Raw genomic sequence first — 55,662 nt, 5'->3', positions numbered from 1 at the left:
GCTCGGCGGCGACGCCTACCAGTTCTCGACGCGCCTCAACGGCGGCCCCGCCGCCGGCATCTCGGTGACGCTCGCCCCCGACGGCAACGCGCTGGAGACCGCCAAGGCGATCCGCGCCAAGATGGTGGAACTGTCCCAGTTCTTCCCGCCGGACCTGAAATGGGACATCCCGTACGACATCACCCCGGCGGTGGAGGCCTCCATCGAGAAGGTGCTGCACACGCTCGTCGAGGCGGTGGTGCTGGTCTTCCTCGTGATGTTCCTGTTCCTGCAGAACATCCGCTACACCCTGATCCCCACCATCGTGGTGCCGATCGCCCTCATGGGCACGGTCACGGTGATGTGGATCTCGGGCTTCTCGGTGAACGTGCTCACCATGTTCGGCATGGTGCTGGCCATCGGCATCCTGGTCGACGACGCCATCGTGGTGGTGGAGAACGTCGAGCGGATCATGAACGAGGAGGGGCTGCCGCCGAAGGAGGCCACCAAGAAGGCCATGGGGCAGATTACCGGGGCGATCATCGGCATCACCCTGGTGCTGATCGCCGTGTTCATCCCGATGGCGTTCTTCCCCGGCTCGGTGGGCATCATCTACCGGCAGTTCTCGATCGCGATGGTGACCTCCATCGCCTTCTCGGCGCTGCTCGCCCTGTCGCTGACGCCGGCGCTGTGCGCGACCTTCCTGAAGCCGATCGCCAAGGGCCACGGCCACGCCAAGGGCGGCGTGTTCGGGATGTTCAACCGGTTCGTCGACCGGGAGACCGCCCGCTACGGCCGCGGCACCGCGGCGTTGATCCGGAAATCCGGCCGGGTGATGCTGATCTACCTCGCGCTGGTGGCCGGCACCGCCTACGCCTTCGTCAACCTGCCGGAAGGCTTCCTCCCGGTGGAGGACCAGGGCTTCTTCACGGTCGACATCCAGACCCCGCCGGGCGCCTCCTACAACCGCACGCAGGAGGCGGTCCGCAAGGTCGAGGAGCACCTGCTGGCTCAGCCCGGCGTCGCCACGGTGACGATGCTCAACGGCTTCTCGTTCTCCGGGCAGGCCCCGAGCACCAGCCAGGCCTTCGTGACGCTGAAGCCCTGGAGCGAGCGCGACGCCAAGAACTCGGCCGCCGCGCTCGTCGCCGGCACCAACGCGGCGCTCGCCAGCTACCGCGACGCCACGGTGGACGCCCAGGAGCCGCCCCCGGTCGACAACCTCGGCAACGCGGCGGGCTTCTCGTTCCGCCTGCAGGACCGGGCCAACCGCGGCTACGCGGCCCTGCTGTCGGCCCAGGAGCAGCTCCTGAAGCTCGCCTCGCAGAGCCCGATCCTCCAGAAGGTCAAGATCGAGGGCCTACCGCCGACCCCGCAGGCGGAGCTGATCATCGACCGCGAGAAGGCGGCGGCGCTCGGCGTGAAGTTCGAGGACATCAACGCCACGATCCAGCTCAACCTCGGCTCGGTCTACCCGAACGACTTCCCCAACCGCGGCAAGATGCAGCGCGTCTACGTGCAGGCCGAGCAGCTCCAGCGCATGAACGCGTCGGACATCCTCAACTACGCGGTGAAGAACGCCACCAACACGATGGTGCCGATGTCGTCCTTCGCGGAGCTGAAATGGAGCATGGGGCCGAGCCAGATCGTCGGGTTCAACGGCTACCAGTCGGTGCGCTTCACCGGCGAGCCGAACCCCGGCTACACGTCGGGCGACGCGATCAGTGAGATGGAGCGGCTGATGCTCCAGCTGCCCAAGGGCTTCGGCTACGCCTGGACGGGTCAGTCCTACCAGGAGAAGCAGGCGGGCAGCCAGGCGAGCCTGCTGCTGGCGCTGTCGGTGCTGATCGTGTTCCTGTGTCTCGCCGCGCTCTACGAGAGCTGGGCGATCCCGGTTTCGGTGATGCTGGTGATCCCGCTCGGCGTCATCGGCGCGGTGGCGGCCGTGTACCTGCGCGGCATGCCCAACGACGTCTACTTCAAGATTGGGCTGATCACGATCATCGGGCTCTCGGCCAAGAACGCGATCCTGATCGTCGAATTCGCCAAGGATCTCTGGAAGCCCGGCACCTCCGTGGTGCGGGCGGCCGTGGAGGCCGCCACGCTCCGGTTCCGGCCGATCGTGATGACCTCGCTCGCCTTCATCTTCGGCGTGGTGCCGCTCGCCATCGCCACCGGCGCCGCCTCGAAGAGCCAGCAGGCGATCGGCACGGGCGTGATGGGCGGGATGATCACCGCGACCGTGCTGGCGGTGTTCTTCGTACCGGTCTTCTTCGTCGTCGTGATGCGTCTGTTCCGGCGCAAGGCGGTGGCGGAGGGCGAGGCGGCGGCGGAGACGCGGCACGAGCCGGCACGGGTGGCGGCGGAGTGAGAGGACTGCCGCCGCTATGCGGTGTGCCGAGACTAAACCCTGAACAAGCAAAGCACTTTTCCCCTCCCCCTTGTGGGGAGGGGGTTAGGGGTGGGGGTGGTGCCGGATCGAGCGTGACGGTGCCCACTGAACCACCCCCACCTCCAACTCCTCCCCATAAGGGGGAGGAGAGCGCGTGTCGGCCAGCGATGCGTGAACATCGCGGCCTCCGCAGGGGCAGCGCACGGCGCTTGGCGTTCGATCCTTCCGCCGAAAACGTCCGAACAGCCTTCGATACCGCCGAGATTGGCCCATCAATCGATCCCCCTGGTCCGAACCTTGCTGTGGGCGCCGCGCGCTGGCGGTTTGCCGACGCGCAGTGGCCGGTCTAAGCCTCAACCACCGCTTAGGCGGGACGGCCTGCGCTCAACTTTCACGGTCCCGGAGATCCGATTGTCCCGTTCTGCCCTGAAGATTCTCGCCCGCGGCGTGTCCGCGGTCGCGGTCGCGACGTTCGCGTTCGCCGCGCTGCCCGCGCAGGCCGCCAACGTGTTCCGCTTCGCCTTCCAGGGTGACCTGAAATCCCTCGATCCGTACTCCCTCAAGGAGAGCTTCACGGAAGGGATGCAGGAGGCGGCCTACGAGCCCCTCGTCACCCTCGACAAGAACCTGAAATTCGCGCCCGCGCTCGCCGAATCCTGGGAGACGCCCGAGCCGACCCGCTGGCGCTTCCACCTGCGCAAGAACGTCAAGTTCCACGACGGCTCGCCCTTCACCGCCGACGACGTGATCTTCTCCGCCCAGCGGGTCCGCGCCCCGGGCTCGAACTTCACCACCAACGTCCCGGCCGACGCCGAGTTCGTGAAGGTCGACGACTACACCGTCGACATGGTGCTGAAGAAGCCGAACCCCATCGCCATCGCCCAGTTCCCGACCTGGGTGATCATGTCGAAGGCGTGGTCCGAGAAGAACGGCGTCGTCCAGCCGACGCCGCCCAGCGCCACCAGCCCGAGCTACGCCACCCTGCACGAGAACGGCACCGGCCCGTTCGTGATCGCCGAGCACCAGCCCGGCGTGAAGACCGTCTTCAAGAAGTTCGACGGCTACTGGGGCAAGGTCGAGTCGAACCTCGACGAGGCGGTGCTGACCACCATCGCCAACCCGGCGACCCGCGTCGCCGCGCTCCTCTCGGGCGAGGTCGACTGGATCGACCCCGTGCCGCTGCAGGACCAGCAGCGGGTCAATGCCAGCGGCACCGCCACCGTGATGGCCGGCCCTGAACTCCGCACGATCTTCCTGGGCATGGACCAGGACCGGGACGAGCTCAAGGATTCGAGCGTCAAGGGCAAGAACCCGTTCAAGGACATCAAGGTGCGCGAGGCCTTCTACCTCGCCATCGACGAGGACACGATCGCCAAGCGCGTGATGCGCGGGCAGGCGGTGCCCTCCGCACTGATGATCGCCCCGGCGCTCTACGACCGTGGCGCCGAGTTCAAGCGCCCGGCCACCGACCTCAAGAAGGCCAAGGAGCTGATGGCCCAGGCCGGCTACCCGGACGGGTTCTCGCTGACCATGGATTGCCCCAACGACCGCTACGTCAACGACGAGGCGATCTGCCAGGCGGTGGTCTCGATGCTGGCCCGCATCAACGTCAAGGTGAACCTCAACGCCCAGCCGAAGGCCAAGTACTTCGCCAAGGTTCTGGCGCCGGCCTACGACACCTCGTTCTACCTGCTCGGCTGGACCCCGTCCTCGCTCGACAGCCACAACATCCTCTACGAGATCGTCGGCTGCCGGAAGCCCGGCGACAAGTCGGGCCGCGGCGGCTGGAACCTTGCGGGCTACTGCGACCCGAAGATCGATGAGATCGCCGACAAGGTCGAGGGCGAGACCGACAAGACCAAGCGCGACGCCCTGATCAAGGAGGGCTTCGATGTCCTCAACGCCGACTGGGGCTACATCCCGCTGCACCAGCAGGCTTTGGCCTGGGGCGTCTCCAAGAAGGTCCACCTGACCCAGCGCGCCGATAACCTGCTCCTGCTCTACTGGGTGTCGAAGGATCCGCAGTAGGGGCCGGGCGTGCTCGCCTTCCTGCTGCGCCGGGTGATCCAGGCGGCCGCGGTCCTCGCGGTCGTCGGGCTCATCGCCTTCGCGATGTTCCGGTTCGCGGGCGATCCCGTGAACCAGATCGTCGGACCCGACACCACCGCGGCCGAGCGGGCCCAGATCCGGACGGATCTCGGCCTCGACGACCCGGTTCTGGTCCAGTTCGTCCGCTACGCCGGCAGCGTGGTGCGGGGGCAGTTCGGCATCTCGTACCAATTCCGGCAGCCGGTCTCGCAGCTCTTGGCCGAGCGCATGCCGGCGACGCTGGAACTCGCCTTCTGCGCCACGGTCTTCGCCCTGGTGGTGGGGATCCTGATGGGCGTGTACTGCGCGCTTCGGCGGGATTCCTGGATCGCCGGCCTGTTCCAGGCGGTCTCTCTGATCGGGATCAGCCTGCCGACCTTCCTGATCGGCATCCTGCTGATCTACCTGTTCTCGGTGACGCTGGGCTGGCTGCCCTCCTACGGGCGCGGCGACACGGTGCGGCTCGGCTGGTGGACCACCGGCTTCCTCACCGCCTCCGGGCTCAAGGCGCTGATCCTGCCGTCGGTGACGCTGGGCCTGTTCCAGATGACGCTGATCATGCGGCTCGTGCGCGCCGAGATGCTGGAGGTGCTGCGCACCGACTACATCCGCTTCGCCCGGGCGCGGGGGCTCACCACCCGGGCCGTCCACCTGCGCCACGCCCTGAAGAACACCCTCGTGCCGGTGATCACCATCGCGGGGCTGCAGCTCGGCTCGGTCATCGCCTTCTCGATCATCACCGAGACGGTGTTCCAGTGGCCCGGCATGGGCCTGCTCTTCGTCCAGGCCGTGCAGAACGTCGATATCCCGATCATGTCCGCGTACCTGCTGCTCGTCGCGCTGATCTTCGTGACCATCAATCTCGTGGTCGACATCCTCTACACGGTGGTCGATCCGCGCCTGCGGCTCTCGACCGGGCGCGCGGCATGAGACCGGACATGACCTGCTCCGCTTGCCTGCCCCTCCGCCGTCATCGCGAGCATGGCGAAGCGACCCAGGGCAGCGCGCGTTCGGTCGGCGTGGCGCTCCTGGATTGCTTCGCTTCGCGCGCAAGGACGGCCGCTACCGCCCCAAAGCCTTCAACCGGACAGGGCGTGAGGGGCGGCCGATGAGCGGATACGATCTCGACGCGGGCGATGCCCCGCCGGTGCCGCTGCCGGAGGCGAAGCCCTCGCGGCTCGCGCGCTGGCGGGATTCCGACCTGCTGGCGAACTTTCTGCGCTCGAAAACCGCTGTGGCGGCGCTGATCGCCACGGTTCTGATGGTCGCACTCGCCTTCGCGGCCCCCCTGGTCGCCCCGCAGAACCCGTACGACCCGGCCCAGCTCGACCTGATCAACTCCAACCTGCCGCCGATCTGGCAGGCGGACGGACAGGCGCCCTACTATCTCGGCACCGACGACCAGGGCCGGGACGTGCTCTCGGCGGTGCTGTACGGCCTGCGCCTGTCGCTGATCGTCGGCGTGCTCGGGGTGGTGACCTCCGGCATCCTCGGCATCGCGCTCGGCCTGATCGCCGGCTACGCGGGCGGGGCCGTCGACACGCTGATCATGCGGGTCGCCGACGTGCAGCTCACCTTCCCGGCGATCCTGATCGCCCTGGTGGTGGACGGCGTCGCCAAGGCGAGCTTCGGCAGCGCGCTCGACGTCGGGCCGCTGATCGGGCTGATCGTGGTGTCGATCGGCCTGTCCTTCTGGGTGCAGTACGCCCGGACCGTGCGCTCCTCCGTGATGGTCGAGAAGGGCAAGGATTACGTGCAGGCGGCGCGGCTGATCGGCCTGTCGCCGCCGGTGATCCTGGTCCGCCACGTCCTGCCGAACGTCACCGGCCCGGTCTTCGTCATCGCGACGATCAACTTGGCGCTCGCGATCATCACCGAGGCGACCCTGTCGTTCCTCGGCACCGGCCTGCCCGAGACCATGCCGTCGCTGGGCACTTTGATCCGCACCGGCAACCGCTTCCTGTTCTCCGGCGAGTGGTGGATCGTCGCCTTCCCCGGGCTGGCGCTCGCCGGCCTCGTGATCGCCATCAACCTCCTGGGGGATTGGCTGCGCGACGCGCTCAATCCGAAGCTGCAATGAGCGAGACCATCCTCTCCGTGCGCGACCTCACGGTCGCCTTCGACACCCGCCGCGGGCCGCTCACCGCCATCGACCGGGTCTCGTTCGACATCGGCCGCGGCGAGATCCTGGGCGTCGTCGGCGAATCCGGGGCCGGCAAGTCGGTCACCGGCTCGGCGGTGATCGGGCTGATCGACCGCCCCGGCCGGATCGCCGGCGGCGAGATCCGCCTGCGCGGCGAGCGCATCGACAATCTCTCCCCCGAGGCGATGCGGCGGGTGCGGGGCCGGCGCATCGGCATGATCTTCCAGGATCCGCTGACCTCGCTCGACCCGCTGTTCCGGGTCGGCGACCAGATCGTCGAGACCCTGCGGACCCACACCGACCTGTCGGGCCGGGCCGCCCGCAGCCGCGCCATCGACCTCTTGGCCGAGGTCGGCATCCCGGCGCCGGAGCGGCGCATCGACGGCTACCCGCACGAATTCTCCGGCGGCATGCGCCAGCGGGTGGTGATCGCGCTCGCGCTCGCCGCCGAGCCCGAGCTGATCATCGCGGACGAGCCGACCACGGCGCTCGACGTCTCGGTCCAGGCCCAGATCATCACGCTGCTGAAGCGCCTGTGCCGCGAGCACGGTACCGCAGTGATGCTGGTGACCCACGACATGGGCGTGATCGCCGAGGCCGCCGACCGGGTCGCGGTGATGTATGCCGGGCGGGTGGCCGAGATCGGCCCGGTCGCCTCGGTGATCGCCAAGCCGCACCACCCCTACGCGGTCGGCCTGATGGGGGCGATCCCGACCCTGTCGCAGGAGGCCGACCGGCTCAGCCAGATCCCCGGCTCGATGCCGCGGCTCACCGCCATCCCGAAGGGCTGCGCCTTCAACCCGCGCTGCCCGAAGGTTTTTTCACGATGCCGCGTCGAGCGGCCGGAGCCGATCCCAGTCGACGCGAGCCGGGTCGCCTGTCACCTGTACGATGCAGCGGAGCGCGCAGCGTGAGCGCCTACGTCGAAGTCACCGACCTGCGCCGCCGGTTCGACGTGTCGAAACCCTGGCTCAACCGGGTGATCGAGCGCGAGCCGCGCAAATTCCTCACGGCGGTGGATCGGGTCGGCTTCACGATCGAGAAGGGCGAAACCTTCGCGATCGTCGGCGAATCCGGCTCCGGCAAATCGACCGTGGCCCGGATGGTGGTCGGCCTGCTGCCGCCCTCGGCCGGCGAGGTGACGATCACCGGCGTCTCGATGACCGATCCGCGCCAGGCCGCGGCACGCCGCCGCCTGCGGGCGCGCATCCAGATGATCTTCCAGGACCCTTACGCCTCGATGAACCCGCGCTGGCGGGTGGGCAAGATCATCGCCGAGCCGATCCGGGCCTTCAACCTGATCCAGGGGGAGGCGGCGATCCGCGCCCGGGTGGCCGAGCTGCTCGGCTTGGTCGGCCTTCACGCAGATGACGCCAAAAAGTACCCGCACGAATTCTCCGGCGGGCAGCGCCAGCGGGTGGCGATCGCCCGGGCGCTGGCGAGCCAGGCCGAGTTCCTGGTCGGTGACGAGCCGACCTCGGCGCTGGACGTCTCGGTGCAGGCGCAGATCCTCAACCTGATGCGCGACCTGCAGGACCGGCTCGGGCTGACCTACCTGTTCATCTCCCACAACCTCGCCGTGGTCCGCCACATGGCGACCCGGGTGGGGGTGATGTATCTCGGCCGCCTCGTGGAGGTCGCGTCCGCGCGGGACCTGTTCGCCGCACCCCGCCATCCCTACACGCGGATGCTCCTCGACGCGGTGCCCGACCTCGCCCATGTCGGCCGCGCCCGGGTGCCGGTCTCCGGCGAGATCCCGAACCCGATCGACCCGCCACCCGGCTGCACCTTCAATCCGCGCTGTCCGCTGGCCAACGACCGGTGCCGGACCGAGGTGCCGGCGCTCCTCGACGGCGTCGCCTGCCATGCCGTCGAGGAGGGGCGAGCCTGACCAGGCCTGCACCCGGACAATCCTCCGGGCGCGGCGATCCCGCCTGACGGGGACGGGCGGTCCGCCCCCGGTCTCCCGGAGGGACCTCAGGCCGCCCGGACCGTGGCGAGGAAGCCGGACACCTCGGCACCGAGCTGCTCCGACTGGCGCGACAGCTCGGAGGCGGCGGTGAGCACCTGCGACGAGGCGGCACCGGTCTCGCTGGCGGCCTGCGTGACGCCGCCGATGCTGACGGTGACCGATTGGGTGCCCTGGGCAGCCTGCGTGACGTTGCGGACGATCTCCTGGGTCGCCGCACCCTGTTCCTCCATGGCGGCGGCGACGCTGACGGCGATCTCGCGCAGTTCGGTGATGGTCGCGCCGATCGACTGGATGGCCGCGACGGCCTCGCGTGTCTCGCCCTGGATGGCGGTGACCTGAGCGGCGATGGTTTCCGTCGCGCGCGCCGTCTGCGAGGCCAGTTCCTTGACCTCGCCGGCGACGACGGCAAAGCCGCGCCCCGCCTCGCCCGCGCGAGCGGCCTCGATCGTGGCGTTGAGGGCCAGCAGGTTCGTCTGCGCGGCGATCCCGGAAATCAGGCCGACCACCGCGCCGATCTTCTCGGCGCCCTCGGCCAGCCCGCGCACGATCGTGCTCGACTGGGCGGCATCCGCGGCGGCCCGCTCGGCCATCGCGGTGGAGCGGGCGACCTGCTGGGCGATCTCGCCGATGGAGGCCGCCATCTCCTCGCTCGCCGCCGCCACGGTCTGGACGTTGGCGGAGGTCTGCTCGGCGGCCGAGGCGACGCTCATGGACTGCCCCGCCGTCTGATCGGCCGTGCGGCTCATCGTCTGGGCGGTCGCCTCCATCTCGGTGGCCGCCGAGGACAGGCTGTGCGTGAGCTGCGTAACCTGAATCTGGAAGGCGCGCGTCGCATCGTCCAGCACCTGGGCACGCCGCATCTTCGCGGCATTCTCGGTCGCGGCTGCGGCATCCGCGTCCCGCTTGGCGATCATCGCCGCCTTGAAGACCTGGACGGCCCGGGCCATCCCGCCGATCTCGTCCGCGCGCGCCGCGCCCGTGACGGGCGCCTCGAGCTCGCCGGTGGCGAGGCGGGTCATCGTCGCCGTCATCCCGGCCAGCGGCCGGATGACCTGCACGACGATCGTGTAGACGCCGTAGGCGATGCTGAGTGCCGCGAGGACGAGAGCGGCCAGCAGCGCGAGGCGCGACCAGCCCGCGGTCGTCTCGGAGCGATGGAATTCCGTCTCGGCTTCACGGACCTGCAACGTGGTCAGCTTGCTCAGCGTCGCGGTTGTGGCCTGCATGTTCTTCAGCAGATCCGCATACGGCGTCTCGAAATCCGAAGCGGCACCGGCGGCGAGACGCTTGAGGATCTCGGCGGCGATCGCGTCATTCCGGTCGACCCGCCCCTTCAGGTCCTGGGCAAGGATTTCTTCTTCCGGGGTCAGGTAGGTCGCCAGATAGGCCGAAAATTCCGCGTGCAGGTTCGACAGATCCCGCTCGATCTTCTCCTTGGCCTGAACCGGTTCGATCTGCTTGCTGCGCAGCAGGCGCGAGACGTCGGTCAGGTCGTCATAGGCGTCGCGGATGATGCTGAACTGCCGGAGACAGATCACGCGGTCGTCGAACACGGTCTTGAAGCTCTGATGGCTCCAATGAAGCGCGAGGTTGCCCATGGTCGCGCAGCCGAGCAGGAGCAGGCCCATGACGGCCAGGAGTGCGAGCAGCCTCAGTTTGATGGTCATCGTGGTCGAGTGGCCTCTCGGGGCGGTGGCTTCCGAACCCGCAAGCGCCGACGGCGCCCATGCGGATAGGTCGGACTTCGCCCAGAAATGAGCCATGATGATTAAAGTTCAGTCGAACATGGCAGCGAATTTCGATATCGGCGTCAAATGTCGAGCTTATGTGATCGCGGCGTCGACCAGATCTCCTCATTCTACCTCAAGTGGTTTGTTTGCAAGAACATCAACCGCAGGCGAGTGATGTCCTGCAGCGATCTCGGTCGCGGAGCCCGTCATGGTCCGTGATCGCGGAGGTGCGGGGGCGGACGGCGGTACGTGTCACCCGCCCCCACCCGAGGGATTGATCGCTCACGCGTCGCGCCACTCCGAGAAGGTCGCGGCCTGTCCCACCGTCGTGCCGTGCCGGTCGAGCTGCCAGATTACGGCCTGATCGATCCAGAACCGCCGTCCGTCCTTGGCGATCCGCAGGCCGCGATAGCCGCGGCTGAATCCGTCCCGGGTGACTGCGTCGAGGAGCCGCTGTCGCTCGGCCCGCTCGGGCGCCTCGGCCGAGAGCCGCGAGGGCAGGCCGATGAGTTCGTCCCAGGTGTAGCCGAAGCAGACCTGGGCGGTCCGGTTGGCGTAGACGAAGCGCGGATCCGCGCCGCCGTCATGGGCGAGAACTGCGAAGGGGGCCTGTGCGTAGAGCCAGTCCGCATCCGCAGCGGCCGGCACCAGCGCTTCGCCGAGCCGCCGCGCGTAGCTGCCGGTGAGCAGGGCGAAGAAGTCCGGGTCGTGCGAGAGATCCGTCATGATCCGCTACAGGACTGGGTCGGCGTCGATGCGCATGCGCAGGATCGCGTAGGGCGGCTGCTGCAGGTCCCGGCCGCGGTTGAATTCCGGCCGCCGGTTGACCTGGGCGGCCGAGATATAGAGCCATCGGTCCGGAGTGATCCAGAAGGTGTCGGCCCAGACCAGTCGATCATCCGCCGCCAGCACCTCCACGGTGCCATCGGGCAGGCGCCGGCCGACCGCGTTGTGCTCCTGCAGGCTGAGGTAGATCCGGTCCCTGGAATCGGTGGTCAGCCCGCCGGTCATGCCCTTCTCGCCGAGGTCCCGGACCGCGGCCGCCACGGCCGCGTCCGCGACGTTCGGGTCGCGCAGGATCGCGGTCTCGACCGCGTAGAGGCGCCGGCTCATCAGCGGCGCGTAGTACAGGCGGCTGCCGTCCGGGCTGATCGCAATGCCGTTGGCGCCGCCCTTGGGGCTCTTCTCCGGCGCGTCGCCCTTCCGCTCCATTACGGGGCGCCGCTCCACGAACTTGACCAAGCCCTCCTCCGACCGCGTGCTCGCATGGTCCGCGAGGCGCCGCACCACCTGCCCGGTGTCGAGGTCGACCGCCAGGATCGCGCCCGCGCCGGCCTGGCCCTGGTCGGTGACGTAGGCCAGCGCCCGCCCGTCACGCACGTCGACCCGCAGGTCGTTCAGCGAGGAATCCGGCACCACGCCCGCATCCAGGGGGATCGTCCGGCGGATGCTGTTCCGGCCGATATCGATCGCCAGGATCTTGGCGCCGCCCGGCACCGGCCGGCCCTTGCCCTCCGGCAGCCCGGCATCCAGCACCCAGAGGGTGTCGTCGCGGTCGAAGACGCCGTTGGGGACGTGGAACAGCGATGTCTGCGGCGCCCGCGGATCCGGGCGGTTGGTCGTCGCGTCCGGGTAGGGCTTCACCGATCCGTCGGGCAGCACCTCGCCGAGGGTGATCGGCTCCGCGCCGGTGAAGCGCGGCATCATCACGAAGATCCGCCCGCCCCGGGCGATGGCGAGGCCCGTGGGGGTCGAGGGCGCGTCCGCGGCGATCGCCAGTTCCAGCGTCCCCACCGGACGGCTCGTCGGGGGCGGCAGCGTCGCGGCGCGCGCCGCGGGGGCGGTGAGGGCCAAGAGACCCGTCCCGAGCAGGCGGCGGCGGTCGAGGCGCATGGGGATCCTGTCGCGGCGATCGTCGGGGCGCGAGCCTGGGCGCGCCGCTCAACCTGTGGGGATGCCGGCCCAACGCGCAGGTCCGACGCACGATCCCGCATTGCGGGGTCGCGGCCCGTATCCGGCGCGTCCGTCGATCGGAAGCCGCCCATGGGCGGTCCACAGGCCTGGGCGCGCAACGCTGGCCCCGGCCCGCGGCATCACGCTAAGCACGGTCGTGCAGGGCTTCGATTCGGCGCCGCACGGGCCGCTCCCCGGGCTCGCGCTATGGAGAGGTGAGACACGCATGGATCCCGAAGGATCCGAAACGGTGCCGGAGACCGCGCCTCGGAGCGCCGGGCCGCTGCGGGTCCTCGCCCTGGCGGTGCAGAAGGGCGGGACGGGCAAGACCACCCTGGCGGCCTCCCTGGCGGTCGCCGCCGCGGAGGCCGGCGAGCACGTGACGGCGCTCGATCTCGACCCGCAGGGCTCCCTGGCCGGCTGGGGCGCCCTGCGAACCAGCGAATCGGTGGCGGTCGACCGGGTCCAGCCCTGGGAGATGGGCCAGCTCTCGGAGATCCTCGGCATCCTCGCCGATCAGGGCACGACGCTCGCCGTCCTCGACACCGCCGGCAGCGCGTCCGGCTTCGCGCCCGCCCTGAAGGATGCCGATTTCGTCCTGATGCCGGTCCGCCCCTCCCGGCTCGACATCGTGGCTGCCCGGCCGACGCTCCAGGCCCTCGTCGGCCTCGGCCTGCGGGAGCGGCTGGCCCTGGTGCTGAACCAATGCCCACCGCCGCCCTCGCCGCGCACCAGCGCCTACGCGGCGCAGTTGCGGGCCCTGGGCGTCCTGGCCGAGCCCGGCATCATCCACCGGGTCGACCACCAGGACGCCCTGGCAACCGGCCTGGGCGTCACCGAATTCGCCCCCGGCAGCCAAGCTGCCGAGGAAGTCCGGGCCCTCTGGGCCTGGATCGACGGGAAGATGCGGGCGGCCCCCACCCGCTGAGATCAGCCCTGACCGAGGGCCGCCAGGATCCGCGCCCAGGAGCGCGTGCCCTTGTGGAAGCTCGTCAGGTCGTACTTCTCGTTGGGCGAGTGGATGCGGTCGTCGTCGAGGCCGAACCCGATCAGCAGGGTGTCGCGCCCCAGGATCCGCTTGAAATCGCCGACGATCGGGATCGAGCCGCCCGCGCCCACCGTGACGGCCGGCACGCCCCACTCGTCCTGCAGCGCCGCCTTGGCGGCCTCGAGCTGGGGCATGTCGAAGGGCAGGCTGATCGCCCGCGAGCCCTTGTAGGTGATGACCTCGACCCGGCAGTCCGCCGGCACCCGCGCGCGCACGAAAGCCTCGAAGCTCTCGGCGAGCCGCTTCGGGTCCTGGTCGTCCACGAGGCGGAACGAGACCTTGGCGGAGGCGGTGGAGGCGATCACCGTCTTGGTGCCCTCGCCGGTATAGCCGCCGATGATGCCGTTGGCGTCGCAGGACGGGCGCGACTGCACCAGCTCGATCGGCATCCGGCCGCGCTCGCCCGCGGGCTCCTTGAGGCCGATCGGGCCGAGCAGCGTCTCGGGCGTCAGGCCGAGGCCGCGCCACTGCTCCAGCACCTCGGGCGGGCGCTCGTGCACGCCCTCGTAGAAGCCCGGGATCGTCACCCGCCCGTCGGCATCGTGCAGGTCGGCGATGATCTTGGCGAGCACGTGGATCGGGTTGCGCGCCGCGCCGCCGAAGAAGCCGGAATGCAGGTCGCGGTCGGCGCAGGTGACCTTCACCTCGAAATAGGCGAGCCCGCGCAGCGACGAGGTGATGGCCGGGGTCTTCCGGTCCCACATGCCGGTGTCGCAGACCAGCACCACGTCGCAGTCGAGTTTCTCGCGATTGGCCGCGACCCATTCGGGAAGCCCCTGTGAGCCGCTCTCCTCGGCGCCCTCGATCAGGATCGTGACGCCGCAGGGCAGCTCGCCGTGCATGGCGATATAGGCCCGGCAGGCCTCCACGAAGGTCATCACCTGGCCCTTGTCGTCGGAGGCGCCGCGCCCGACGATCGTCTTGCCGCCCTGGCCGTCGTCGGCGATGTGCGGCTCGAAGGGCGGTGTCTTCCACAGGTCGAGCGGATCGACCGGCTGCACGTCGTAATGGCCGTAGAACAGGACGTGCGGCGCCCCGGCCTTCGGCCGGTGGGCCAGCACGACCGGGTGGAGCGAGGTCTCCTCCACGGAGGTCTCGAAGCCCAAAGCGGTCAGGTCCTGGGCGAGCCAGGCGGCGGCCTCGCGGCAATGCCCGGCATAGGCGGGATCGGTGGAGATCGACGGGATCCGCAGGAAGGCGAACAGCCGCTCCAGGGCGTTCTCCAGATCCGTGTCGATGTCGTTGAGGATCGCGTCGAGCGCGGCCATCGGGGGGCTCCGGGGTTTTTTCGCAGGACCAGGGTTAGCCGAGGCGAAGCGGGCGCCGCAATGTCCGATCTTCGATGCCGGGTCCGCCGGGCGGCCATGACGGGCTCCAAGCGGAACAGGGACAGATTGGAATTGTTATCGACCGAATGGCCGGCCGGCCTCCGCGCGCCGCCCCCGTCGCCGCTTCCTCTGCTCCCCGCCCGGCCCCGGCCGGCCCAGATCGTGGACGACACCATGCGCCTCGAGACACAGCCGCCGGTGGCGGCGGACACGCCCATCGGCATCACGCTCACGATCAACGGGCAGCGGCGCGAGCTCCAGGTCGCTCCCTGGACCACGCTGCTCGACCTGCTGCGCGAGCGGCTCGACCTCACCGGCACCAAGAAGGGCTGCGACCACGGCCAGTGCGGCGCCTGCACGGTGCTGGTGAACGGCACCCGGGTGAATTCCTGCCTGACGCTCGCGGTGATGAAGGACGGCGCCGAGATCACCACGGTCGAGGGGCTCGCCAGCCTCGGCGACCGGGCGGGCAGCAATGCCCTCCACCCGATCCAGGAGGCGTTCATCGAGCACGACGCCTTCCAGTGCGGCTACTGCACGCCGGGCCAGCTCTGCTCGTCGGTGGGCCTGATGAACGAGGGCCACGCCCACACCCGCGACGAGATCCGCGAGGCGATGAGCGGCAATATCTGCCGCTGCGGCGCCTACACCAACATCGTCGACGCCATCGAGGACGTCATGCAGGGAGGCGCCCGATGAACCGCTTCGATTACGTCCGCGCCGGCACGGTGGCGGAGGCGGTGCAGGCCTTCGGCGCCGGGGCGCGCTTCATCGCCGGCGGCACCAACTTGATCGACCTGATGAAGTACGAGGTCGAGAAGCCCGGTCGGCTGATCGACATCACCCGGCTGCCCCTCGACCAGATCGAGGACCATGCGGGCGGCCTGCGGCTCGGGGCGCTCGCCACCAACGCCAAGGTGGCCTACGACGAGCGGGTCACGGAACGCTACCCGCTGCTGCGCAACGCCATCCTGGCCGGCGCCTCGGCGCAGCTGCGCAACGCCGCCTCGACCGGCGGCAACCTGCTCCAGCGGACGCGCTGCTACTACTTTTACGACGTGGCCACGCCCTGCAACAAGCGCGAGCCCGGCTCCGGCTGCTCGGCGATCGGCGGGATGACCCGCATCCACGCGATCTTCGGCACCAGCGAGCACTGCATCGCCACCCACCCCTCCGACATGTGCATCGCGCTGGCCGCCCTGGAGGCGAGCGTGCAGGTGAGCGGGCCGCAGGGCGACCGGTCGATCCCGTTCTCGGAGTTCCACCGGTTGCCGGGCGACACGCCGGAAAAGGACACCAACCTCGCCCCCGGCGAGATCATCGTTGCGGTCGACCTGCCGGAGAGCCGCTTCCCGCAGCACTTCACCTACCTGAAGCTGCGTGACCGGCTGTCCTACGCCTTCGCGCTGGTCTCGGTGGCGGCGGGTCTGGAGCTCGAGGGCGACACGGTGAAGACCGCCCGTCTCGCGCTCGGCGGCGTCGCCCACAAGCCCTGGCGCAACCGCGAGGCCGAGGCGCTGCTGGAGGGCAAGCCCGCGACTCGCGAAACCTTCCAGGCGGCGGCCGACCTCATCGTCGCGGAGGCGAAGCCCCAGGCGACGAACGGCTTCAAGATCGATCTCGCCCGGCGGGCCATCGTGCGCGGCCTCGAACAGGCCGCCGCCGGCACGCCCCAGTCGCTCAGCGACAAGCGCATCCAGTAGGTCCTGCCATGACCCAGACCTTCAGCTCCACCGGCCGCGACACCTTCGTCGGCACCCCGCGCAGCCGCATCGACGGACCCGCCAAGGTCACGGGACTGGCCAAATACGCGGGCGAGTTCGCCGCCCCCGACCTCGCCTACGGCTATGTCGTGTCGAGTGCGATCGCCAAGGGCCGGATCACCGCCATCGACTCGGCCGAGGCCGAGGCGGTCCCTGGGGTCCTGAAGGTGCTCACCCACGAGAACCGGCCGCGCACCGCGTGGCGGGACAAGAACTTCCAGGATCAGGTGGCGCCCCCCGGCTCGCCGTTCCGCGCCCTCTACGACGACCTGATCGTGTTCAGCGGCCAGCCGGTCGCCCTGGTGGTGGCGGCGGATTTCGAGACCGCGCGCTACGCCGCCTCCCTGGTCCGGGTCAGCTACGAGGCCCAGGAGCCCGGCACCGATCTGAGGGCCCTGCGCGGCACTGCCTACGACCCGCCCTACAACCGCGAGGGCATCAAGCCGCCGCCGGAGCCCTGGGGCGACGCCGACACGGCCTTCGGCAGCGCGGCGATCCGCGTCCAGGGCGAATACAGCCTCGCCGACGAGCACCACAACCCGATGGAGCCGCACGCCTCGACGGTGGTGGTGGAGGAGGACGGAACCTACACGGTCTACGACAAGATCCAGGGCGTCTCGAACAGCCACCAGTATCTGACCAACGTGTTCGGCCTGAAGCCCGATCAGGTGCGGGTGCTCAACCCCTATCTCGGCGGGGGCTTCGGCTCGGGCCTGCGTCCGCAATACCAGCTGTTCCTGGCGATGCTGGCCGCGCAGGAGCTGAAGCGCTCGGTGCGGGTGACCCTGTCGCGCGACCAGATGTGGAGCTTCACCTACCGGTCGGAGGCGCTGCAGACGATCGCGCTGGGCGCCGAGCCGGACGGGACGCTGACGGCCCTGCGGCACGACGCCGTCCAGGGCACCTCGCAGTACGAGGATTACCAGGAGGTCGTCGTCAACTGGTCGGGCGTCCTCTACCGTTGCGACAACGTTGCGCTCGGCTACCGGCTGGTGAAGCTCGACACGCCGACGCCCGGCGACATGCGCGCCCCCGGTGCGGTCACCGGCGTCTTCGCCATCGAGACCGCCATGGACGAGCTCGCCTATGCGGCGAAGCTCGACCCGATCGCGCTGCGGCTGAAGAACTACGCCGAATCGGACGCCACCGCCGAGGGCAAGCCCTTCGGCTCGAAGGAGCTGCGGCGCTGCTTCGAGCTCGGCTCCGAGCGCTTCGGCTGGGCCAAGCGCAACCCCGAGCCCCGCTCCACCCGCGAGGGGCGGGAGCTGGTCGGCTGGGGCGTGGCCACCGGCATCTGGGAATCGATGATGATGCAGTCGAGCGCCATCGCGACCCTGACGCCGGACGGTCGCCTCACGGTGGGCAATTCCACCGGCGATATCGGCACCGGTACCTACACGATCCTCACCCAGATCGCCGCCGACACCCTCGGCCTGCCGATGGACGCGGTGACGGCCAAGCTCGGCGACACCCGCCTGCCGGAAGCCCCCGTGGCGGGCGGATCCTGGACGGCGGCCTCGTCGGGCACCGCGGTGATGAAGGCCTGCCGCAACGTCGGCGCGCAGGTGTTCAAGCTCGCCCGCGCCATGGAGAACTCGCCCCTCGCCAATGTCGATTTCGACCGGGCGGTGTTCGCGGACGGGCGCATCGCGGTGGCGGGCGACCCGGGCCGCAGCGTCTCGCTTGTCGAGGTGCTGCAGGCGGCCGGCGTCGACAAGGTCGAGGCGGTCGAGCAGGCCGGGCCCGACCAGGACTTCAACAAGAAGTACGAGGCTTACACCCACTCGGCGATATTCGCTGAGGTGAAGGTCGACGAGGAGCTGGGTCAGGTCCGGGTGACCCGGGTCGTCTCGGCGATCGCGGCCGGCAAGGTGCTGAACCCGAAGACCGCGCGCAGCCAGATCCTGGGCGGCGTGGTGATGGGGATCGGCTCGGCCCTGGAGGAGGAGTCGATGCTCGACCACCGCATCGGCCGGTTCATGAACCACAATCTCGGCGAGTACCACGTGCCGGTGAACGCCGACATCTACGACATCGACGTGATCTTCGTGGACGAGGAGGACAAGGCGAACCCGCTGGGCGTGAAGGGGCTCGGCGAGATCGGCATCGTCGGCGTCGCGGCGGCGATCACGAATGCCGTGTTCCACGCCACCGGCAAGCGGGTGCGCCACCTGCCGATCACCCCCGACAAGCTGCTCTGACTTCGCGCCCCGCGAGCCGCCGCGCCCAAGGCCCGGCGGCTTCTCCGTGTGCCTCTCCGTCATCGCGAGCGGAGCGAAGCGACCCGGGGAAGGGCGCCTTCGGCCGGTAGGGCGCTCGTGGATTGCTTCGCTCCGCTCGCAAAGACGAGCGTGCGTCCGTGCGCCCGGAACAGTAACGGCACGAGGTCCCGGTGAGCCACCTGCTGCAATCCTGGCGCTTCTGGGCGTTCGCCGCCGCGGGCTTCGCGGCGCTCACCGCGATTCTCGCGAAGGTCGGCGTCTCCGGCGTCCAGTCGGATGTCGCGACCCTGGTGCGGACCGCCGTGATCCTGATCTTCGCCGGGGCGATCGTCGTCGGCTCCGGTCAGTCGGGCGGCCTCGCGCAGATCTCCGGCCGCAGCCTCGTCTTCCTCATCCTGTCGGGGCTCGCCACCGGGGCGTCGTGGCTCTGCTACTTCCGGGCGCTGTCGCTGGGTGAGGCCGCCCGGGTCGCGCCGATCGACAAGCTCAGCGTCGTGCTGGTGGCGATCCTCGGCGCCACCTTCCTCGGCGAGACCCTCAGCCTCGCGGCCTGGATCGGTGTCGGCCTGATCGCCGCCGGGGCCGCCCTCGTCGCGTCCGGCTGGTGAGGGCATGCGCGCTGGCGCACCGATCCCTTAACGCGACGCGTGCATCCTGCGGTTGCCTCGCGAAAGGGGACCGACATGGAATGGGTTTATCGCGGCTTCGAGACCTCGCTTCTCGGTCTCGCTCTCTGTCTCGGACTCGGCGCCTGCCTGACGCTCGGCACCGAGCGCCCGCCGGCCGGCACGCTCTCCGTCACCCTGCCGATGCTCACGGTGACCGCCCCCGCGCCTTGAGGCAAGGGAGCGGTCCGATCCGGCCGCCCGTCAGGCGGCGCTCTGGACGGCGCGGAACATGAAGCGCCGCGCCTCTTCATCCATCTCCGCCTTGAAGGCGTGGCGGCCCTTCAGCGCCTCGGCGGCCTGCGCGGCCGGCCGGGCGTTGAGCGCGTCGAGGTGGCGCTTGACGTTGGGCAGGTCCGCGAAGGCGCCCTCGCCGAGGATGAAGGGCACCATCCGCGCCCAGCCCCAGACCGCCATATCGACGATCGTGTAGCAGTCGCCGAGCACGTAGGCGCGGTCGGCGAGCCGCTGGTCGAGGATGCCCCAGTGCCGGCGCGCCTCGAAGGTGTAGCGCTCGGTGGCATAGGCGCCGCCGTCCTGCGCGAAGTGGCGGAAATGCACGCACTGGCCCGAGAACGGCCCGATGCCGGTGGCCACGAACATCAGCCAGGACAGCATCTCGCCGCGGACGGGCTCGCCCTCCGGCAGGAACTGGCCGGTCTTGCCCGCCAGATACAGCAGGATCGCGTTCGAATCGAACACCGTCACGTCGCCGTCGACGATTGCCGGCACCTTCCCGTTCGGATTGACCGCCGTGTAGGCGGGATCGAACTGCGCGCCCTTGCGGGTATCGACCGGCACCGGCTCGTAGGGCAGGCCCATCTCCTCGAGGCAGAGGGCGACCTTCATGGGGTTGGGGCTGAGATTGTAGAAAAACCGAATCACGGCGCTCTCCCTGAACGACCCCGGAAGGATCCCCGGGGCCGCGATCGGCACAAGGCGCAGCCGCGCAGGGCGGCTATTCCGCCACGATCTTGTAGCTGCGGCCCGGGACCAGCTGCGCCCCCCGTTCCAGCCCGTTGAGGAGGAGGAACCGGTCGAGCGCCCGGTCGGGCACCGCCATGCGGCGGGCGAGATCCTCGGCATTGGTCGAGGTCGCCTGGACCACCTGCAGCCGCAGGGAATGCAGGACCGTCTCGTCCGGCGATGCCGGCACGAGGGTCGCGATCCAGCGGCGGAAGGCCGGATCGGGATCGGTGGCGCCCTTGGCGGCCATGATCATCCGGTAGGTCGAATCGCCGATCCGGATCGCCGCGAGGCGGAAGGTCCACTCCTTCCCCCGCGACAGCGCGAAGGCCGCCGGGTGGCCGGCAACCTCCCGAGTCTCGAAGCCGGCCGGGTCGAAGGCGTCGTTCCAGCTCGCTTTCAGCACCGCGTCGAGGGGCTGGCCGTCCTTGGCCTCGATCTGGTCGAACAGCAGGCGCCGGCTACCGTCCTGGGTCGTCCCGAGCACCGCCGCACGGGTATTCTCCAGCGTGAAGCCCTCCGGCACCTCGAAGGCGATGCCGAGGCCGGGATGGATGAAGCGGTGCCCGCGCACCGCGCCGTCGCGCGGATTGTCGCCATAGGCGAGGCCATCCACCGCCGCGAGGTAGCTGGCGCGGTCGTCGGTGCCGATGCCCGGCGCGCCGATGCGGCGGGCCGCCCGGGTGACCTGGGTGATGCGTTCGGCGGTGCCCGGATGGGTCGCCAGCATGTCGGGTTGCGTGGCGCTGCCGGCCTTCAGCCCCGTCGAGCGGTTGAGCGCGGTGAGGAAGCGCCCGGCCGCGAACGGATCGTAGCCGGCCTTCGCGAGGGTGCGCACACCGGTGGCGTCCGCCTCCAGTTCCTGCTCGCGGGAGAACCGGGCCAGCGCGAAGCGCGACTGGTGCTGCAGCTGCGCCCCGGTATCGGGATCGTTCAGAACGTCGGCCACGACGCGGCTAACGAGCGCCGAGCGCAACTCGAGTTCGCTGCGGGCCGTGGCGTGGTTGAGAGTCACGTGGGCCATCTCGTGCGCCAGCACGGCCGCAACCTCCGAGGTATCGCTCGCCAGAGCGACGAGGCCGCGGGTCACGTAGAGCCGCCCGTTCGGCAGAGCGAAGGCGTTGACCGCGGGCGAGTCGAGGAGCGTCACCGTATAGGCCTGGTCGGGCCGGTCGCTCGCCTTCACGAGGCGGTCGGTCACCTCGGTGAGCATCCGCGTGACGTTGGGCGCCCGCGCCTCGCCCCCGAAGGAGGCCACGAGCTTGAGGTGGTCGGCATCCGCGGCGCGCTCGCGGCCGGTGGTGCGCGGCGCCTCCGCGGGCACCCGCACCACGGCCTGCCGCACGGTCGCCTCGGTCTGGTCGGCGACGCACGCGCCGAGCAGCAGAGCCAAGCCGCCGAGTGCCGCAGCACCGCGCGGGAGGCGGCCCGAACCGAGGAGCCGCCCCAACATGATATGCCCCGTGATCCCGCCCATGGCGATCAGCGCCGCAATCCCCGTTCCTCGTCCGAACCGGCCTCCGGCCGGTCCGCCTCGTCCAGAGTCTCGATCCCGTCGGTCGCGGCCTCCAGGGTCGGGCTGCGCCGGACCTCCAGGAGACCGCGCACCCGCACGCGCCGGCCTTCGAGCGAGGCCGCACTCAAACCACGGGCGCGCATCATTCGCCAAGTGCGTTTCGATACGGTCACCGTGAGCCCGTCCCTGCCGCGGGCCGCAAAATCCAGATAGGTGCGCGCGCCGCGCTCGCCGACATGGCGGACCCGGCCTTCCACGACCACGAAGTGCCCGGCCTTCGTCCGGAGCGCCGGGCCGTCCTGCGCCGCCGGGAGCGCCGCGGCCCAGAGGCCGAGCCCGCGCGCGCGGGCGGCGTCCTCGACGAGGCGCAGGGCGGGCCGACAGAGCGCCTCGGCCTCGTTCGCGTCCGCGAATGCGAGCCCCGCCTCGATGAGGCGGGCCGCCACATCCCCCTCATCCTCGGGGATCAGCAGATCGGCCCGCAGCCGATCCCACCGATCGGGCTGCCCGCGTGGAATCACCGTGACCCGGGCGCCCCGCCGGTCCTCGAGCCACGCCTGGGCCGCGGATGCGGCCTCCGGTGCGTCCGGCCACCGCAGCGAATCAGGCACCACGCGGAGGCCCGACGCCAGGCGGATCTCGCCCCGGGGCGAGATCCCCGCCACGACGTCCTCACGGGCCGGCCCGGTGGCGCAATCGGAGAGGCCGGTCCGCGGCGCGGCCCGTGTCGGGCTCGGCGGAATCGTGGCGAGCATGGCCGCGAGCATGGCTGCGAACCCCGCCTGCGGGGCCGCCGCCCGCCGCCGCCCGCCCGAGCCCCCGATCCTGCCCATCGAACACCCCCGCGATCGCGGGCCCCGACACCGCCGCCCCTCCACCGAGCGCGGTTGGCCTCGGCTGGGGAGAATGCTATGGAGCCCGCGGTTGTCTCCGTAGCTCAGCTGGACAGAGCACAGGTTTCCTAAAGAGGTTCAATTGGGCGTCGCGCCGGGAAACCACGCGACGGATCCGCTCAAAGTCGGGGAACGCTTCCGGTATCGGCGCTCAGGCGTCCGATGCTCTGCCAATCCCGAGCCAAGCCCGCGCGGCGCCCCGGCGTCCTGCGGGAAGGTGTAGAGACTAGACGGGCGGCACCTAACGGCTGGATGCAGTCCAGTCCACGGTGAAGGGATAGTCCAGGCCACGAACGCGGACCTTCGGGACGCGGCGGCGAAAGCCGAAGTGGTATGAAACCTGGGGTCGCAGGTTCGAGCCCTGCCGGGGACACCAAGTTTTCTCGTCTTGCAGATCTCTCCGGCCGCAGAGCCGGGCGCAATTTGTCCACCACGTCGGCCGCCCGCCGGTGACAAGTACCGAGGGCCGCGCTAAGCTTTGCCGCCAGGATTCATGGCGGGGGTGGACGAGCACTTCATGGCGGGCCAGAAGACCGATCAGCGCGACGTCTATGTCGGGCAACGCATCGCCGAGCAGCGCCGGAAGGCGTCGCTCACACAGCGCCGCGTCGCGCAGAGCTTCGGTATGTCTGCAGCTCAGCTCCAGAAGTACGAGAAGGGCACCAACCGGATCAGCGCCGTACATCTCGACATCTTCTCGCGGATGACCGGCGTGCCGATGGATTACTTCTTCAAGGGCATGCCCCGCAACGACGACTTCATCGCACCGGGCTTCGGCGAGCGCGAGCAATCCGCCCTGTCGGAGGGGGGGCTGAAGGGGTTGGCGGAAGTCGTGGGCCGCCACATCACCGAGAATTTCTCCGAGGAGGCGCGCCGCGACGTGGCCGACGCCATCCGGGCCCTCGAGAGCAAGCTCGGCGGCTGAGGCCGCCGGCCTATCGCGCGAGGCCGGTCGTTTTTTCGGTCGCTTTGTCCGTTATAGCGGATCCGTTCGTTCCTCCGTCTTGACCGGGCTCCGGTCGGGTGCGAGAACCCCGGCCCCATGAAGGGTCAACGCCGCGATCGCGACGGCGTACCTCTGAAACTGAGGCCGTCCGATGCCGCGTTCCAACTACCTGTTCACCAGCGAGTCCGTGTCCGAGGGACACCCCGACAAGGTCTGCGACAGGATCTCGGATACGGTGGTCGATGCCTATCTCGCGGCGATGCCCGAGGCACGGCTCGGCGTCGAGACGCTCGCCACGACCAACCGCATCGTCATCGCCGGCGAGGTGCGCGGCCCCGATTCGGTCACGTTCAAGGACCTCGAGGCCCTGACCCGCGAGGCCGTGAAGGATATCGGCTACGAGCAGTCGGGTTTCCACTGGAAGAACAACGACGTCGCCATCTACCTGCACGCCCAGTCGGCCGACATCGCCCAGGGCGTGGACGCCGCGGGCAACAAGGACGAGGGCGCGGGCGACCAGGGCATCATGTTCGGCTACGCCGCCGACGAGACGCCCGAGCTGATGCCGGCGCCGATCTTCTACGCCCACAGGATCCTCAAGGATCTCGCCGACGCCCGGAAGGCCGGTCAGGGCGATGCCGCCAAGCTCGGCCCCGACGCCAAGAGCCAGGTCACGGTCCGCTACGAGAACGGCCGCCCGGTCGAGGTCACCCAGATCGTGCTGTCGACGCAGCACCTCGACGAGTCCCTCGACTCGGCGGACGTGCGCGCCATCGTCGAGCCCTACATCCTCAAGGCCCTGCCGCAGGGCTGGGTCAACGAGGGCACGGCCTGGCACGTGAACCCGACCGGCAAGTTCGTGATCGGCGGCCCTGACGGAGATGCCGGCCTCACCGGCCGCAAGATCATCGTCGACACCTACGGCGGCGCGGCCCCGCATGGCGGCGGCGCGTTCTCCGGCAAGGATCCGACCAAGGTCGATCGTTCGGCGGCCTACGCGGCGCGCTACCTCGCCAAGAACGTGGTCGCAGCCGGCCTTGCCAGCCGCGCGACGATCCAGCTCGCCTACGCGATCGGCGTCTCGAAGCCGCTCTCGATCTACGTGGACCTGCACGGCACGGGGAACGTGGACGAGGCCAAGCTCGAAGCCGTGCTGATGGACGCCATGGACCTGTCGCCCCGCGGCATCCGCACGGCCCTCAGCCTCAACAAGCCGATCTACGCGCGCACCTCGGCCTACGGCCATTTCGGCCGCGCCCCGGAGGCCGATGGCGGCTTCTCCTGGGAGCGTACCGATCTCGCCGGCAAGCTGAAGTCGGCGCTGGCCTGAGGGCGAGCTCCACGCTGCATCATCCCCGCGCGCAGGCCGAAAACCGGCGCCACACCGGGGCGGGATGAACAGGGATGGGCGGTGCGTTCAGCGCGGCACCTTTCCCGGGCGCATGAAGCGTCAGCGAAATGCGATCCGGGACCCGGAACAGGACGACGCGAAGCGCCCGGCTTGGAGAAGGTTGCTCGCGGCTCCCGAGCGATCAAAGTGTGCCGCTTCGCGGCGTGTCGGGCGCCCGGTCCCGGACCACCTTCCGCTGACCCCCGAGGTGCTCGGGAACGGGTCGCGTCCCCTCTCCAAGGTAGATTTGAGCCGGTGGACACCGACCCAACTGGACGCTCCTCCCACGTGGCCGAGGAGCCGGAGCGCGCCTTCTTCGGACGGCGCAAGGGCAAGCGCCTCCGCGGCGAGCAGGAGCGCCGGCTCACCGAGCTGCTGCCGGCCCTGCGGGTCGACCTGCCGCCGGACGACCGGCCCCTCGATCCACGTACGCTGTTCCCGGCCATGCCGGCGCCGCCCGAGGCGCTCTGGTTGGAGATCGGTTTCGGCGGCGGCGAGCACCTCGCCGCCCAGGCGGCCGCGCAGCCGACCGTCGGCTTCATCGGCGCCGAGCCATTCGTCAACGGCGTGGTCAAGCTGCTGGCGGCGATCGAGGCGCACGGGCTGCGCAACGTCCGTATCCGCGACGAGGACGTGACCGCCCTCCTGGCGCGGCTGCCGGATGCCTGCCTCGATCGGGTCTATCTGCTCTACCCCGATCCCTGGCCCAAGCGGCGGCAGCGCAAGCGCCGGTTCGTCTCCGATGCCTCCCTCGCCGAGATCGGCCGCGTCTTGAAGGATGGGGGCCTGTTTCGGTTTGCCAGCGACATCGACGATTATGCCGGCTGGACGCTGGTCCGGGCCGCGCGCTGTCCTCTCCTGACCTGGACGGCACAGGGCGTGCGGGACTGGACGCAGCCCTTTCCGGGCTGGCCCGGCACGCGCTACGAGGCCAAGGCGCTGGAGGCCGGCCGCCGGCCCACCTACCTGGAATTTGCCCGCCGCCCCCGCTGAACCCGGTCCCGATCGCACCGGGCGGGTGCCCGGTCGCCGCAGGCTGACCGGAACGCCTTGCCACAGTCACGCTCGATCGCCATCCTGAGGGCCCATCGCGGTCCCGGATCGCGGGGGAGGGGGCCCATCTCCGGCGGGAGCGTGCCACGGCACGTTCGAGGATTCTTCCGAGTGAATGAGAGGGTGGGGCAGGACCCGGCGGCGGTGGACCCGTTTCGCACCGGCTTCGACGAGGCCGCGATCGGCCTCGTTGTGCTGTCGGCGGACGATGTCGGAATCGTTGCCGCCAACCGGGCCCTGCACGATCTGCTCGGCTGGCCGGCGGGCACCCTGTCCGGGCGAAAGTCCGCGGACCTTCTGAACGAGGGACCGGAGGGGCTCCGGGACGGTCTCCAATTCTGGCGCCGGGCGGACGGCACCCCCCTGGACGTGCGGGTCCGGCGCACCGGCCGGACCCTGGTGATCGAGTCGGTCGACGTGGACGCGGCGGCCCATTCCGAGGCGAATCGCGAGGCGCTGGCGGCCGCCGGGCTTGGGGAATGGCGCTGGGACCGGGCGACCGGCCTTCTCACCCTGTCGCGCCGGGCCGCGCGCATCCTCGGGCGGCCGCCGGGCCGCTCCGTCTCGTGGGAGGAGCTGAAGGCCGGCCTGTCTCAGCCGGAACTCGCGCGCCTGCGTGCGCTGATCGCCGAGGCGGACGGAACCGGCGAGCCGTATCAGTTCGACACGGCCACGACGGTGACCGGCCGGACCGTGATCCTGCGGGTGCGGGGGCAGGCCGTGCCAGGCCCCGATGGCGCGCTGGCCGGCATGGTCGGCGTCCTCCAGGACATCACCACGCGGGTCGAGGCCCGGGACGAGATCCTGTCCCGGGACCAGCGCCTGCGGGTTGCGACCACGGTCGCCAAGCTCGGCATCTTCGAGTGGCACATGCTCGAGGATCAGGCGATCTGGGAGAACGAGCACATGTACGAGATCTTCGGGCACGCGCCCGAGGACGGGACGATCGGCAAGACCGAGTTTCTCAACGACATCCTCCACCCCGACGACCGCCCCGCGGTCCGACGGGCGATCTCCAACGCGCTGCGGGAGGACGGAGATCTGCACATCAGCGGCCGGATCCGGCGCAAGTCCGACGGTGCGTGGCGCACGATCGACATGGCCGGCCGGTTCGAGCGCGATGCCCCCAGCCGCCTGCCGCGCCGCCTGATCGGCGTCGTCGCCGACGTGACCGACCGCCGGGTCGCAGAGGAGCGCCAGAGCCTGCTGATCCGCGAGCTGCATCACCGGGTGAAGAACACCCTGGCCACCGTCCAGGCCATCGTGGGCTCCACCGCGCGGACGGCGTCGAGCATCGAGAGCTTCTACGAGGCGTTCGTCGGACGGATCAAATCCCTGGCGCACACGCACTCGGTCCTCACCGAGGACACATGGCAGACGGCGTCTCTGGCCAACCTCCTGTGCAACGAACTCAAGCCCTATGCGGAGGTGGCGCCGGATGGCGGCGCCGAGGGCCGCATCAGCCTGGACGGGCCGGCGATCGATCTGCCCTCCGAAATCGCGGTGCCGATCGGCATGGCGATCCACGAACTCACCACCAACGCCGCGAAGTATGGGGCGCTGTCGAACCGCACCGGGCGGGTGGCGGTGGAATGGTCCATGGAGTCCGGTGGGCCGGCCGGGATCCTGCGGTTCTCCTGGCGCGAGACCGGTGGCCCTCCGGTCGCGCCGCCGAGCCGCCAGGGCTTCGGCTCGCGCCTGCTGCAGCGCGTCCTGATCACCCAGGTCCAGGCCGAAGTGACGACCGACTACGCCCCCGGCGGCTTCTCCCTGACCATGCGGGCTCCGATCCCGCCGCGCAACGACAGCCTCAACCCGCTGGTGTGACGCCGTCTCCGCCCTGGCGGAGGCTCAGGCCGCGCCGCGGGTCCCGGATTCGCCGCCGCCATCCACGAAGGCCTTCAGCTCGTCGAGCGACGCGAAGGTGAAGCGGCCCTGCGGCGTCTCCGCCTCGATCGAGCCGTCCTCGAACATCACGTAGGTGTTGCCGCCCGAGGCGTAGCGCCCGACCACGGTCCGCGCGGCGAGCTTCGGGGCCGGCTCGGGCTCGGGGGCCGTGTCGAGGCTCGGGCGCAGGGATGGCGACTCCGCTCGGATCTCTTCCCGAACCTCTTCCCGAACCTCTTGCCGAACCTCTTCCCGGGGTTCCGGAGGCGGCTCGGGCGCGGCGAACAGATCGTCCTCGGGAGCGATCGCGCTCTGGGCCCTCGGAGCTCCGGTCTCGAGCCGTAGGCTCGGCTCCGGCGCCAGGACAGGCGGAGCCGCATGCACCGGGTCGGGCTCGACCGGGGCCGGCTTCGCGGCCTCGACCGCAGCGGCCTCCGGAACGGCCGTGCGAGCCTCGTCGGCCCGGAGCTCCAGGCTGGGCTCCATCCGGGGACGCTCGGGATCGAAGGCGGGCTCGACCACCGACGGGACGATGAAGGCGGGCGCCGCCGGCAGGAGCGGCGGCAGCCGGGTCCGGTCCGCGTCGGCGGAAGCCGGTGCGGCGGCAGGGGCGGCGGCAGGGGCGGCATGCCGCTCGCCGGCCGTCGGGACACGCCCGATCGCCCGCTCGACCCGCCGGAAACCGAGCGCCACGACGCCGAGGCCGAGGAGCACCGCACCCGACGACGCCGCGACCGACCCCGCGATCACCATCGCGAGCCCGCTCTCCAGACGCACGTACGGGAAGCCCTGGATCACGGCGGCGCAGCCCCCGATGATCATGGCGGCGGCGAGCGCGAACAGCGCAGCGATCATGATACTCTCTGACACGGGCCGGCTGACGGCCGGCGCTCAAGGCGTGTCGCACAGTAAGGCCTAGCCGGCATATTGCAAAACGCGGTGGCGAGATGGTCGGGAAACCCGAATAGTTCGGATCTCGCCCGGCTATCTCCGAGAAGGCCGGCCCGCCGCCGCACGTCCGCGATCCCGGAACTTCCCGCGCCGCCGTGGCGGAACGGCGTTGCCGTCTTGCGGCCGCCGACTTACCTAGCGGGCTCTCGACTCGGGATCCCCCGCCGGGGACGAGGCCGCCCCCTGCTAAGCGGAGATAGACGCGATGACCTTCACCCTGCCGGAACTGCCCTACGCCTACGACGCGCTGGGGCCGTACATGTCGAAGGAAACCCTCGAGTTCCACCACGACAAGCACCACAAGGCCTATGTCGATACGGGCAACAAGCTGCTTGAGGGCACGGATCTCCAGGGCAAGAGCGTCGAGGAGATCGTCAAGGCCTCCTACAACACCAATCAGCCGCTCTTCAACAATGCCGGCCAGCACTACAACCACATCCATTTCTGGCAGTGGATGAAGCCGAATGGCGGCGGTGCGATCCCGGGCGCGCTCGCCAAGAAGATCGACGAGGATCTCGGCGGCGCCGAGAAGTTCAAGGCGGACTTCATCCAGGCGGGCGTCGGCCAGTTCGGCTCGGGCTGGGCCTGGCTCGCCGTCAAGGACGGCAAGCTCGCGATCATGAAGACCCCGAACGGCGAGAACCCGCTGGTCCACGGCGCCAAGCCGATCCTCGGCGTCGACGTGTGGGAGCACTCCTACTACATCGACTATCGCAACCGCCGGCCCGACTACCTCAAGGCGTTCATCGAGAACCTCGTGAACTGGGAGCACGTGGAGAAGATGTACGCCGAGGCGACCGCCTGAGGCCTCTCCGCCGGTGCCGCGGATCCTGTGTCCGCGGCACCCTTGAGGTGGCGCACGAAACCGGCTCTTGATGCGCCCGACGCCGGATGACCCGGTGCAGAAGGGGCCGGCCATTTCGTTTCACTGCGCTACCGCGACACCACGCGCCGCACGCCCATCTCCGCAGAGACAGGCGCCTCCGCGCTTCAGTCCGTGCAAGGCGCGACGCGCTCCCGCTCCCACACGGGAGCGGGGACCCGCGCTCCGCCTCGCATCCGGGCGGCCGGCCTCGTTGTCCGAAACCGCGGGCCCGAAATGGCCGGAGCGGACCTCCGGTCAGCGGCCCCACCCATGATCCGCTCCATCCTGTCCGTCGGCGGCTGGACCTTGGTCTCACGCGTCACCGGCTTCGCCCGCGACGTGGTGATGGCCGCAATCATGGGCGCCGGGCCCATGGCCGACGCCTTCGTGGTCGCCTTCCGGCTGCCGAACCATTTCCGCGCGATCTTCGGCGAGGGGGCGTTCAACACCGCCTTCGTGCCGGCCTATGCCGGGCTCGCGGAGGCCGGCTCCCCCGGCGAGGCGCACCGTTTCGCCGACCGCGTCTTCACCCTGATGCTGATCGTGCAGCTGGTGCTGCTCAACCTCGCCCTGCCGGCCATGCCCTGGGTGGTCCACGCCCTGGCACCGGGATTCGCCGAGGACGGCGAGCGCTTCCAGCTCGCCGTGGCGCTGACCCGCATCACCTTCCCGTACCTGCTGTTCATGACGCTGGTGACGCTGCTGTCGGGCATCCTGAACGCCCACCGGCACTTCGCCGTGGCGGCGGGCGCCCCGGTCCTGCTCAACCTCGCCATGTTGGCGGCCTTAGGGTTGAGCTTCCTGTTCCCGAACGCGGCCTACGCTGCCGCCTGGGGCGTCGCCGTCTCGGGCGTGCTCCAGTTCGGGCTGCTGTGGTGGGGCTGCCGCCGGGCCCGCGTCATGCCGGACCTCGCCGTCCCGCGCCTCGATCCCGCGCTCAAGCGCTTCTTCACGGTGCTCGGGCCGGCGGTGATCGGCGCGGCCGGCTTCCAGATCGCCACTTTCGCCGACACGATCATCGCGAGCTGGCTGCCCACCGGGGCGGTCTCGGCGCTCTATTACGCCGACCGGCTCTACCAGCTGCCCTTCGGGGTCATCGCGATCGCGGCCGGGACCGTGCTGCTGCCGGAAATGAGCCGCCGGATCGCCGCCGGGGACGTCGCCGGTGCGCATACGGCGCAGAACCGGGCCGCGGGCTTCTCCCTGGCCCTGTCGGCCCCGTTCACCGTGGCCTTCCTGACCATCCCGGGCCTGATCATGGCGGCGCTGTTCCAGCGCGGCGCCTTCAGCGCCGAGGACACGGCGCGGGCGGCCTCGGTGCTGGCGGCCTACGGCTTCGCGCTGCCGGCCGTCGTGCTGGTGCGCAGCGCCGTGGCGAGCTTCTACGCCCGCCAGGACACCAAGACGCCGCTCTGGGCCTCCCTGACCGCGATCGGCGTCAACGTCGCTCTGAAGCTGTGGCTCACCGGCCCCTACGGCGTCACCGGCCTGGCGCTCGCCACCGCGGTCGCCCAGTGGGTCAACCTGCTTCTGCTCGTCGTCCTGGCCAAGCGCCGGAACTGGACGGCGCCGGGGCGCACCCTCGGGCTCACTGTCGCGGGGGTGGCGCTGGCCTGCCTCGGGCTGGCGGCGGTCGCCGTCTACGGCCAGGATCTTGTCCAGGCGCTGGTGCCGGCCCTCCCGCACGGGCGCGACCTCGTCGTCCTGGCGGTGCTGGGGCTCGCCGGCGCGCTGGTCTATGGCGGCCTGCTGGCGGGCCTGCTGCACCTGTTCGGCCTGCGCCTGCGCCGGGCCTGAATGACCCGGCCGGGCTCGCCGCCGCGCGGGTCCGGCCCCAGATCGGGCGAGAGCACCCAGTGAGGAACGCCATGACCGACGCACCAGGACCGCTCGCGGGCGTGAAGGCCGCGGTGTTCGACGCCTACGGCACGCTGTTCGACGTGAACGCAGCGGTCCAGCGCTACGCCGAGGCGGTGGGGCCGGACGCCGCCCACCTCTCCGAGGTCTGGCGCAACAAGCAGCTCGAATACAGCTGGACCCTGTCGCTGATGGGCCGGTATGCCGCCTTCTGGGACCTCACCGTCCGGGCCCTCGACTACGCCCTGGCGGTCCACCCGAACGTCGATCCCGCCCTGCGCGAGCGGCTCCTCGACGCCTACCGCGACCTCGAGGCCTATCCGGAGGTTCCGGGCGTGCTGGCGGCCCTGCGCAAGCGCGGGATCCGCACCGCCGTCCTCACCAACGGCAACGCCGCCATGGTCGACCGGGCGGTGGCCTCGGCGGGGCTCGCCGACCACCTCGACGCGGTCCTCTCGGTGGTCGCCGCGTCGGTGTTCAAGACCCATCCCGACGCCTACCGGATCGCCCTGACCCGGCTGGCCGTGGGGCAGGGCGACGTGCTGTTCTGCTCGTCCAACCGCTGGGACGTGGCGGGGGCGGCAGCCTTCGGATTCCGGACCGCCTGGGTCAACCGCAAGGGCCTGCCCGACGAGTACACGGATCTGGCGCCTACCGGGGTGGTCCAGTCCCTCGACGGGCTGCTCTGACGGGCTTGCCGATCAGGGCGGCGCCCGCGACCGCGCGCCGCTATATCCGGCACACAATTCAGTTGGCCCGTTTCGGGGATTCTTAATCCTCCCAGTGTTGGATCATCCTCAACACGAACGGGAGATGTTTCGCGTGTCCTTGAACGGTTCCTTCACGACGATCCGCGCTGGGGCCGCAGCCCTCGCCGCGGCCCTGGTGCTCGGGGCGGTCGCCCCGGCCACCGCCCGCGACCAGACCGGTGCCATCGTCGGCGGCCTCGCGGCCGGCGTCGTCGGCGGCATGGTCGGCAGCGCCCTCGTCAACGGCGCGAACCCGCCGCCCCCGCCGCCGCCGGAGTACCGCCCGCGCCGCGTCGTGGTCGAGGAGCCCGAGACCATTGTGGTGCGCGAGCGCCGCGGCCCGATCTGCCACTACGAGCGCCGCAAGGAGTGGCTCGGCGACGGCGAGTTCACCTACCGCCGCGTCGAGGTCTGCGAGTAAGGCACTGCCGCGTCACCGCTAAGTCACCGTCGCGCCCGCGCGACCGGCGCCGCGTCCCCCAGGGGCGCGGCGCATGTCATTTCACCACCAGCCAATCCTCGACCACGAGGGCGTCGAGGCCGCTGGTGTAGAACATCAGGATCGCGTCCTCCGCGCCGTGGAGGATCGGCTTGCCCATCACGTTGAAGCTCGTGTTGAGCAGGATCGGCACGCCGGTGATCGCCGCGAAGGCGCCGATCAGGGCCGCGTAGGCCGGGTTGCGCGAAGCCGTGACGCTCTGGAGCCGGCCGGTGCCGTCCGCGTGGACCACCGCCGGCACGCGGGCGCGGACCGCCTCGCGCCAGACCAGGGTGCGCTCCATGTAGGGGCTGTCGGCGTAATCCGTGAACCAGTCCGGCCCGGCCTCCGCCAGGATCGACGGTGCGAACGGCCGGAACCCCTCCCGGTACTTCACCTTGGCGTTGAGGGCGTCCTTGGCGCCCTCCGGCCGCGGATCGGCCAGGATCGACCGGTTGCCGAGCGCCCGCGGCCCGAACTCCGCCCGGCCCTGCACCCAGCCGACGAGGCCGCCCTCGGCCAGGATCCGCGCCGCCGCGCTTGTCGCCGCTGCGTGGCCGACGCGCCGGGCGCGGGGTTCCTGCTCGGCGAGCCGCTCCATCGCGCCGGTCGAGACCCGGGAGCCCAGATAGGGCGTCAGCGGGCGCTGCTCCGGCGGCGGCCCGGCCCAGCCCGGATGGTCCTCCGCGTAGGCGAGCCACGCGGCGCCGACCGCGTTGCCGTCGTCCGCCGGCGCGGAGGGAACATGCAGCCGGCTGAAGCCGGACCGGCCGAGCACCCGGCCGTTATAGGAGGAATTCAGCCCGCAGCCGCCGGCGATCACGAGGTTCTCGGACGGTGCCAGCGCGTAGGCCTCGGCCACCAGCGCGTCCATGAGGGTCCCAAAAAGATCCTGGCCGCAGCGGGCGAGGTCGGCCCAGCCGCTCTCCAGGGCGTCGGCGGGACGGCGCGCGCGGATCTCCGCGGCGACCGCGCGGATCGTCTCCGCATCCGCATAGCGCAGGCGGTGACCCTCCATCGTACAGAGCCGGCCGAGCAGCGCGGCGAGGTCCGGATCGGGCCGGCCGTAGGGGGCGAGCCCCATGATCTTCCACTCCTCGCCCTTCACCTGGTCGAAGCCGGCGAGATCCGTGATCAGCCCGTACAGGAAACCCAGCGAGCCGCGCCCGCGGTGGCGACGCCGCTCCGTGATCCGGCCGTCCTCCAGGCGGTAGATCGCCGCCGCGCCGGTCTCGCCCATGCCGTCGACCACCAGGGCGGTGGCCGTGTCGAAGGGGCTGCCCCAGAGGCCGTAGGCGGCGTGGCAGAGGTGGTGCGGGTAGCGCCGCTGCCCGGCGATCGTCGCCCGGGGCGCCGCGCCGGTGATCCGCGCCTCCTGGTTCAGGGCCAGCAGGGTGCCGTGCCCGGCCCGCTCCTGCGCGCCGTGGAGGTCGGCGATGAATACCCGCTCGGCCTGCTCGGGCACGAAGGAGCGGTTGAGCGCCGTGGTGTGGGCCGACAGCGCCAGGAGGTCGAAGGAGCCGGCGCCGGCTTGGCCCCGCAGGAAGTCGGTGAATTGCGGGCCCCAGGTGGAGGCGATCACGAGTTCGGAGCCCGGCGGGACATGGTCCTTCAGCAGCGCCGCCATCACGGCCGGGGCGTCCGGCTCGCAGTTCGGCGCGCGCTTGTACTGGAGGGGGCGCTCCGCCGCCTCGGCGAAGAGCAGGGTGCCGTCGGGGCCGACCAGGGCGAGGGCCGGGTCGTGGAAGGTGGTGGCGAGGCCGAGATAGAAGCGCATGCCGACGGGGGGTAACGCATTTTCGCGCCGGACGGAGCCCGGGCTGTGCGCGAGGTGCCGTCCTCGTCTTTGCGAGCGCAGCGAAGCAACCCAGCGACACACCACGTCCGGGGATCGCGCGCTGCTCTGGGTTGCTTCGCTCCGCTCGCAAAGACGGAGGCGCCGCCGGCCGCCCGCTAGTGCGGGGTGACGCGGGGCTTCGCGACGAGGAGGATCGCCGCGCCGGCGAGACCCGACAGGGCCGAGCCCGCGAGGACGCCGAGCTTCACGGCGGTCTCGTGCTGCGGGTCCGGGAAGGCGAGGCCGCCGATGAACAGGCTCATGGTGAAGCCGATGCCGCACAGCACCGCGACGCCGAAGACCTGCCCCCAGCCGGCCCCGGCTGGACGCTTGGCCAGCCCCAGCGCCACCGCCAGCCGCAGGCTCGCGAACACGCCGGCCTGCTTGCCCAGGAACAGCCCGGCCGCGATGCCCAGGGTCACCGGCTGGAGCAGGGCCTCGGGGGTGAAGCCGGAGAGATCCACGCCCGCATTGGCGAAGCCGAAGATCGGCACAACCCCGTAGGTGATCCAGGGCGCGAGGGCGTGCTCCAGCCGGTGCAGAGGCGAGTGCGCGTCCTCCGGCCGGCCCGGGCTCACCCGGATCGGGACGGTGAGCGCGAGCAGCACCCCCGCGATCGTCGCGTGGATGCCGGAGCGCAGCACGAGGACCCAGAGCACGAGGCCGAGGAGCCCGTAGGCCGGAAGCCATCCGATCCCCGCCCGGTTGAGGCCGTAGAGGGCGGCCAGCACCAGGGCGGCGAGCCCCAGCATGGTGAGGTCGAGGCCGGAACTGTAGAACAGCGCGATCACCACGACGGCGCCGAGGTCGTCGACGATGGCGACGGCGCTGAGAAAGATCTTGAGCGAGACCGGCACGCGCGATCCGAGCAGCGCCAGGACGCCCAGCGCGAAGGCGATGTCGGTGGCCGCCGGGATCGCCCAGCCGCGCAGGGTGCCGGCGCCGAGATTGGCCAGAGCATAGACCAGGGCCGGCACCGCCATGCCGCCGAGCGCCGCGAAGCCGGGCAGGACCCGGTCGGGCCAGGTGCGCAGCCGCCCGTCGAGCGCCTCGCGCTTGATCTCGAGCCCGACCAGCAGGAAGAACCCGGCCATCAGGCCGTCGTTGATCCAGTGCTGGACGCTCATAGGACCGAGGGCGGCGTGGAGCCCGTGCGCGTAGGTTTCGGCGAGCGGCCCGTTGGCGACGACCAGCGCCAGGGCCGCCGCCGCCATCAGGATCAGCCCGCCCGCCGCCTCGCCGGCGAGCAGCGTGCGGATGATCGAGAGGGGTCGCGGGCCCCGCCTCTGCGGGGTATCGTCGGGGGCGGGCCACGTCATCGTGGCAGGCCTTGCCGCGCATCGCGGGCGCGTGCAAGCGCCGGACGACATCCCGGTCGATGTCCTACGACGTCCGCCCCAGGGCCGCGCGGATCAGCGCCAGCCCGTCCGGGCTGGACCACGCGGCTGGCCCCTTCATCACCCCGATGGTGCAGCCTTGTGCGTCGATCAGCATCGTGGTCGGCAGGCCGGGCGATTGGGTGTCGCGCTGGATGATCGGCAGCACGCGGCCGCCGGGATCGGCATAGAAGGCGAGGTCGTGGATCCCCGCCTGCTTCAGCCATTCCGGCGGCTTCTCGAGATTGCGCGTGTCGACGTTGATGGCGACGACCTGGAAGTCGGGCCCGCCGAGCTGCGCCTGGAGCCGGTCGAGGGCCGGCATCTCGGCCTTGCAGGGCGCGCACCACGTCGCCCAGAGATTCACGAGGAGCAGCCGGCCCTTGAGGTCGGCGAGGCCGGTCTCGGCGCCGTCCGGCCCCTTGAACCGGATGTCCGGTGCGGGCCGGGCCTGCGGCAGGGCCTGCATGGCGGCGACCTCGCCCCTCGCGGCCGCGTCGACCCGGGCGAGCGCGGGCTTCGCGGCGGCGCAGGGCTGGAGGGCGCCGCCCGTGTTGCCGGGCAGGAGACCGCTCCCGTATAGGGCGAGGCCGAGGACGGCGAGCGCGGCGACGCCCGCGCCGGCCAGGATGGGCGTGCGGCCGGGCATCAGGCTCGGCCCTCGGGACGGTCAGGGCGCGGAAGGATCGACATGAGCAACCGGATGTGGGGCGGCCGCTTCGCGAGCGGCCCGGCGGAGATCATGGAGGAGATCAACGCCTCCATCGGGTTCGACAAGCGCCTCGCGCCCCAGGATATCCGCGGCTCGCTGGCGCATGTGGCGATGCTGGGCCAAGCCGGCATCCTGCCGGCGGAGGATGTGGCCGCGATCGAGGCCGGGCTCAAGTCCGTGCGCGACGAGATCGAGGCCGGCACCTTCGTGTTCAAGCGCGAGCTCGAGGACATCCACATGTCCGTGGAGAGCCGGCTGACCGAGATCGTCGGCCCGGCCGCCGGCCGCCTGCACACGGCGCGCTCGCGCAACGATCAGGTCGCCACCGATATGAAGCTCTGGGTGCGCGACACCCTCGATTCCCTCGACCAGCAGGCCGCCGACCTGCAGCGGGCGCTCAGCCAGACGGCGCTCAAGCACGCCGCCACCGTGATGCCGGGCTTCACCCATCTGCAATCCGCGCAGCCGGTGACCTTCGGCCACCATTGCCTGGCCTATGTCGAGATGCTGGCCCGCGACCGGGGCCGGTTCCGCGACGCCCGGGCGCGGCTCAACGAGTGCCCGCTCGGCGCCGCGGCGCTCGCCGGCACCTCGTTCCCGATCGACCGGCACGCCACCGCGGCGGCGCTCGGTTTCGACCGGCCGACCGCCAACTCGCTCGATTCGGTCGCCGATCGCGACTTCGCCCTGGAGGCGCTCGCGGCGGCCTCGATCTGCGCCGTGCACCTGTCGCGCTTCGCAGAGGAGCTGGTGGTCTGGACCTCGGCCCAGTTCAATTTCGTGCGCCTGTCCGACGGTTTCACCACCGGCTCGTCGATCATGCCGCAGAAGCGCAACCCCGACGCTGCCGAGCTGGTGCGGGCCAAGAGCGGCCGGATCATCGGCGCGCTCACCGGCCTGCTCATCGTCATGAAGGGCCTGCCGCTCGCCTATTCGAAGGACATGCAGGAGGACAAGGAAGGCACCTTCGACGCCCTCCAGGCCCTCTCCCTGTGCCTCGCCGCCCTGACCGGCATGGTGCAGGATCTGGAGCCCAACGCCGAGGTGCTCGCCCGGGCCGCCGGCTCCGGCTACGCCACCGCCACCGACCTCGCCGACTGGCTGGTGCGCGAGCTCGGCCTGCCGTTCCGGCAGGCCCACCATGTGACCGGCCGCCTCGTCGGCGTCGCCTCCGCCAAGGGGGTGGGCCTGGAAGAGCTGTCGCTCGCTGAGTTGCAGGAAGCGGAGCCGCGGATCACCGATGCGGTCTACGCGGTGCTCGGCGTCGGGAATTCGGTGGCGAGCCGCACCAGCTACGGCGGCACCGCGCCCGACAACGTCCGGCGGCAGGCGCAGGCCTGGATCGAGCGGCTGGGCTGAGCCGGCGCGCCCCGTCGGCGACCGGCGGATGGCAGAGGAGGGGCATGACCTGGTCGGTTCACAGCGCGGGGCCGCGAGGGCGGCCGAATTCGGAACCCGGCCTGATCCGTCGGGCCGATTCCGGGTCCGGGCCGGCGCGCTTTCCCCGAACCGGGCGCCCGCTCATCCACAGCGCCCCTCAAAATTGTGCATTGCAACCCTCGGCCCGCCCGCGCGTTCACCGTCTGGCTAAGTCCGCTCAGCTACAAGCTTCGCCGTGTGGATCGGAGTTCGCAGGATGCCTGTCGAGAGTTGGCTGAACACGGAGAACGTGCCGGATTTCGCGGCGCATGCCACGGCGATGATCGACGCCGCCTTGACCGGTTCGGGCTTGACGCGCGAGTCCTACTGGGCCGCGGTCCGCAAGGGCTACAACACGCCCTACAACGATCCGCCTCGCAGCCGCGCCGCGCCGGCCCAGCCGAACGCGATCGCCGTGCCTTCCGGTCAGGCGCTCGAACCCCTGCCGGTTCCGGCCGGAGTTATCGCGGCCCTGGCGGCGGAAGCGCGCGCGGTCTGATTTTCGGCAGATCCTGCCTCGCCATCTTGCCGACGTTTTACGCAAGCTTCACTAATCCCGATCCCCGGTTCGGCTCCTGATGGAGCCGCCCGTCGTCAGGAAGTGAAGATGGTTCGCGTCTCCCGCTCGCTCCCGGTCGGAGCTCTCGCCCTGCTCGCATCCGGGCTGGTCTCCGGCCTCGCCGGGGGCGTGCTCGGCGTCGCCTCCCTGTCGGCGACGGCAGCCCATGCCCAGGAGGCCGCCCCCGATGCGGGCGGTGGGGATGCCGGCCCGGCACGGCGCGGGCGGCGGCACGGCCGCGAGCGGACCAGGCGATCAGAGAAGGCCGCGACCCCGCCGGGGATGCAGCAGGCCACCCCGGTGGCGATCTTCGGCGACTGGAACGTGTTCGTGAACGGTGATGGCCGCAACAAGCTCTGCTACGCCATCGCCCAGCCACAGGCGCGTTCGCCTAAGACCCTGAAGCGCGACACAGCCTACCTGTTCGTGAGCGTGCGCAAGGGCGAAAACGTCCAGAACGAGGTGGCGGTGATGCTGGGCTTCCCGTCGAAGCCCGCGGCCTCCCAGGTCAAGCCCGGCTCGGCGGCCGCGCCCACCGATCCGAGCCTCAATCTCGGTGCCAGCCGCTTCGGCCTCGTGGTGAAGGACGGCAATGCCTGGCTGCAGAATCCGGCCGAGGAGGCGCGGGTCGTCTCCGAGATGAGCGCCCGCAACCCCAAGCTGATCATCAAGACGACCTCGCTGCGCGGGAACCCGACGAGCGACGAGTACGCGCTCGGCGGGTTCGCTGAGGCCATGAAGCGCACCCGCGACGAGTGCAGCAAGTAGCGCGCGGCTCAGGCCTGGCGCAGCGCCGGGCGCTCCGCCCGCGCGGGTGACCGGGTCCGGGCGCTCATGCGCGCGCGGGCCGCACGGGCCGCCTGTTCGGCCGTGCGGAACACGGTGCCATCGAGGCCGTCGAAATCGCGCGCGGATGAGAAGAACCGGACGCCGCGCCCCTCCGGGACGGCGATCCCGGCGGTCACCTCACCGATCTCGATCACCCGGGCCGGTGCGGCAGGGCCGATGGCCGGATCCGCGAAATTAGGACGGTCTTCGAGCAGGTACTCTGCGAGATTGTTCATCGGACTGGAAACTCCCTGGGCCGGCCTGTCGCCGTGCCGGATCGCGTTGACTGCTGCGGAGGGCCGACGGGGCTAACGTCGACAGCGCCGCCGGGCGGCGGGGGAGCAGGACACGGTCAGGAGCAGGGATCGAAGGGATGGTGTTCGAGCGACCATCGGACGTCCTCCAGACTGAAGGACCGCGCGGCGCGGGGGCCGTCGCAGTGCTTTAGCGTTTGATCACGCGGGGCAAGCTACGCTTCTCAAATCACCGCGGCCGACCCGCTCGAGCGCCGGGTGGGCGCCGTCGGGCCGGCATCCCTGAAGATGGATGCGGCACTGCGCACCGTCAACGGAACGGACTTCCGATTTTCGGTGCCCGCCTGGCAGGATGCCGGTCCCGGGCAGCCTTCGGGGAGGCGGAATTGGTCAGGCCGCGACGATCACCGCGGCGAGGTCGGAGAAGTCCGAGAAGATCCGGCTCGCGCCGGCCTCCACGAGGCCGGCTCCCGCCGGGTCGTGCCCCCAATGGCCGCCCCCGGTGAAGCCCGCCACCCGCATGCCGGCACTCCGGGCCGCCCTGACCCCGGGGACGCTGTCCTCGATCACGAGACAGGCGGAAGGGGCGACGCCCATGCGCGCGGCGGCGAACAGGAACAGGTCCGGGAACGGCTTGCCCCTGGTCACCTGCGCCGAGGAGAAGACGTGGTCGCCGAACAGGGGCAGCAATCCGGTCAGGGTCAGGGAATGGCGCAGCCGGACCGGATCGCTGCTCGACGCGACGCAGACCGGCAGCCCGATGGCGGCGACCGCCTCGGCGACGCCGCGCATCGCTCTCAGCTCGGTGTCGAACAGCGCCAGGGTTTCGGCCTTCACCGCCTCGACGAAGCCGGACGGGGCGGTGACGCCGTAATCGCGGGCGATATGCGCCATGATCGAGGGCATCGCCGTGCCGGTGAAGCGCGTCCGCACGGTGGCGAAGTCGATCTCCACGCCGATCCGGTTGAGCCCGGCCGTCAGGCAGGCAAGGCTCAGGGGCTCGCTGTCGACCAGAACGCCGTCGCAATCGAAGATCACGAGGCCGAGGTTGTTCGCGCCTGCGTCCAAGGTCGACCGTTCCCGCACGGCCCGTCGCCGTCGGGCGAGCCTGTGGCACGGGGGCGAAGGTCCGGCAACGGCGCGTATCGCCGCTCAGCCCGGGCGCTTGCACCTTGCGTCCCGGCCCCATACTCCCGGGGCGGGCGCTCTCGAACGCGCCGGCACAGCTCACTCGGCCCGCAAGGCAAGGCTCAGAAGGCCCCGCGATGTTCCGCTTCCTGGCCCGCGTCCTGGGCTTCCTGCTGATGGCCGGCGGCTTCGTCGCGCTGGTCTATGACGGTGCCCGCTCCATCGCCAATAACGGTCTGCGGGTGACGCCGCTCTCCGACGTGATCGCCACCCTGTTCAAGGACAAGGCCAGTGCGCTGCAGGGCAGCGTGGAGGGGGCGGCACCCTGGCTCTGGCACATCCTGGGCCTGCCGCTCACCCTGGCACCGGCCTCCCTGATCGGCCTGGGGCTCGGCGCGGTGCTGCTCTGGCTCGGCCAGCCCGGCCGCGAGCCCATCGGGTTCCTGACGAAGCCCTGAGCTTCGGCGCGACCGGGAGCCGTGGCCGATCGCGTTGCAATCGGGTCCGGCTCTAAGCCCCTGTTTTGGGCGCACTCTCTTTGCGCCGGCGTCCAGTCCCGCGGAGCGCCTTAGCGGCCCGCGAGCTTGGCCTCGACCACGGTCAGCGCGTAGTGCTCGTTGACATCGAACTGCGAGGCAGGTTGTCCGGCACGTGGCTCGTGGCAGTTCCGCCCGTTTCCATCCGGATCCGCCCTTCCCCACGCCGCGCAGAGCGGCACTCCGATCACTGTCTCTCGCGGATACAAGCTGGAACTTAGCCCCGAGGTCCAGTCTTGCGTCGCGGATTCGGGTTGCCAGGCGCCGAACGCTTTCCCGGCGGCTCCCGCCTCCCCATATCGAGCGGGAGCCCGAGACCGGAAGGCAAGCCGATGTTCCCGTTCCGCAAACGTCCTGAGATGCCGGCCCCGGCCGACGCCCTGCCCGGACGTCCGACCCCGATCCCGACCGCCGAGACGCATTTCGTCAACGGCAAACCGCTCAAGGGGCCTTATCCGCCAGGCACCGAGACGATCGTGCTGGGGCTCGGCTGCTTCTGGGGCGCCGAGCGCCGGTTCTGGCAGTTGCCCGAGGGGGTGGTCGTGACGGCCGTCGGCTATGCCGGGGGCTACACGCCGAACCCGACTTACGAGGAGGTCTGCACCGGCCAGACCGGCCATAACGAGGTCGTGCTGGTGGCCTTCGATCCGGCGGTCCTGCCCTTGGAGGCGGTGCTGCGGACCTTCTTCGAGAGCCATGACCCGACGCAGGGCATGCGTCAGGGCAACGATGTCGGCACGCAGTACCGCTCCGGCATCTACACCGTCAGCCCCGAGCAGGAGACCACGGCCCGGGCCGTGCGCGCGGCCTATGCCGAGGCACTGCGGACGCGCGGCTTTCCCGACCTCACCACCGAGATCAAGCCGCTGGAGCACTTCTACTTCGCGGAGGCCTACCACCAGCAGTACCTTGCCAAGAACCCGGCCGGCTATTGCGGCCTGGGCGGCACCGGCGTCAGCTGCCCGGTGGGAACAGGCGTCGCGGCCTGAGTCTCACGGGCTCCGGCTGTCGGGCCGCGTCTGTGGGCCCGGCGCCGGGGCGTTGACGGCGTTGCCCCGCAGGGGCGGCGTGCTGTTCGGGCTGCGAAGCACGATCAGCACGCTGCCCAGCACCGAAAGGGCGACAGCGGTCGCGAGGAGGATGAAGAGCCAGCGGGGCATCCGGATGCGTTAGCACATCGAAGCCGACACGCCGAGTGACGCACCCGCCGCGTTTCCGCGGCGATCAGCCCGCAGGCCCGCCGCGATCGCAGCGGGGGCGACCGGGCCGCCGATGGACGGCCGGGCTGCGGACGCGCCCTGAGCGCCTGTAGCCCGGAGCCTTGGTCTAGGGCGCCTTCAGCACCGCCCGGCAGGCGGAGGGCAGCGCCGCCATGGTCATGGCGGGCTTGGGCTTCGGCGGCACTTTCGGCGGCTTCGGGTGCAGCACCGGGTCCGAGAACCAGTAGCCGAGGTCATCGCAGCCGTCACCGGCGGGGGGCGCACCCTGCGGCTGGCATTCCTCCTGGCCGGCCGGGCAGGAAAGCCGGATATGGTAGTGGTAGTTGTGCCCGTACATCGGGCGCACCTTCGACATCCAGCGGCTGCCCGCGGCGTCGCGGCAGAGCGCCTTCTTGATCGCCGCGTTGACGAAGATGCGCTCCACCTCCGGCTGCTCGGCCGTGATCTTGATCAGCTGCAGGTGGGTCGGCGTCCAGACCTCCGGATCGATATCGAGGCGGTCAGGGCGGACCATGTCGGTGGCCGAGGTCTCCTCGCGCTCGGCCCGGCTCATGCGGTGGTCGGGCATCGGCGTCAGCCAGACATCGGCGTCGATGCCGATCTGATGCGAGGCGTGGCCGGTGATCATCGGGCCGCCCCGGGGCTGCGCCATGTCGCCCACGAGCAGGCCCGGCCAGCCGACCCGGACGGCCTTCTGCGACAGGCGCTCGATGAAGTCGACGAGATAGGGGGTGCCCCACATCCGGTTGCGGGAGGGACGCATGACCTGCCAGTTCGGACCGTCCAGCGGCAGCGCCTCGCCCCCGGAGAAGCAGCCCTTGGCATAGAAGCCGTAGATGTGAGCCGGTCCGGCGGCCGCCTTGGCGACGCGCCCGAACAGGGCCTTGGCGGGCGTCGAGGGTGCGTCGGGATGCTCCAGGGGCGGCAGCGGTTTCGGATTGACGCTGCCGCGGTCCTGGGACTGGGCGGCGGCGGGCAGGAGCAGGGCGGCGAGCGCGAGGCTCTGAGCGAAACGCGGCGTCGGCATGCGGGGGCTGTTCGTCCGTCTGGAGAGGGCGGGCGCGGTTGCCCGCCGGAACGTCGCTCAGGGGCAGGGCGTTTTTCGGGCAGGCAGGCTGCGTCGCGCGAAACGGCCGCGCGAACCGGCCGGGGAGGCGAGGATGACGGCAAGCGGTCAGCCCGGCACGGCAGATCCCGTGCACAAGCCGCCCCGCCGCCTGATCGCCAGCGATCGGGTCGTCGGGACGGAGGTCCGCCGGCCCGACGGGGGCCGGGTCGGGCGGATCGAGCGGCTGATGCTCGACAAGGTCTCCGGTCGGGTGGCCTACGCGGTGATGAGCTTCGGCGGTTTCCTCGGCCTCGGCGAGGATTTCTACACGCTGCCCTGGTCGGTGCTGCGCTTCGAGCCGCGCCAGGACGCCTACGTGGTCGACGTCACGGAAGCGCAGCTGCGCGCCGCGCCGGCCCGCACCCCGGAGGGTACCGATCCGGCCGAGGATGGGGCCTGGGAGGATCAGATCCACCGCTACTACGACGCGGCACCCTATTGGGGCATCTAGGAACGCGCCGCGGTCGTCAGCGGATGGGTCGCGTCAGCGGTCCGCACCATCCGGGCAGGTAATCGGCATCCTTGGATTTGGCGAGCGCCATGGCCCGCTCGAGGGCGGAGGAGAAGTCGCCCTCGATGCGCTTCTCCTTGATGTTGCGCCGCAGGAAGTCGGCCCAGAGAAACTCGCTGAACGGCGTCGTATCCTTCGCGAAGCCGCCGGCCCGGCGCAGCTCGCCGGCGAGGCTGCGATAGGGATCGTCCACCAGGGCATCGACCGATTTCGGGATGTCCTTGAAGTGCTGGCGCACGCCGTCGGCGTCGTAGGGATGGGTCCACGATTTGTGGTCGCAGACCGTCCAGAACGCATCCTTGTCGAGGTAGTGCAGGTCGGCCACCACGGTCACGAGCACGTTCTCGACGCCCTCCTCGTGGAGAGCCCGGGAGAGGTGATGGTGATCGATGATGTAATGGCGCTTCTTCGGCCCGAGCAGCGTCGGGATCATGTGGGCGCCGAGGAATGCCTTCTTCTTCTCGCCGTCGTAGTCCCGCCAGCGCCGCCGCTTCTCGGCCACTTCGCGGTAGCCCACCGTCATCTGCGTCGGGCGCAGCTCCGCGATCGGGATGGTCTTGAGCAGCGGTTCTCGGTTGGCCATGGGATCTCGATCCTGCGTGGATTGGTCACGCGAATCTCACAAGGTATCCAGGATCAGAAGGCCGGACAGGGCGCGCAGCGCTCACGTTTCCGGCATTGCCCGCACGGCTTCCAGGACGAACACGCGGATCGCCGAGGACAGGTTCTGCCCGCCGCGTCCGGCATCGATGGCACCGACGAGCGCCTGGACCGACTGGCCCCGCGCCTCCGCGATCTCCCGCAGCGCGGCCCAGAAGGCATCCTCCAGCGACACGCTGGTGCGGTGGCCGGCGATCATCACGGATCGCTTGGTGATACCCGCGCTCATGGCGGAGCGGCGGCCTCTCCAGTCTTTGCGAGCGCAGCGAAGCAATCGGGCAGCGCCACGCCGACCGGGGTCGCGCCGTCCTGGGTTGCTTCGCTGCGCTCGCAAAGACGGTGTGCGCGCACCATCAGGATGGCGATCTCATTCCGCGGGGTCGGAATCCGGCTCGGGCCGCTCGAGGCGGTGGCCCTCGTGGCGCTCGGCCTCCAGGGCCTTGCGCCGCTGCTGGAGGGTCTTGGCCTTCTTCGGCTGCCCGAAGGCGATCCGGTTGGTCTCGGCCTGCGCGTCGGCCTGCGCACGCGCCTTCGCCTTGCGGACCTGGCGCAGGTTGATGATCTCGGCCACGGATCGCCTCCCCGAAATGGTGACCGGCGCAGGTGCACCACGCCGGCCGGTCTCAAAAGGATCAGTCGGCGCTGGGCGCCAGCATGGTCTCCGGCCGGACCACGCGCTCGAACTCTTCCTCGGTGACGTAGCCGAGGCGCAGCGCCTCTTCCTTGAGGGTGGTGCCGTTCTTGTGCGCGGTCTTGGCGATCTCGGCGGCCTTGTCGTAGCCGATCGAGGGGGCGAGCGCCGTCACCAGCATGAGGGAGCGGCTCATCAGGTCGGCGATCTTGTCCTCGTTGGCCTTGATGCCGACCACGCAATTGTCGGTGAAGCTCACCGCCGCGTCGGCCAGCAGGCGGATCGACTGCAGCACCGCATTGGCGATCACCGGCTTGAACACGTTGAGCTCGAAGTTGCCCTGGCTGCCGGCGAAGCTCACGGTCGTGCCGTTGCCGATCACCTGGGCGCAGACCATGGTCAGGGCCTCGCACTGGGTCGGGTTGACCTTGCCGGGCATGATCGAGGAGCCGGGCTCGTTCTCGGGCAGCGACAGCTCGCCGAGGCCGGAGCGCGGGCCCGAGCCGAGGAAGCGGATGTCCTGGGCGATCTTGAACAGGCCGGCGGCCAGCGCCGCGAGCGCCCCCTGCGTGAATACCAGCGCGTCGTGGGTGGCGAGCGCCTCGAACTTGTTGGCGGCGCTCGTGAACGGCAGGCCCGTCAGCTCCGCGGCCTTGGCGGCGAAGCGCTCGGCGAATTCCGGATGGGCGTTGAGGCCGGTCCCGACCGCGGTGCCGCCCTGGGCGAGGGCCAGCACGCCCGGCAGGGTCGCGGCGACGCGCGATCCGCCGAGTGCCACCTGCGCGGCGTAGCCGGAGAATTCCTGGCCGAGCGAGACCGGCGTCGCGTCCTGCAGGTGGGTGCGGCCGATCTTGACGATCGAATCGAACGCCTTGGCCTTGGCGTCGAGCGCCGCGTGCAGATGGCTCAGCGCCGGCAGCAGGCGGCCCTGGATCTCGCGGGCCACCGCGATGTGCATGGCCGTGGGGAAGGTGTCGTTGGAGGATTGGCCGCGGTTGCAATGGTCGTTCGGATGGACCGGCGACTTGCCGCCGCGCTGGCCGCCGAGCCGCTCGTTGGCGAGGCTCGCGATCACCTCGTTGGCGTTCATGTTCGACTGGGTGCCCGAGCCGGTCTGGTAGATGACGAGCGGGAACTCGTCGTCGTAGCGGCCCTCGACGACCTCGGCGGCCGAGGCCGCGATGGCGTCGGCGAGCTTCGGGTCGAGGGCGCCGAGATCCTTGTTCACCAGGGCGGCGGCCTGCTTCACCACGCCGAGGGCGTGGACCAGCGGCGCCGGCATCCGGTCGGTGCCGATCTTGAAGTTCTGGATCGAGCGCTGCGTCTGCGCGCCCCAGTAGCGATGCGCCGGAACCTCGATCGGCCCGAAGGTGTCGGACTCGGTGCGGGTGGCGGTCTCGGTGGGCGACATCGTGGCCTCTACGTCTGGTGCAGTGCGGTGCCTACTTAAATGAGGCGCGGGTGAATCGCGATGCCGGTTTTCCCCGGCGCGCCGACAAGGGCGGGGCTCTGTTCCCGCCGGACAAGGAGCCGATGAACGCGACGATCGACCTGCCCGAGCCCGCCACGCGCTTCCGCCCGCGCGTGCCGCCTCCGCTGAAGGAGCCGCTCGGCCTGTTCGCGTTCCTGCGGGCGGCGCGGAAGAACCCGATCACCACCTGGATGGACGCGCATTTCAAGCTGCCGGTGGTGGCGGCCGAGGGCGCGATGGGCCGGATCACCCTGGTGAGCGACCCGGCGCTGATCCGCTACGTGCTGATCGAGAACGCCGAGAACTACCGCAAGGACGACCTCCAGCGCCGGGTCCTGGCGCCGGGACTCGGCAACGGCCTGCTCAGCGCCGAGGGCGACGAGTGGCGGCTCCAGCGCCGGACGCTGGCGCCGATCTTCAACGCCCGCACGGTCCAGGGTTTTTCCGACGCGATGAACGCCGCCGGGGCGCGTCTCGGCCGCCGCCTCGTCCGCCGCGACGGCAAGCAGGTCGACGTCGCCCTGGAGATGACCCGCGTCACCCTCGACGTGCTGGAGCGGACGATCTTCACGCAGGGGCTGCCGAGCGATCCCGACGCCCTGGGACGCGCCATCACCCGCTTCCTGGAGGCCGTCGGGCCGATCGACCCCCTCGACGTGTTCGGCGTACCCGACTTCGTGCCGCGGATCGGCCGCCTGCGGGCGCGCCCGGCGGGCCGCTTCTTCGCCGAGGTGGTCGACGCGCTCATCGCCCGGCGCAAGGCGCTGATGGCGCAGGGCGAGGCGCCCCGGGACCTGCTGACGCTGCTGCTCGCCGCGCAGGATCCCGAGACCGGCAACGGGCTCTCGGACCTCGCCGTGAAGGCCAACATCGTCACCTTCATCGCCGCCGGCCACGAGACCACGGCCAATTCCCTGACCTGGGCGCTCTACTGCCTGTCGCAGGATCCGACCGCGCAGGCGCGGGTCGAGGCCGAGATCGACGCGGCCGGGCCGGGGGATTTCGCCGTCGAGCGCCTGCCCTTCACCCGGGCGGTGATCGAGGAGGCGATGCGGCTGTTCCCGCCGGTGCCGTTCCTCAGCCGGCAGGCGGTCCGGGACGACCGGCTCGGCCGGATCAAGGTGCCGCGGGGCTCGCTGGTGATGGTGGCGCCCTGGGTGCTCCACCGCCATCACCTGCTGTGGGAGGACCCGGAGGCGTTCGTGCCGGAGCGGTTCCTGCCCGGGAACCGGGACGCGATCCCGCGCTTTGCCTACCTGCCGTTCGGGGCGGGCCCGCGGGTCTGCATCGGCCAGAGCTTCTCGATCCAGGAGGCGGTGATCCTGCTGGCCCACGTGGTCCGGGCGGTGCGCTTCCGGCTGCCGGAGGATCACCCGCCGATCACGCCGCTCCACCGCGTGACGCTGCGGCCGGAGCACGGCTTACGCATGGAGGCCGAGCGGCGAGCTTGAGCGGGCTGACCGGGTTCCCCGTGCGTTCTCACATTGCTGGTACGAGTCAGCAGAGTCGCGCTGGCGGCGAAGCGCTCGGCGCGCGGCTTCCGCTCACCCGCCGACAGCATCGGCTGCGCGACCGTGCCGTCCACCGAATGAACCCCCGGGCGTCGAGTCGGCCCGGGGAGAGTTCAGCTCTTCTTGCGGAACGCGTCCAGGCTCACGACCTCGGCGCTGCCCTCTTCGCCGTCCTTCTTGGCGGAGGGGCGGGGGGCCTTCTCGTCGGGCTTGACGGCCTTCTCCCCCTGGATTGCGGGGGCGGGCAGCCCCTTCGGCGCACCCGAACCGATCGTGGCGAGCCCGGCGCTCTTGGGCCGCACCTCGCCGGGTTCCGAACCAGCCCCACGGGGGCCGGGCTTGGCCGGGGCGGCATTCGCCTCCTCCGGCGTCTCGCCGGCCTCGCTGAGATCGAACTTCAGGCCGAACTGCACGGAGGGATCGAAGAAGCCCGACAGGGCGTCGAACGGCACGAGCAGCCGCTCCGGCACGCCCGAGAAGGACAGACCGACCTCGAAGGCGTGCTCGGTGACGTTGAGGTCCCAGAACTGGTGCTGCAGGACGATCGTCATGTCCTGCGGGTACTTCTCGCGCAGGGCCTGCGACATCCGCACGCCGGGCGCCTCCGTCCGGAACGAGACGTAGAAGTGGTGTTCACCCATGAGCCCTTCACGGGCGGCGTCGGTCAACACCTTGCGCACCACGCCGCGCAGGGCGTCCTGCACCAGAAGATCGTAGCGGATCAGGTCGTCTGCCATCTGCGGTCGCGCTCTCGCCCGGTCTGCCCGGCGCCCCGCCGCGGATGGCCGGACCGAGGAATGAAGTGGAGGCTTCTGTTGCCAGGTGCCCCCGAACCCCGCCTATGCGGTGCTACCCGCTAGGACTTTAGGTCGGTATTGGGGACCGCTTACGCGGCCACCGCCACCGGAGCAAAGTTGTCGTTGGCAACTATTGCAAAGGCCCGATAACGGCGGAACCATGCCGAGCGAAAGCTCAACCTTTACGCCCTCGTCGATCCTATTTCGCCCCCGCCGAAGCCCCGGCTCCGACCATGCACCTTGCGGCAGCATGTCCTGGGCTTGGGTGGAGGCGCCGGGTACCGCCCCCGGGTCCGATAGGTTTATTGCGAAGAACGTTTATCGCCATAGCCGGCCTCGCGACCGGCTCCCGAGATATAGAGGGGATCGGTCCGGTTTTGAAGCCCGATCGTGTCGCGCCGCCGTCTCATTTGGAGCCTCCGGGCGAACCTGTTGCCGGAAGTGCGCAATCGCGCGCGCCCGGCACCCGAGGTCCTCTCGGCCGTCTCTGGGCCGCGACATGGCAGCTCGGCGCCATCGTCGCCCTCGTGATCCTCTATCTCGGCGCGGCGAGCCTGCTGTCGCTGGCCGCCGTGCGCGTCGGCTTCGACCTGTGGAACGGGATCGACCCGTTCCTGCCCCCGGAGCGGCGCCCGTTTCTCGGCGCGGTGGAACTCGCCCACCGGGCCTTCGCGATCGACGCCCTGCGCCAGGTCTTCCTCGCGGCCCTCGTGCTCGGCGGCGCGTGGTGGCGCGACCGGGCCGCCTGGCGCCGCCGCCTTGCCCTGGACCGGGAGCGGCCGAACGGGATGCGGCCGGTCGCGCTGCTGGGCCTCCTCCTCGTCTGGCCGGTGCTGCACATCGCCTGGGTCACCGGCACGGCGGAGCTGTTCGGCGCGAGCTTCGGCCAGCATGTGCGGCTGTCGCCCTTCATGAGCCAGGCCGCGGTCACTGCATGGCTCGTCTATCTCGCGATCCTGGCGCCCGTGGCCGAGGAGCTGCTGCTGCGCGGCGAGGCCTTCGCGCGCGCCAACGCGGTGGTCGGGCCTGCGGGGGCGATCGTGGTCACCGCGCTCATCTTCGCCGCCGCCCACATCTCGTCCTGGGGGCTCGCCCGGCCGATCTCCCTGCTGCCGCTCGCCCTGGCGCTCGGCTGGCTGCGCTGGCGCACCGGTCGGCTCTGGCCCGGCATCGCCCTGCACGGCTGGTCGAACCTCGCCCTCGTGACCTACCTGCTCTGGCCGGGGTGATGCGTTCGCCGCCCAAGAAGACGCCGGTCCGAACCTGAAGAGTGCGTCAGAAACCACGCCCAAGAGCCGTCCCGCATCGAGACTCGCGCTCGCCATGCACATATACGGGCTTGGAACCTGCCAGCCGCCATTCTGGCATGCAGGAGTGCCCGATGGACGCATATCACGACCTGCTCCGGCGCATCCTCGACGAGGGCGCCGTCAAGCACGACCGCACCGGCACCGGCACCCTCTCGGTGTTCGGCCACCAGATGCGTTTCGATCTCTCGGCGGGCTTCCCGCTGGTCACCACGAAGCGGCTGCACCTGCGCTCGATCATCCACGAGCTGCTCTGGTTCCTCACCGGCGATACCAACGTGGCCGCGCTCAGAGCGAACGGCGTGACGATCTGGGACGAGTGGGCGGACGCGCAGGGTGATCTCGGGCCGGTCTACGGCAAGCAATGGCGCTCCTGGGAGAAGCCCGGCGGCGGCACGGTTGACCAGATCGCCTGGGTGCTGGGTGAGATCCGGCGCAATCCCGATTCCCGCCGCCTGATCGTCTCGGCCTGGAACCCGGCCGACCTCGACCGGATGGCGCTCGCCCCCTGCCACTGCCTGTTCCAGTTCTACGTCAGCGATGGGCGGCTCTCCTGCCAGCTCTACCAGCGTTCGGCGGACGCCTTCCTCGGCGTGCCGTTCAACATCGCGAGCTACGCTCTCCTGACCCACATGATCGCCCAGGTGACCGGCCTCGGGGTCGGCGACTTCGTCCACACCTTGGGCGACGCGCATCTCTACCGGAACCACCTGGAGCAGACCCGGACGCTGCTGGGCCGGACCCCGCGCCCGCTGCCGCAGCTGCGGCTCAATCCGGAGGTCCGCGACCTCTTCGCCTTCCGGTACGAGGACATCGCCATCGAGGGTTACGAGCCGCACCCGGCCATCGCGGCCCCGGTGGCGGTATGAGCCCGATCGTCTCCCTGGTCGCCGCCGTCGCCCGTAACGGCGTGATCGGCCGCGACAACGGGCTCGCCTGGCATCTCTCCAGCGATCTCAAGCGCTTCAAGGCCCTGACCATGGGCAAGCCGATGCTGATGGGGCGCCGGACCTGGGATTCGATCGGCCGCCCCCTGCCGGGGCGTCGCACCCTGGTGCTCACGCGGGATCGCGCCTTCCGCGCCGAGGGGGTCGAGACCGTCCACGATTGGGAATCGGCGCTGGCTGCCGCCGGGACGGAGCTGATGGTGGTCGGTGGGGCCGAGATCTACGCACTCGCGCTCCCGCATGCCGACCGGCTCCATCTCACCGAGGTCGCGGCCGAGCCCGAGGGCGATGTGCGATTCCCGGTCGTCGACCGCGGCCGCTTCCGGGAGACGTTCCGCGAGGCGCACCCGGCAGGACCGCGGGACGAGCACGCCTTCGCCTTCGTCGATTGGGAGCGCGTGCGCTGAGGCGCGCCGCCGCATTTGCGTTCCGCACCGCGCATGCCCACCTGCCAGCCTTGACAGCATGGGGCGTGCGCCCGCAGGTGCCTGTCAGGTGCGCAGGCTCACGCCGGGCATGCGCATCCTGCGGGAAAATGCGCGCGTGCAGGCTCTTAGGGCCTCCACGCGGACGAGGTCGCATCGCGATCGGTCCGCATGGCCGGGACTAGGCGGGCGAGCGTGGCCGTTCAGGCAAGGGGCGCGGGCCGGGGTGCGGGCTGGGCGCGGACAGGCAGGAGACGACGGCTAGGATGCCTTGGAGCAATCAGAGCGGCGGCGGGGGCCCCTGGGGCCGGCCCGGCGGTAACGGCAGCGGTCCCTGGGGTGGTGGCGGCGGCGGTGGCAAGACGCCGCCGAACCTCGAGGATCTGCTCCGGCGCGGGCAGGACCGTCTGCGCGGTCTGATCCCGGGCGGCGGCGGTTCGGGCGGCGGCTATGGCGGCGGCGGTTCGACCGGCGTCGGCGGCGGCCGCAGTGCGGCCGTGATCGCCGTCCTGGCCATCGCCATCTGGCTCGCCACCGGCTTCTACACCGTCTACCCCCGGCAGGTCGGCATCGAGACGATCTTCGGCCGCTATGTCGGCACCAAGGGCGAGGGCCTGCGCTACAATTTCCCCTATCCGATCGGCGGCGTGGTCAAGCCCGACGTCGGATCGCAGAACTCAATCCAGATCGGCTTCCGCTCCGGCCCGGGCGGCCAGGGCCGCAACCGCGACGTGCCGGACGAGAGCCTGATCCTTACCGGCGACGAGAACATCGTCGATCTCGACTTCGAGGTGCAGTGGCGGATCAACCCGCTGAAGGCCTCCGACTTCGTGTTCAACCTCCAGAACCCGGAGGGCACCATCAAGGCGATCTCCGAGAGCGCGATGCGCGAGGTGATCGGCCGCCGCAACATCCAGGCGATCCTCACCAACGAGCAGTCGAGCATCGCCCAGGAGGTGAAGGAGATGGTCCAGAAGGGGCTCGACGAGTACGGCGCCGGCGTGCGCATCGAGGTGGTGCAGCTCGTCTCGGTGAACCCGCCGCCGGAGGTACGCCCCGCCTTCATCGACGTGAACGCCGCCCAGCAGGACGCCGACACCGCGCAGAACGAGGCCAAGACCTACGCCAGCCGCGAAGTGCCGCAGGCCCGCGGCAAGGCGTCCCAGATCGTCCAGCAGGCCGAGGCCTACCGGACGAAGGCGACCGCCGACGCCACCGGCCAGGCCGCGCGCTTCAGCGAGGTCTATGCCTCCTACAAGGCCGCCCCGGCGATCAGCCGCGAGCGGATCTTCCTGGAGACGATGGAGAAGGTCCTGGGCTCCGTGAACAAGGTGATCATCGACCAGAACGGCACCCAGCCCGGCGCCGCGACCGCGGCCGGCGTGCTGCCGGTGCTGCCGCTCTCCGAGTTCGGCGCCCGGGCCCAGAGCCAGACGGGAGCCGCCCGATGAAACAGGCACTCCGCACCGGCCTGATCGCGATCGCGGCGATCGTCGCGATCGGGCTCTACGCCTCGATCTTCACCGTCGGCCAGATGCAGCAGGCGCTCGTCCTGCAGTTCGGCCGCGTCCGCGCCGTCCTCAACGCCACCGGCGAGGACAAGCCCGGCCTCTACTTCAAGATCCCGTTCATGGAGAACGTGGTCATCTTCGACAAGCGCGTGCTCGACCTCGACCTGCCGGTGCAGACGGTGCTCACCGCCGACCGGCAGAACCTGGAGGTGGACGCCTTCGCCCGCTACCGGATCGTCGATCCGCTGCGCTTCTATCAGGCGGTGGGCAATATCGGCCTGGCCAACCAGCGGCTCGCGAGCTTCACCAATTCCGGCCTGCGCAACGTGCTCGCCCGCTCGACCCGCGACGCGATCGTGAAGACCGATCGCGGGCAGCTGATGCACCAGATCCAGGAGGACGTGAACCGGCAGGCCAAGGCGCTCGGCATCGAGATCGTCGATCTGCGCATGACCCGCGTCGACCTGCCCGCGCAGAACTCGGCCGCCGTCTACCGGCGGATGAAGACCGAGCGCGAGCGCGAGGCCGCCGACATCCGCGCCAACGGCGACCAGATTGCCGCCACGATCCGCGCCAAGGCCGACCGCGAGGTGACGGTGATCCTGGCCGAGGCCACTCAGAAATCCGAGCAGCTGCGCGGACAGGGTGACGCGGACAAGAACCGCATCCTCGCCGACGCGTTCGGCAAGGATGCGGACTTCTTCAGCTTCTACCGCTCGATGCAGGCCTACGAGAGCGGGCTGAAGGGATCCGATACCCGTCTGGTGATCAGCCCGAGCTCGGACTTCTTCCGGTACTTCAGCGACCCGCAGGGACGCGCGGCTGCCTCGGCGGCGCGCGGACCGCGCGGACCGGTCGATCCGAGTGCCATGACCGGGTCGACGGCCGGAACGGGGCGCTGATCGGGCGGGTGTCGGCGCGCTGGCGCCGCGATACCTCTACGAGTCAAAATCCGCGGGCGGTCGACTTCCGGTCGGGAGCCCGCGGAGCCGGAAACGCGTTCATGAAGAGGTCGATCATGCACCCCGTCGCGAGCGCCGCTGAGGCGCCCTTCGGCCGCGCCAAGGCGCAGCCCCGATCCCGCGCCCGCGCGCTGATGGCGTCGATCTTGGTCGGCGCATCCGTGGCGACCGCTGCCCTGCCGGTTCCTGCCTTCGCCAAGGGGCCGGCCTCGCTCGCCGACCTCGCCGAGCAGGTTACCGACGCGGTGGTGAACATCTCCGCCTCCACGACGGTCGAAGCGCGCGCCGGCCGCGCCGGGCCGCAGGTACCTCCGGGCACACCGTTCGAGGACCTGTTCGAGGAGTTCTTCAACCGCCGCGGCGGCCGCGGCGGTAGTGGCGAGCGGGGCGACAACGACGCGCCGCGCCAGCAGCGCAAGTCGAACTCCCTGGGCTCCGGCTTCATCATCGACGCCTCCGGGATCGTGGTGACCAACAACCATGTCATCGGCGACGCCAACGACATCCAGGTCATCCTGCACGACGGCACCAAGCTGAAGGCCGAGATCGTCGGCAAGGATTCGAAGATCGACCTCGCGGTGCTGCGGGTGAAGCCCACTGCCGATCGCCCGCTGAAGGCCGTGCCGTTCGGGGATTCCGACAAGATGCGGCCGGGCGACTGGGTCATCGCCATCGGCAACCCGTTCGGGCTCGGCGGCTCGGTCTCGGCCGGCATCGTCTCGGCCCGGGGCCGGAACATCGAGTCCGGACCCTACGACAACTACATTCAGACCGATGCGGCCATCAACAAGGGCAATTCGGGTGGGCCGCTGTTCAACATGGATGGAGAGGTGATCGGCATCAACACGGCGATCCTGTCGCCGACCGGCGGCTCGGTGGGCATCGGCTTCGCGGTGCCGTCGGGCACGGCCAAGCCGGTGATCGACCAGCTCCGCGATTTCGGCGAGGTCCGCCGCGGCTGGCTCGGCGTGCGCATCCAGAACGTCGATGATGCCACTGCGGAGGCGCTCAACCTCAAGGGTGGGCCGCGAGGCGCCCTGGTCGCCGGCGTCGACGAGAAGGGACCGGCCAAGTCCGCCGGGATCGAGGTCGGCGACGTGATCCTGAAGTTCAACGGC

General features: G+C 70.5%; 53 protein-coding genes and 1 other RNA gene (2 of these 54 running past the window's edge). 33 read left to right on the top strand and 21 right to left on the bottom strand.

Annotated features, from left to right (window positions below; translation table 11 throughout):
- From BLT59_RS21435 to BLT59_RS21410, 6 genes are all read left to right on the top strand, one after another.
- Window positions 1-2,350 carry the 3' portion of a multidrug efflux RND transporter permease subunit gene (locus BLT59_RS21435; RefSeq protein ID WP_091785140.1) on the top strand. 806 nt of this gene lie to the left of the window's left edge, so the window shows 2,350 of its 3,156 coding nt (coding positions 807-3,156); its start codon lies off the left edge, out of view; the stop codon is at window positions 2,348-2,350.
- A 453-nt stretch (window positions 2,351-2,803) separates the two neighbouring features.
- On the top strand, window positions 2,804-4,399 hold the full coding sequence (locus BLT59_RS21430; RefSeq protein ID WP_348272295.1) for an ABC transporter substrate-binding protein: 1,596 nt from the start codon (window positions 2,804-2,806) through the stop codon (window positions 4,397-4,399).
- A 9-nt stretch (window positions 4,400-4,408) separates the two neighbouring features.
- On the top strand, window positions 4,409-5,389 hold the full coding sequence (locus BLT59_RS21425) for an ABC transporter permease (RefSeq protein WP_091785135.1): 981 nt from the start codon (window positions 4,409-4,411) through the stop codon (window positions 5,387-5,389).
- 178 nt (window positions 5,390-5,567) lie between these two features.
- The gene (locus tag BLT59_RS21420) at window positions 5,568-6,539 is read left to right on the top strand and encodes an ABC transporter permease (RefSeq protein WP_091785132.1); all 972 of its coding nucleotides are present in this window, start codon (window positions 5,568-5,570) and stop codon (window positions 6,537-6,539) included.
- Complete coding sequence (locus BLT59_RS21415) at window positions 6,536-7,516, top strand: ABC transporter ATP-binding protein (protein WP_091785129.1); 981 nt, start codon at window positions 6,536-6,538, stop codon at window positions 7,514-7,516. Before BLT59_RS21420 ends, BLT59_RS21415 begins: the two co-directional genes overlap by 4 nt.
- On the top strand, window positions 7,513-8,493 hold the full coding sequence (locus BLT59_RS21410; protein WP_091785126.1) for an ABC transporter ATP-binding protein: 981 nt from the start codon (window positions 7,513-7,515) through the stop codon (window positions 8,491-8,493). The genes BLT59_RS21415 and BLT59_RS21410 overlap by 4 nt, the downstream gene beginning before the upstream one ends.
- A gap of 86 nt (window positions 8,494-8,579) precedes the next feature.
- On the opposite strand, the gene BLT59_RS21405 is transcribed toward BLT59_RS21410, so the two are convergent.
- The 3 genes from BLT59_RS21405 to BLT59_RS21395 form a co-directional block, all read right to left on the bottom strand.
- Window positions 8,580-10,241, bottom strand: coding sequence for a methyl-accepting chemotaxis protein (locus BLT59_RS21405; protein WP_091785123.1), 1,662 nt, complete (start codon window positions 10,239-10,241; stop codon window positions 8,580-8,582).
- A 345-nt stretch (window positions 10,242-10,586) separates the two neighbouring features.
- Window positions 10,587-11,030, bottom strand: a complete 444-nt coding sequence (locus BLT59_RS21400; RefSeq protein ID WP_091785120.1) for an MEKHLA domain-containing protein — start codon at window positions 11,028-11,030, stop codon at window positions 10,587-10,589.
- Between the two features lie 6 nt (window positions 11,031-11,036).
- Window positions 11,037-12,197 (bottom strand): SMP-30/gluconolactonase/LRE family protein, encoded by a 1,161-nt coding sequence (locus BLT59_RS21395; protein WP_091785117.1) that lies wholly within the window; start codon window positions 12,195-12,197, stop codon window positions 11,037-11,039.
- A gap of 286 nt (window positions 12,198-12,483) precedes the next feature.
- Between BLT59_RS21395 and BLT59_RS21390 the strand changes: the two genes are divergently transcribed.
- Complete coding sequence (locus tag BLT59_RS21390) at window positions 12,484-13,185, top strand: nucleotide-binding protein (protein WP_091785114.1); 702 nt, start codon at window positions 12,484-12,486, stop codon at window positions 13,183-13,185.
- A 2-nt stretch (window positions 13,186-13,187) separates the two neighbouring features.
- Here the strand turns inward: BLT59_RS21390 and BLT59_RS21385 are convergent, their stop codons facing one another.
- Window positions 13,188-14,573 carry a M20/M25/M40 family metallo-hydrolase gene (locus tag BLT59_RS21385; protein ID WP_091785111.1) on the bottom strand — a complete coding sequence of 462 codons (1,386 nt, stop codon included), beginning with the start codon at window positions 14,571-14,573 and terminating at the stop codon, window positions 13,188-13,190.
- Window positions 14,574-14,807: 234 nt separating this feature from the next.
- Between BLT59_RS21385 and BLT59_RS21380 the strand changes: the two genes are divergently transcribed.
- The 5 genes from BLT59_RS21380 to BLT59_RS31430 all read left to right on the top strand — a co-directional run bounded on the left by BLT59_RS21380 (window position 14,808) and on the right by BLT59_RS31430 (window position 19,457).
- Window positions 14,808-15,332, top strand: coding sequence for a (2Fe-2S)-binding protein (locus tag BLT59_RS21380; RefSeq protein ID WP_091785215.1), 525 nt, complete (start codon window positions 14,808-14,810; stop codon window positions 15,330-15,332).
- On the top strand, window positions 15,329-16,336 hold the full coding sequence (locus tag BLT59_RS21375) for an FAD binding domain-containing protein (RefSeq protein ID WP_091785108.1): 1,008 nt from the start codon (window positions 15,329-15,331) through the stop codon (window positions 16,334-16,336). The genes BLT59_RS21380 and BLT59_RS21375 overlap by 4 nt, the downstream gene beginning before the upstream one ends.
- Window positions 16,337-16,344: 8 nt before the next feature.
- Complete coding sequence (locus tag BLT59_RS21370; RefSeq protein WP_091785105.1) at window positions 16,345-18,597, top strand: xanthine dehydrogenase family protein molybdopterin-binding subunit; 2,253 nt, start codon at window positions 16,345-16,347, stop codon at window positions 18,595-18,597.
- Window positions 18,598-18,788: 191 nt separating this feature from the next.
- Window positions 18,789-19,226 carry an EamA family transporter gene (locus tag BLT59_RS21365; RefSeq protein ID WP_091785102.1) on the top strand — a complete coding sequence of 146 codons (438 nt, stop codon included), beginning with the start codon at window positions 18,789-18,791 and terminating at the stop codon, window positions 19,224-19,226.
- A gap of 75 nt (window positions 19,227-19,301) precedes the next feature.
- Complete coding sequence (locus BLT59_RS31430; RefSeq protein ID WP_173009347.1) at window positions 19,302-19,457, top strand: hypothetical protein; 156 nt, start codon at window positions 19,302-19,304, stop codon at window positions 19,455-19,457.
- Between the two features lie 30 nt (window positions 19,458-19,487).
- On the opposite strand, the gene BLT59_RS21360 is transcribed toward BLT59_RS31430, so the two are convergent.
- The 3 genes from BLT59_RS21360 to BLT59_RS21350 form a co-directional block, all read right to left on the bottom strand.
- Window positions 19,488-20,168 carry a glutathione S-transferase family protein gene (locus tag BLT59_RS21360; RefSeq protein ID WP_091785211.1) on the bottom strand — a complete coding sequence of 227 codons (681 nt, stop codon included), beginning with the start codon at window positions 20,166-20,168 and terminating at the stop codon, window positions 19,488-19,490.
- 73 nt (window positions 20,169-20,241) lie between these two features.
- Window positions 20,242-21,726, bottom strand: a complete 1,485-nt coding sequence (locus BLT59_RS21355; protein ID WP_091785099.1) for a M48 family metalloprotease — start codon at window positions 21,724-21,726, stop codon at window positions 20,242-20,244.
- Window positions 21,727-21,731: 5 nt separating this feature from the next.
- A complete protein-coding gene (locus BLT59_RS21350) occupies window positions 21,732-22,598 on the bottom strand; it encodes a thermonuclease family protein (protein ID WP_091785096.1) in 867 nt (288 codons plus the stop codon).
- Window positions 22,599-23,175: 577 nt separating this feature from the next.
- Between BLT59_RS21350 and BLT59_RS21345 the strand changes: the two genes are divergently transcribed.
- From BLT59_RS21345 to BLT59_RS21330, 4 genes are all read left to right on the top strand, one after another.
- Complete coding sequence (locus BLT59_RS21345) at window positions 23,176-23,583, top strand: helix-turn-helix domain-containing protein (RefSeq protein ID WP_091785208.1); 408 nt, start codon at window positions 23,176-23,178, stop codon at window positions 23,581-23,583.
- A 172-nt stretch (window positions 23,584-23,755) separates the two neighbouring features.
- Window positions 23,756-24,934 (top strand): methionine adenosyltransferase, encoded by a 1,179-nt coding sequence (gene metK / locus BLT59_RS21340; protein WP_091785093.1) that lies wholly within the window; start codon window positions 23,756-23,758, stop codon window positions 24,932-24,934.
- A gap of 315 nt (window positions 24,935-25,249) precedes the next feature.
- On the top strand, window positions 25,250-25,987 hold the full coding sequence (locus tag BLT59_RS21335) for a tRNA (guanine(46)-N(7))-methyltransferase TrmB (RefSeq protein ID WP_091785090.1): 738 nt from the start codon (window positions 25,250-25,252) through the stop codon (window positions 25,985-25,987).
- A gap of 171 nt (window positions 25,988-26,158) precedes the next feature.
- Window positions 26,159-27,874 (top strand): sensor histidine kinase, encoded by a 1,716-nt coding sequence (locus BLT59_RS21330; protein ID WP_091785087.1) that lies wholly within the window; start codon window positions 26,159-26,161, stop codon window positions 27,872-27,874.
- A gap of 24 nt (window positions 27,875-27,898) precedes the next feature.
- On the opposite strand, the gene BLT59_RS21325 is transcribed toward BLT59_RS21330, so the two are convergent.
- A complete protein-coding gene (locus tag BLT59_RS21325) occupies window positions 27,899-28,789 on the bottom strand; it encodes a hypothetical protein (protein WP_091785084.1) in 891 nt (296 codons plus the stop codon).
- 301 nt (window positions 28,790-29,090) lie between these two features.
- Here BLT59_RS21325 and BLT59_RS21320 point away from each other — a divergent pair, with 301 nt between their 5' ends.
- The 4 genes from BLT59_RS21320 to BLT59_RS21305 all read left to right on the top strand — a co-directional run bounded on the left by BLT59_RS21320 (window position 29,091) and on the right by BLT59_RS21305 (window position 32,777).
- Window positions 29,091-29,690 carry a superoxide dismutase gene (locus BLT59_RS21320; protein WP_091785080.1) on the top strand — a complete coding sequence of 200 codons (600 nt, stop codon included), beginning with the start codon at window positions 29,091-29,093 and terminating at the stop codon, window positions 29,688-29,690.
- A gap of 330 nt (window positions 29,691-30,020) precedes the next feature.
- Window positions 30,021-31,547, top strand: a complete 1,527-nt coding sequence (gene murJ, locus BLT59_RS21315) for a murein biosynthesis integral membrane protein MurJ (protein WP_091785076.1) — start codon at window positions 30,021-30,023, stop codon at window positions 31,545-31,547.
- Window positions 31,548-31,618: 71 nt separating this feature from the next.
- Window positions 31,619-32,296, top strand: coding sequence for a haloacid dehalogenase type II (locus tag BLT59_RS21310; RefSeq protein WP_091785074.1), 678 nt, complete (start codon window positions 31,619-31,621; stop codon window positions 32,294-32,296).
- Between the two features lie 124 nt (window positions 32,297-32,420).
- Entirely contained in the window at window positions 32,421-32,777 is a 357-nt protein-coding gene (locus BLT59_RS21305) for a hypothetical protein (protein WP_091785071.1), read from the top strand.
- A gap of 76 nt (window positions 32,778-32,853) precedes the next feature.
- Here BLT59_RS21305 and BLT59_RS21300 read toward each other — a convergent pair whose 3' ends face one another.
- From BLT59_RS21300 to BLT59_RS21290, 3 genes are all read right to left on the bottom strand, one after another.
- A complete protein-coding gene (locus BLT59_RS21300; protein WP_091785067.1) occupies window positions 32,854-34,611 on the bottom strand; it encodes a carbamoyltransferase family protein in 1,758 nt (585 codons plus the stop codon).
- 176 nt (window positions 34,612-34,787) lie between these two features.
- Window positions 34,788-35,990, bottom strand: a complete 1,203-nt coding sequence (gene nhaA, locus BLT59_RS21295) for a Na+/H+ antiporter NhaA (RefSeq protein WP_091785064.1) — start codon at window positions 35,988-35,990, stop codon at window positions 34,788-34,790.
- Window positions 35,991-36,054: 64 nt separating this feature from the next.
- Window positions 36,055-36,696: a thiol:disulfide interchange protein TlpA gene (locus tag BLT59_RS21290; RefSeq protein ID WP_091785061.1), complete on the bottom strand. Its 642-nt coding sequence runs from the start codon at window positions 36,694-36,696 to the stop codon at window positions 36,055-36,057.
- Window positions 36,697-36,738: 42 nt separating this feature from the next.
- On the opposite strand from BLT59_RS21290, the gene argH reads away from it, so the two are divergent.
- The 3 genes from argH to BLT59_RS21275 all read left to right on the top strand — a co-directional run bounded on the left by argH (window position 36,739) and on the right by BLT59_RS21275 (window position 39,505).
- The gene (gene argH / locus BLT59_RS21285) at window positions 36,739-38,118 is read left to right on the top strand and encodes an argininosuccinate lyase (protein ID WP_091785057.1); all 1,380 of its coding nucleotides are present in this window, start codon (window positions 36,739-36,741) and stop codon (window positions 38,116-38,118) included.
- 277 nt (window positions 38,119-38,395) lie between these two features.
- The gene (locus BLT59_RS21280) at window positions 38,396-38,677 is read left to right on the top strand and encodes a hypothetical protein (protein ID WP_091785053.1); all 282 of its coding nucleotides are present in this window, start codon (window positions 38,396-38,398) and stop codon (window positions 38,675-38,677) included.
- A 108-nt stretch (window positions 38,678-38,785) separates the two neighbouring features.
- Window positions 38,786-39,505: an invasion associated locus b family protein gene (locus tag BLT59_RS21275; RefSeq protein WP_091785050.1), complete on the top strand. Its 720-nt coding sequence runs from the start codon at window positions 38,786-38,788 to the stop codon at window positions 39,503-39,505.
- A gap of 8 nt (window positions 39,506-39,513) precedes the next feature.
- Here the strand turns inward: BLT59_RS21275 and BLT59_RS21270 are convergent, their stop codons facing one another.
- Together BLT59_RS21270 and BLT59_RS21265 are read right to left on the bottom strand one after the other, a co-directional pair.
- The gene (locus BLT59_RS21270; protein WP_091785047.1) at window positions 39,514-39,801 is read right to left on the bottom strand and encodes a hypothetical protein; all 288 of its coding nucleotides are present in this window, start codon (window positions 39,799-39,801) and stop codon (window positions 39,514-39,516) included.
- Window positions 39,802-40,209: 408 nt separating this feature from the next.
- Window positions 40,210-40,887 carry an HAD family hydrolase gene (locus BLT59_RS21265; RefSeq protein ID WP_091785044.1) on the bottom strand — a complete coding sequence of 226 codons (678 nt, stop codon included), beginning with the start codon at window positions 40,885-40,887 and terminating at the stop codon, window positions 40,210-40,212.
- Window positions 40,888-41,084: 197 nt separating this feature from the next.
- Between BLT59_RS21265 and BLT59_RS21260 the strand changes: the two genes are divergently transcribed.
- Both BLT59_RS21260 and msrA read left to right on the top strand, forming a co-directional pair.
- Window positions 41,085-41,405, top strand: coding sequence for a hypothetical protein (locus BLT59_RS21260; protein WP_020091308.1), 321 nt, complete (start codon window positions 41,085-41,087; stop codon window positions 41,403-41,405).
- A 410-nt stretch (window positions 41,406-41,815) separates the two neighbouring features.
- The gene (gene msrA, locus BLT59_RS21255; protein ID WP_091785041.1) at window positions 41,816-42,472 is read left to right on the top strand and encodes a peptide-methionine (S)-S-oxide reductase MsrA; all 657 of its coding nucleotides are present in this window, start codon (window positions 41,816-41,818) and stop codon (window positions 42,470-42,472) included.
- Window positions 42,473-42,475: 3 nt separating this feature from the next.
- Here msrA and BLT59_RS31425 read toward each other — a convergent pair whose 3' ends face one another.
- Together BLT59_RS31425 and mepA are read right to left on the bottom strand one after the other, a co-directional pair.
- Window positions 42,476-42,643 (bottom strand): hypothetical protein, encoded by a 168-nt coding sequence (locus BLT59_RS31425; protein WP_175544090.1) that lies wholly within the window; start codon window positions 42,641-42,643, stop codon window positions 42,476-42,478.
- 166 nt (window positions 42,644-42,809) lie between these two features.
- The gene (gene mepA, locus BLT59_RS21250; protein WP_091785039.1) at window positions 42,810-43,730 is read right to left on the bottom strand and encodes a penicillin-insensitive murein endopeptidase; all 921 of its coding nucleotides are present in this window, start codon (window positions 43,728-43,730) and stop codon (window positions 42,810-42,812) included.
- 133 nt (window positions 43,731-43,863) lie between these two features.
- On the opposite strand from mepA, the gene BLT59_RS21245 reads away from it, so the two are divergent.
- The gene (locus BLT59_RS21245; protein WP_091785037.1) at window positions 43,864-44,262 is read left to right on the top strand and encodes a PRC-barrel domain-containing protein; all 399 of its coding nucleotides are present in this window, start codon (window positions 43,864-43,866) and stop codon (window positions 44,260-44,262) included.
- Window positions 44,263-44,278: 16 nt separating this feature from the next.
- Here BLT59_RS21245 and BLT59_RS21240 read toward each other — a convergent pair whose 3' ends face one another.
- The 4 genes from BLT59_RS21240 to fumC all read right to left on the bottom strand — a co-directional run bounded on the left by BLT59_RS21240 (window position 44,279) and on the right by fumC (window position 47,024).
- The gene (locus BLT59_RS21240) at window positions 44,279-44,905 is read right to left on the bottom strand and encodes a ParB-like protein (protein WP_091785034.1); all 627 of its coding nucleotides are present in this window, start codon (window positions 44,903-44,905) and stop codon (window positions 44,279-44,281) included.
- A gap of 81 nt (window positions 44,906-44,986) precedes the next feature.
- Window positions 44,987-45,211 carry a ribbon-helix-helix domain-containing protein gene (locus tag BLT59_RS21235; RefSeq protein ID WP_091785031.1) on the bottom strand — a complete coding sequence of 75 codons (225 nt, stop codon included), beginning with the start codon at window positions 45,209-45,211 and terminating at the stop codon, window positions 44,987-44,989.
- Window positions 45,212-45,349: 138 nt separating this feature from the next.
- A complete protein-coding gene (locus BLT59_RS21230; protein ID WP_091785028.1) occupies window positions 45,350-45,553 on the bottom strand; it encodes a DUF4169 family protein in 204 nt (67 codons plus the stop codon).
- A gap of 61 nt (window positions 45,554-45,614) precedes the next feature.
- Window positions 45,615-47,024 (bottom strand): class II fumarate hydratase, encoded by a 1,410-nt coding sequence (fumC, locus tag BLT59_RS21225; protein WP_091785025.1) that lies wholly within the window; start codon window positions 47,022-47,024, stop codon window positions 45,615-45,617.
- Between the two features lie 122 nt (window positions 47,025-47,146).
- On the opposite strand from fumC, the gene BLT59_RS21220 reads away from it, so the two are divergent.
- Window positions 47,147-48,535 carry a cytochrome P450 gene (locus BLT59_RS21220; RefSeq protein WP_091785205.1) on the top strand — a complete coding sequence of 463 codons (1,389 nt, stop codon included), beginning with the start codon at window positions 47,147-47,149 and terminating at the stop codon, window positions 48,533-48,535.
- A gap of 173 nt (window positions 48,536-48,708) precedes the next feature.
- Here BLT59_RS21220 and BLT59_RS21215 read toward each other — a convergent pair whose 3' ends face one another.
- Together BLT59_RS21215 and ssrA are read right to left on the bottom strand one after the other, a co-directional pair.
- Window positions 48,709-49,332 (bottom strand): SspB family protein, encoded by a 624-nt coding sequence (locus tag BLT59_RS21215; RefSeq protein ID WP_091785022.1) that lies wholly within the window; start codon window positions 49,330-49,332, stop codon window positions 48,709-48,711.
- 64 nt (window positions 49,333-49,396) lie between these two features.
- Window positions 49,397-49,778: a transfer-messenger RNA gene (gene ssrA, locus BLT59_RS21210) on the bottom strand.
- Here ssrA and BLT59_RS21205 point away from each other — a divergent pair.
- From BLT59_RS21205 to BLT59_RS21180, 6 genes are all read left to right on the top strand, one after another.
- On the top strand, window positions 49,770-50,621 hold the full coding sequence (locus BLT59_RS21205; protein WP_175544089.1) for a CPBP family glutamic-type intramembrane protease: 852 nt from the start codon (window positions 49,770-49,772) through the stop codon (window positions 50,619-50,621). The genes ssrA and BLT59_RS21205 overlap by 9 nt on opposite strands.
- 152 nt (window positions 50,622-50,773) lie before the next feature.
- Window positions 50,774-51,568 (top strand): thymidylate synthase, encoded by a 795-nt coding sequence (locus BLT59_RS21200; protein ID WP_091785018.1) that lies wholly within the window; start codon window positions 50,774-50,776, stop codon window positions 51,566-51,568.
- Complete coding sequence (locus BLT59_RS21195; protein ID WP_091785015.1) at window positions 51,565-52,053, top strand: dihydrofolate reductase; 489 nt, start codon at window positions 51,565-51,567, stop codon at window positions 52,051-52,053. The genes BLT59_RS21200 and BLT59_RS21195 overlap by 4 nt, the downstream gene beginning before the upstream one ends.
- A 284-nt stretch (window positions 52,054-52,337) precedes the next feature.
- Window positions 52,338-53,522: an FtsH protease activity modulator HflK gene (hflK, locus tag BLT59_RS21190; protein ID WP_091785012.1), complete on the top strand. Its 1,185-nt coding sequence runs from the start codon at window positions 52,338-52,340 to the stop codon at window positions 53,520-53,522.
- The gene (locus BLT59_RS21185; protein ID WP_091785008.1) at window positions 53,519-54,484 is read left to right on the top strand and encodes a protease modulator HflC; all 966 of its coding nucleotides are present in this window, start codon (window positions 53,519-53,521) and stop codon (window positions 54,482-54,484) included. Before hflK ends, BLT59_RS21185 begins: the two co-directional genes overlap by 4 nt.
- A 116-nt stretch (window positions 54,485-54,600) precedes the next feature.
- Window positions 54,601-55,662, top strand: the 5' portion of a protein-coding gene (locus tag BLT59_RS21180) for a DegQ family serine endoprotease (protein WP_091785199.1). 483 nt of this gene lie beyond the right edge of the window; the window shows 1,062 of its 1,545 coding nt (coding positions 1-1,062); the start codon lies at window positions 54,601-54,603; the stop codon falls past the right edge of the window.

Source organism: Methylobacterium sp. UNC378MF (assembly GCF_900103195.1).
Lineage (GTDB): Bacteria > Pseudomonadota > Alphaproteobacteria > Rhizobiales > Beijerinckiaceae > Methylobacterium.
This window is presented reverse-complemented; position numbering and strand designations above follow the sequence as displayed.

Bases quoted from the DNA above. Each gene is read 5' to 3' on its own strand.
- BLT59_RS21415 (WP_091785129.1), top strand. From the start codon at position 6,536: ATGAGCGAGACCATCCTCTCCGTGCGCGACCTCACGGTCGCCTTCGAC.
- BLT59_RS21310 (WP_091785074.1), top strand. From the start codon at position 31,619: ATGACCGACGCACCAGGACCGCTCGCGGGCGTGAAGGCCGCGGTGTTC.
- msrA (WP_091785041.1), top strand. From the start codon at position 41,816: ATGTTCCCGTTCCGCAAACGTCCTGAGATGCCGGCCCCGGCCGACGCC.
- BLT59_RS21380 (WP_091785215.1), top strand. From the start codon at position 14,808: ATGCGCCTCGAGACACAGCCGCCGGTGGCGGCGGACACGCCCATCGGC.
- BLT59_RS21240 (WP_091785034.1), bottom strand. From the start codon at position 44,905: ATGGCCAACCGAGAACCGCTGCTCAAGACCATCCCGATCGCGGAGCTG.
- BLT59_RS21420 (WP_091785132.1), top strand. From the start codon at position 5,568: ATGAGCGGATACGATCTCGACGCGGGCGATGCCCCGCCGGTGCCGCTG.
- BLT59_RS21275 (WP_091785050.1), top strand. From the start codon at position 38,786: ATGGTTCGCGTCTCCCGCTCGCTCCCGGTCGGAGCTCTCGCCCTGCTC.
- BLT59_RS21235 (WP_091785031.1), bottom strand. From the start codon at position 45,211: ATGAGCGCGGGTATCACCAAGCGATCCGTGATGATCGCCGGCCACCGC.
- BLT59_RS21395 (WP_091785117.1), bottom strand. From the start codon at position 12,197: ATGCGCCTCGACCGCCGCCGCCTGCTCGGGACGGGTCTCTTGGCCCTC.
- BLT59_RS21185 (WP_091785008.1), top strand. From the start codon at position 53,519: ATGAAACAGGCACTCCGCACCGGCCTGATCGCGATCGCGGCGATCGTC.
- BLT59_RS21260 (WP_020091308.1), top strand. From the start codon at position 41,085: ATGTTCCGCTTCCTGGCCCGCGTCCTGGGCTTCCTGCTGATGGCCGGC.
- BLT59_RS21375 (WP_091785108.1), top strand. From the start codon at position 15,329: ATGAACCGCTTCGATTACGTCCGCGCCGGCACGGTGGCGGAGGCGGTG.
- BLT59_RS21200 (WP_091785018.1), top strand. From the start codon at position 50,774: ATGGACGCATATCACGACCTGCTCCGGCGCATCCTCGACGAGGGCGCC.
- BLT59_RS31425 (WP_175544090.1), bottom strand. From the start codon at position 42,643: ATGCCCCGCTGGCTCTTCATCCTCCTCGCGACCGCTGTCGCCCTTTCG.
- BLT59_RS21385 (WP_091785111.1), bottom strand. From the start codon at position 14,573: ATGGCCGCGCTCGACGCGATCCTCAACGACATCGACACGGATCTGGAG.
- BLT59_RS21245 (WP_091785037.1), top strand. From the start codon at position 43,864: ATGACGGCAAGCGGTCAGCCCGGCACGGCAGATCCCGTGCACAAGCCG.
- BLT59_RS21300 (WP_091785067.1), bottom strand. From the start codon at position 34,611: ATGCGCTTCTATCTCGGCCTCGCCACCACCTTCCACGACCCGGCCCTC.
- BLT59_RS31430 (WP_173009347.1), top strand. From the start codon at position 19,302: ATGGAATGGGTTTATCGCGGCTTCGAGACCTCGCTTCTCGGTCTCGCT.
- BLT59_RS21220 (WP_091785205.1), top strand. From the start codon at position 47,147: ATGAACGCGACGATCGACCTGCCCGAGCCCGCCACGCGCTTCCGCCCG.
- BLT59_RS21305 (WP_091785071.1), top strand. From the start codon at position 32,421: ATGTTTCGCGTGTCCTTGAACGGTTCCTTCACGACGATCCGCGCTGGG.
- BLT59_RS21280 (WP_091785053.1), top strand. From the start codon at position 38,396: ATGCCTGTCGAGAGTTGGCTGAACACGGAGAACGTGCCGGATTTCGCG.
- nhaA (WP_091785064.1), bottom strand. From the start codon at position 35,990: ATGACGTGGCCCGCCCCCGACGATACCCCGCAGAGGCGGGGCCCGCGA.
- metK (WP_091785093.1), top strand. From the start codon at position 23,756: ATGCCGCGTTCCAACTACCTGTTCACCAGCGAGTCCGTGTCCGAGGGA.
- argH (WP_091785057.1), top strand. From the start codon at position 36,739: ATGAGCAACCGGATGTGGGGCGGCCGCTTCGCGAGCGGCCCGGCGGAG.
- BLT59_RS21355 (WP_091785099.1), bottom strand. From the start codon at position 21,726: ATGGGCGGGATCACGGGGCATATCATGTTGGGGCGGCTCCTCGGTTCG.
- BLT59_RS21215 (WP_091785022.1), bottom strand. From the start codon at position 49,332: ATGGCAGACGACCTGATCCGCTACGATCTTCTGGTGCAGGACGCCCTG.
- BLT59_RS21370 (WP_091785105.1), top strand. From the start codon at position 16,345: ATGACCCAGACCTTCAGCTCCACCGGCCGCGACACCTTCGTCGGCACC.
- BLT59_RS21270 (WP_091785047.1), bottom strand. From the start codon at position 39,801: ATGAACAATCTCGCAGAGTACCTGCTCGAAGACCGTCCTAATTTCGCG.
- hflK (WP_091785012.1), top strand. From the start codon at position 52,338: ATGCCTTGGAGCAATCAGAGCGGCGGCGGGGGCCCCTGGGGCCGGCCC.
- BLT59_RS21320 (WP_091785080.1), top strand. From the start codon at position 29,091: ATGACCTTCACCCTGCCGGAACTGCCCTACGCCTACGACGCGCTGGGG.
- murJ (WP_091785076.1), top strand. From the start codon at position 30,021: ATGATCCGCTCCATCCTGTCCGTCGGCGGCTGGACCTTGGTCTCACGC.
- BLT59_RS21325 (WP_091785084.1), bottom strand. From the start codon at position 28,789: ATGATCGCTGCGCTGTTCGCGCTCGCCGCCGCCATGATCATCGGGGGC.
- fumC (WP_091785025.1), bottom strand. From the start codon at position 47,024: ATGTCGCCCACCGAGACCGCCACCCGCACCGAGTCCGACACCTTCGGG.
- BLT59_RS21390 (WP_091785114.1), top strand. From the start codon at position 12,484: ATGGATCCCGAAGGATCCGAAACGGTGCCGGAGACCGCGCCTCGGAGC.
- BLT59_RS21405 (WP_091785123.1), bottom strand. From the start codon at position 10,241: ATGACCATCAAACTGAGGCTGCTCGCACTCCTGGCCGTCATGGGCCTG.
- BLT59_RS21350 (WP_091785096.1), bottom strand. From the start codon at position 22,598: ATGGGCAGGATCGGGGGCTCGGGCGGGCGGCGGCGGGCGGCGGCCCCG.
- BLT59_RS21195 (WP_091785015.1), top strand. From the start codon at position 51,565: ATGAGCCCGATCGTCTCCCTGGTCGCCGCCGTCGCCCGTAACGGCGTG.
- mepA (WP_091785039.1), bottom strand. From the start codon at position 43,730: ATGCCGACGCCGCGTTTCGCTCAGAGCCTCGCGCTCGCCGCCCTGCTC.
- BLT59_RS21290 (WP_091785061.1), bottom strand. From the start codon at position 36,696: ATGCCCGGCCGCACGCCCATCCTGGCCGGCGCGGGCGTCGCCGCGCTC.
- BLT59_RS21400 (WP_091785120.1), bottom strand. From the start codon at position 11,030: ATGACGGATCTCTCGCACGACCCGGACTTCTTCGCCCTGCTCACCGGC.
- BLT59_RS21345 (WP_091785208.1), top strand. From the start codon at position 23,176: ATGGCGGGCCAGAAGACCGATCAGCGCGACGTCTATGTCGGGCAACGC.